Origin of the sequence: Anaeromassilibacillus sp. D41t1_190614_C2 (genome assembly GCF_015558525.1) — a bacterium.
Lineage (GTDB): Bacteria > Bacillota > Clostridia > Oscillospirales > Acutalibacteraceae > Anaeromassilibacillus > Anaeromassilibacillus stercoravium.
Genome location: NZ_JADMOD010000008.1, coordinates 57,672 through 114,228 on the forward strand (window position 1 = coordinate 57,672; position 56,557 = coordinate 114,228).

The following is a 56,557-nucleotide window of genomic DNA, read 5'->3' on the forward strand; positions in this document are numbered from 1 at the left end:
GTGAAAAAGGTGGAGGAGATCCTGGATCTGCCCACCTTTTCCAGTGGCGCGGCCTTTCCGGAGACCTGCGGCATTACCCTGGATCATGTCTCCTTTTCCTACGATGGAAAGACCGGTGTGCTCAGGGATTGCTCCCTCACTGTGGCGCCGGGGGAAAAGGTGGCGCTGGTGGGGGTGTCCGGTGCAGGCAAAAGCACCGTGATCCAGCTGATGGCCCGCTCTTACGATGTGACCCAGGGAACGGTCCGCATCGGCGGCAGAGATGTGCGGGAGCTGGACTACGAGGACCTGTTGGACCATATCTCTCTGGTGTTCCAGAAGACCTTTCTGACCCGGGGAAGCGTGCTGGAAAACATTCGCATGAACTCGGGAGCAACACTGGAGCAGGTGCGCGAGGCTGCCAGACTGGCGCAGATCGATGATTTCATCCAATCGCTGCCCCAGGGCTATGAAACCAAGGTGGGTACTTTCGGCTCCCGTTTCTCCGGTGGGGAGCGGCAGCGGATTGCCATCGCCCGAGCTATTTTGAAAAACGCCCCCATTCTGATCCTGGATGAAGCCACCTCAGCGGCTGATCCGGAAAACCAGGTGGAGATCGACCGGGCCATTGAAAACCTGTGCCGGGGCAAGACAGTTGTGATCGTGGCCCACCGGCTGGGCGCCATCAAGCTGTGCGACAAGGTGGCAGTAGTGGAGAACAACACCATTACCTGCTGTGGTACCCATGAAGAGATGCTGGAGAAAAATGAATACTACCGCAGGGCTTGGGCGGATTACCGGGCCGCCCGTGCCATTGCCTATTCCGTGGAAGGGGGTGTGCAGCATGCGTGAGGCAAATGTGTTCCGTAAAAATCGGGCCTTCTATTCCGGTGTGATCCTCACGGTAGTGGAAGGGCTGCTGTCCGGGTGCAGCTACTTGTCCATTTATATGGTTCTGTCCGGGCTGTCTGAGGGCAGCCTGAGCGCACAGCGGCTCGGGCTGCTGACTGCGTTTCTTGCGGGCATCTTCCTGATTCGACTGGTCATTTACGCCGCCGGTTACACGCAGGTTCAGCTGGGCGGAGCTGCTGTTTCCAAAGGACTGCGGCTTCGGCTGGGTGACAAACTCAAACAAATCCCTCTTTCCCGCTTCACCCAGGGACAGGTGGGAGAGTATGTGAATACCATGACCAGCGATGTGGGCAGCTACGAGAAGATCCTGACCCACTCCAGCGGCAACATCACCAAAAACGCGGTGCTGGCCGCCATGCTGGTAGGCTTTGTATGCAAGGTGTATCTGCCGGCGGGGCTGATTCTTTTCTTGGTGGTAGCGGGGCTGATCCCAAATCTGTGGCTTTCCTTCCGCGTTGTTGCCAAATACGGCGTGGCCAAGCATGAGGTCAGTGCCGAGACGGTCAGCAGCATCGTGGAGTACATCGATGGTATCCAGACCTTCCGTGCCTATCATATGGGTGGCGTCCAGAATCAGGCTACTACTGAGGCGATGCGGAGGTTCAGCCGGGTGTGTTATCTGTACGAGGCAAAGGGCATCCCTATTGGCTTCGGGTATAACATTCTCAGCTGGTGCAGTGTGCCGGCCATCATGGCGCTGGCAGCCGGCCCCTGGGCAGCCGGTACGCTGAGCAATGTGGATTATCTCATGGTCTCCATGCTGCCCATTCTGCTGACCAAGCTTACCACTGCCATTTCCATCGATCTCTTTGAATGGAAGCACCTGATGGTCTCCAAGAACAATATCCTCCAGGTGATGGCGGAACCGGAGGAGAGAGGTTCCATGGCGCCCTTCCATCCTGCTGAGCAGAACATCACCTTCCGCTCGGTCTCCTTCTCCTATGTGCCGGGAGAGCCGGTGCTGAAGGAACTGTCCTTTACGGCGCCGGCAGGAAAGCTCACCGCCATTGTAGGAGACTCCGGTTCCGGAAAATCCACCATTCTCAATCTGATCGCCAAATACTACGAACCGCAGAGCGGCGACATCTCCATTGGAGGGCAGTCCATTGAGACCGTGGCGGCAGAACGGGTGCTGGAGCAGATCTCCATGGTGGATCAGCAGGTGTTCCTCTTTGATGATACAGTTCGGGAGAATATCCGCCATGCCCGCCCCTCGGCCACAGACCATGAGGTGGAGGCCGCCTGCCGTGCGGCTGGATGTGACGGCTTCATACAGAAGCTGGAGCATGGCTATGACACCCCTATTGGGGAAAACGGAAACTTTCTCTCCGGCGGGGAGCGTCAGCGTCTGTCCATCGCCCGGGCTATTTTGAAAAACAGCCCCATCCTGCTGCTGGATGAGGCCACTGCCTCACTGGACATTGAAAACGAGCTGGCGGTCAAGCGGGCAATCCTGGGGCTTTTGTCAGAGCGAAAGACAGTAATCATGATTGCACATACCCTGTCTATCGTTCGAAATGCGGATCAGATTCTGGTGGTAGCAGACGGGAACATTGCGGAGTCCGGCACCCATGAGGAGCTGCTGGCCAGAGGCGGAAAATATGCCGCTATGTGGGCAGCTGAGCAAAGACTGTCCAATTAAGTGGAGATGCTTCCCCGGCACTGCCAACGATTCTTTCTCCTTCTATCCCAATAAAGAAATCAACCGGAGTGCAAATTGCTACCCAGTTGATTTCCTTGCCAGAATGTTCATGGCTGCAGACAGAGAAGCGGTCGCTGACAGAATATCCTTGTCAACGACCGCTTTTTGTCATAATTCAGAATTCTGGAATCACGCCATTATAGCGATCCGCCTTTTCCAGAAGCGGCCCCTTGGCACCCATGGTGAAGGCAATGTCGCTGCTGCGGATGGATAAGAGCCGCATCCCTGGGGCAATGCGAAGAAAATCCATCATCGGTTTCGTTAGACGGATCAGTCCGTCTGCTGTCACAGAGAGCCAGCAGTGGTAGCGTCCTTTGCAAAAAGAGCCACGCCTTGTACATGGACTCTAATTGTCATCAGCAATCGAAAGGTGTGCCCTGCGGCGATACTCCAGCGGCGGGCAACCGAAGTGCCGGACAAAAACTGCGGCAAATTTGCTCTGATTTTCGTAGCCTACCTGTGCTGCGATCTCCGCCACTCGTAATTCGCTGCTCTGCAGCAATTCTGCTGCCCGGCGCATCCTCACCTCTCGTAAAAATGTGGAGAGGTTTTCTCCAAACACACCGCGGAAGTAGTTCTTAAGACTGGTTTCGGCAACCTGGAACCGCTCCGCCAGTTCCCGCGCTGTATGGTTCTGGCTCAGGTCTGCGCACAGAATGTTCCGTGTCTCCCTGGCGATGGCCACTTGGGAGCTGGTAAAATAGCGGACTGCGGGACTGGTTTCAAGAGGCTGGCGTTCTACCTTCCAAAGCAGCAGGGCGGAGAGAAGTTTCAGCAGTCCCACTTCCTCCGAATCTCGAAGCTGCCACAGGTCATCCAGCAATGTCTGCACACAGGCAGGCGTGGGTCCCAAATACAGTCGGCGGGAGGTATGCAGGTGCTCCATGATCCCCTCCGGGCTTACTTCCCCCTCCTGAAACAGTGGATAGGGACGATGGGCCAACAAATCCAGATCCAAAAACAACTCGATACCCTCATAGAGACCGCTGGGGTAGCGATACTCCTCCTGAGCCTGCTGGGTTCCTACGGCCATGTGTCCTTGAGAGAGAAAGGCAAACTGTCCATCCTCCAGCACCACCTCACAGCGCCCCTTCTGGCAGAAGTTCAGCAGCAGGATGTTGGCTGCCTCGTTCTGCGCCAGAGGCCAGACCTGGGTATAGATCCGGTTGAAGGAAAGAATTGCGCCCTCCCACAAAGAAAACAGTCGCAGGCTTCCGTTCTCTGAACCACAGCGGGTCATCACCGTAGCCTTGCCATTGGATCGAACCTTCACATCGCCTGGGAAACGGCTGGCATCAAAAAGTTGCGACATATTGGACATGGGCAGCGCCTCCGTTGTTTGATTTGGTTTGATTGTAACTGACTGGGGAGGAGTCGTCAATGATTGCTCAAAAACTGCAAGCTATTTGGAGCTAAAATGCCTGTATGGAGTTGCCGGCAGGTAGTCAGCTATGCTATTCTGTTTTTTGGTTAGCTAAGGCTAACGATTATAAACAGGAGGAATTTCAATATGTCTCAATCATTGGAACAGGGAAAACGCAAACTGACTGCCAAAGACGCCATCACCGCCGGCGCACTGGGGGCGGTGTGCATTGCCATTCGCTTCCTTTTTATGCTGGTGGGCGGTGTCAGCCCCTACGTATGGTTTGCTACCCACTTTATTGATGCCATTCTGATCGGGCCAGTGTTCATGCTGATGGTGGCCAAAGTGCGGAAAAACGGCCCTTTTCTTCTCACCAGCCTGATCACCGGCGTGGTGCTGGTGGCTGCTACCTGGATGTTCCCCATCACAGGACTGGTGGGAGGAATCCTGTGTGAGCTGTGCCTGCGAGCTGGACAGTTCCGGCGGAAAAGCTGGCTGATGCTGGGCTTCTTCTGCTTCAATCTGGGCTTTATCGGGGACTTTCTGCCCCTCTGGTTTACCAAAGAGAGCTATTTGGAGTATGCCGCCCAGATGATGGACGCTGGCTATATGGCCACCATGGAGGGCCTGCTGACCTGGCCGGTGTTCGGGGTCATTGTACTGAGCATTCTGGTAGGTTCTGTTCTGGGCTCCTTGCTGAGTATGAAGCTCATGCGTAAGCATTTTGTCAAGGCCGGGCTGGCCCAATGAGGAAGAATATTCGCCCTTCTTTTCTTGATCCTCGAACCAAGATCCTGATCTGGCTGTTGGCCAATGTGGTGGTATTCACCTGGAGCCCTGCGGTTTTCCAGCTCAGTGTCATGGTAGCCTATTTGATTCTCTTTCTGGTAGAACGGAAAGGTACCATGCTGGGAGGGCTGCTGGCGACATATCTGGCTATCCTGGCGATACAATACTGGCTGTTGCCGCTGTTGCCCGGCTCTTTGGCTACGGTCTTTGCTACGGTGACCTACTTCATTCTGGTGTTCCCCTGTATTGCCGGCGGTGCCTATCTGATTGCCACCACCAGCGTCAGCCAGTTCATGGCTGCTTTGGAGAGGATGGGCGCTCCTCGGAGTTTTTCTATTACCCTTGCGGTGACGCTGCGCTTTCTGCCTGCACTTCGGCAGGATTTGCGCCATATCCGGGATGCCATGGCCCTTCGGAATATCCGTGGTTTTGAGGAGAAACTGGAGTGCATTTATGTACCAATGCTCATGGGGGCAGCCCAGACAGCAGAAGAACTCAGCGAATCCGCCACCGCTCGGGGCATCGAGTACCCAGGAAAGATGTCCTCCTGGCGGCCCATCGGATTTCACATCCAGGATGTGGTGGTCACACTACTGTTTCTGGCCCTCTGCGTGGGCGGGATCTGCTGCAAGGGGGTGTTGCCATGATTAGCTTTGACCATGTGACCTATGCTTATGAGGGCAAGGAGACGCCAAGCCTTCGGGACTGCACCTTTTCTGTGAAACCGGGGGAACTTATCCTGCTCACCGGTGAGAGCGGCTGCGGCAAGACCACAATCATCAAGCTCGTCAATGGCCTGCTTCAGCATACTGGAGGTGGGACGCTGGCGGGAACTGTTATGGTTGGCGGCCAGGATGTGGCACAGACCCCGCTGTGGGAATTGGCGCGGACGGTGGGCTCGGTGTTTCAGAACCCCAAGTCCCAGTTCTTCAATCTGGACACCACCAGCGAGGTACTTTTTGGGCTGGAGAGTCGTGGAGCGTCCCACGATGAAATGGCACAGGCTCTGGAATCCGCCGCCCAAGTCTGCGGAGTGGGGCCGCTGCTGGAGCGGAGCATTTTTGCTCTGTCCGGTGGAGAGAAACAGCGCATTGCCTGCGCCAGCGCCTGGGCCATGGGGCCGGAGCTGTTTGTACTGGACGAGCCTTCCTCCAATCTGGATGGGGAGGGTATCCGCCAGCTCCGGGAGATTCTGAAACAGCTGAAAAAGGCCAGGAAGACCGTGCTGATGGCAGAACACCGCCTTTGGTACGCTGCGGATCTTGCTGATCGGGTGTTCTATCTGCGGGGTGGGCAGCTGCAACGGGAATATTCCGGGCAGAATTTCCTCACTCTGACCGAGAAGGAACGCCGCTCCATGGGACTGCGGAGCATTGCGGAGGTACCGGTGTCCTCGCCTGAGCCAAGCCCAACGACGGGAGCAGACGGTTTGATGGTTCGGGAGTTGCGGGCGACCTATAACGGTGCGGCTGTATGGGAGGGCGTATCCTTCCGTGCGCCCAGGGGACAAATTACCGCCATTACCGGCCAAAACGGGGCAGGCAAGACCACCCTGGCCCGGTGTCTGTGCGGTTTGATGAAGGAACAAAGCGGTACAATTTTTTGGGATGGAAAGCCTCTGCGCCGAACGGAAAGAAGGCGGAAGGCGTTCCTAATCATGCAGGATGTGAACCTCCAGCTTTTTGGAGACAGCGTGCTGGCAGAGATCCGGCTGGGAAATACGGCCACAGAGCAGGAGGCTTTGACAACCTTGGGCCGAATGGATCTGGCTCAGTATGCGGATACTCACCCCATGGCTCTATCCGGCGGGCAGAAGCAGAGGCTGGCCGTTGCAGATGGCTATCTCAGCGGAAAGGAGCTGCTGATCTTTGATGAGCCTACCAGTGGACTTGACTATGGCCACATGCTGGAGGTGAGCCGACGCCTCCGGGAGTTAGCGGAGCAGGGGCTATGTGTGGTGGTTATCACCCATGACGGAGAATTCCTGCGGGAGAGTGGGGCTTGGACGGCGGATTGGCTGCCAAATGACAAGCAGCCATGAAGTGTCCAGGAAATAGCCGCCTACATAACGGAAGGGGGACTGTCTATGCCTTTACGCAAATCGGGTGAAGATTATCTGGAGGCCATCCTTGTCCTCAAAAAGAAAAAGGGCATGGTGAGGTCTGCGGATGTGGCTCGGCACATGGATGTGTCCAAGCCCAGCGTGTGCCATGCGGTGGCTACACTAAAAAAGGGCGGCTTCCTACTCATGGATGGAGATCACTTCCTGCACCTGACTGATCTCGGCCGTGAGGTTGCCGAGGATACCTACGAAAAGCATCTCTTTTTTACAGAGATACTTGTGGCAGCTGGTGTCGATCCTGTTACTGCCGAACGGGATGCCTGCCGGATTGAGCATGTAGTCAGCAAGGAAACCTTTGAGCGACTGAAAGCAACTCGTAAACTGAGTGGGAAAGCGGTGATATCATCGGACGAGTCATGATTCTGGAGCTGCACGAAAGAGATACGGAAGTTTTGGAGCAGATCCTGTCTATCCTCAAAAACCACCCTGAGATAGAAAAATTCGAGATTGATGAGGAACCGATGGTGTCGCTCCCTGGTCTTGAGATCCTTCCAAGCAGACGAAAGGTCTTTCGGGATCGCCAGGAGATTCAGCTTACCGCAAAAGAATATCGGATTCTCCTGCTGCTGGCCACCAACAAAGGCCGTGTGCTGACCTACGCACAGATTTACGAACAGGTCTGGGGCGATTTCACTACAGGAAACGAAAACAATACGATAGGTTTTCATATCTGCAACCTGCGCGAGAAGCTGTATCGGGCTAATCCAGATGCCCCGTTCTACATTCGCTCCGTGCGGGAAGTCGGATACTGCCTGGATGTCGATGAACCGTAATTCTACCATCATTTTCTTTCATATGGATGTCTTTTCTCTGTCATAAATCTCTGATAGAGTGAGACCTTCTGGGTGGTTCACAATGAACCGCCCCTGAGTCCAGCGAATGGGCGCAGTTCTCCCTTGGCGGAAGATTTTGAAATTACCATTCATTCAGAGAGTGGTTTGTACTACATTTTGGTACAAACCACTCTCTCTTTTATTTCACGGTATAGAGATTGGAGGTGCTGCTCCCATTCGGCCTGTGCCGGGAAGCCTTTTTCAGATAGCCGTGCTGCTCCAGATCGTGCAGCGCCCGCTTGACCGTAGAGCGGGACAGCTTCATGTCCGAGGCAATGGTCTTAATGCCCGGCCAGCACTTTCCCTCGGCATCGGAGCGATCCCGCAGGTACATATAGACCGCCTTCGCTCTGGAGGGAAGCTCAGTGTCGGCGTAAATCGTTCCGAAGTAACTCATCGTTCCTCCTCTCCGAATGTCTTCATTTGCTTTCCTCTTTTTACAGCCCTCTCCTGAGCCGGAGCATGGGCGATGCCGCCCCGGCTGGATACCGCATAGCCGCGGCTTTCGTCCATCTCCTCCGGCTCACTGAGCTGCGGGAGATTCCGCTCCAGATCCACCCGGTTGGCATAGGCCACCGCTCGGTTGGCTCTCTCCGGCACCACATACGGCTCCCCGAAGGTAATGCCCCAGTTTAAGAAGAGTTGGAGCCGGGTCCGCATGGGATGAGTGCCGGTTTTCATGACGATAAAGCTGCCCTTGGGAATGGATTTCAGCTCGTCGGGCGTCAGCAGGGCGCGCTCCATCATCTGCAGGCTCTGGCTGGGATCGTTCTTGCCACGGCTCACCGAGCCGGAGAGGACGGTGCGGCTGCCCAGGGCTTTGGACAGCACTTCGGCGGTCTGGCTGTTGGGTGCAAAGCCGCCGAAGATGGTGTCCTGGCAGTTGTCCTGAATGATCTCGCAGCCCTCTTTCCCGTAGTTTTTTTCGAGCTGCGCTAAGGACTGGATGATCGGCACGAGCGTTAACCGGCGAGAGCGTCCAGCGGAGAAAAGGGGCAGTATATCAAACGGGGGCATGGTGCCGAATTCGTCACAGAAAAGCACCACCCGGTTTTTCAGCTTGCCGCCGTTCTCATCGGCCACAGCGAACAGCTCCCGGCTCAGGTTCTGGATCATGAGACCGGCCATGAAGTTCTTGGTTGTGTCTTCTTCCGGCAGGATCAGGAAGATGGCAGACTTCTCCGAAGCAAACTTCTCAGCGTCAATGGCGCTGTCGAAGCACAGGATCTGCTCCAGCTCGCTGTCCAGAAAGGCATTCAAGCGGGACAGCACGGTGGACATGACGGAGGCCATTGCCTGCTCGGCGCTGTTGAGGGCGGCACCGGCAAACCACCTCGCCTTGTGATCCGGCGGCAGTTTTGCCATCAGGAGCTGGAAGTGGCTCTTGCCCTTGACACGGCTGGGCTCCAGCAGATCCTGCACCAGCTTGAACACGGAGACGATATGCCGGCGCTCCTGGGGGTGGTCTTTATCGGGCGGCAGGAACTCGGCAAGCATCAGGATGACCGAGGTGAGCAGACCTTCCGCCGCATCGTAGAAGAAAGCGTTCTGACCGCGGTTGCTGTCATCGCCGTCCGGATTGACGATGGTCTTGGACAGGATTTTGGCGTATTTCTCGGCCTTGGCCCGGGCCGCGAGATTGTTCGGGTCACTCCGGGCAATGTCCATATACCGGTTGACCAGCGTCAGCAGATTGTTGCCATCCGAGCGGGTGGGATTTCGTAGGTCGATCACGGCCACATTCTGATACCCATAGCAGTTCTTGGCAATGGCGCCGTAATTGCGGGCGAGGTCACCCTTGCTGTCCAGCGCCAGCCAGCTCATGCCGCTGGCGCAGGCGTACTCCAGATTGGGATAGAGAAAATAGGCGGTCTTGCCGATGCCGGAAGCACCGATCATCAGGCAGTGGATGTCATCGCTGTCCACGAGGGCGGTGAGTTCGCCTTTCTTTCCCTTGCACCCCAGCACCAGCCCCTGCTCCGTGGGCAGGTTCTGGCCGCTGCGCCATTTCTTCACCTCGAAGGGAACATGGGCATAGGTCTGCCGGATCTCTTTGGCTGTGGCCCATCTTGCGGTGCCGTGCTGGCCGTCGCCGACCGTTTTGGATTTGATCCCGCTCAGGGTATAGTAGTGGGACAAGGCGGCCAGACAGCCGATGACCAGAAACATCAGCCCGCCGGCGGCCAACAAAATCAGGACTTGGTGTGGCATGGTTAACCCCTTTCAGGGCACACCACTTCCTGCTCGGTTCCATACTTCTGAATGCGCACATCACTCTTGTTACGGCCTACTTCGGGCGAACAGGAAGTGGTGTGCGTTGTTGTTATTTACTGCATGACTTGTGCGTAGGACGGTTCCTCAGCGGTCAGATCATCATTCCAATCCTTGTGTGCGGGAATGAGCCTTTCCACCGTGTACCTCTCTGCCAGCTGTTCCTTCATGCGCCGGCTGGCCAGATGGCCAGCCTCGTCATTGTCGAGGCAGAGCAGGACCGTATTGATTTGCGGCTGCCGCTCCAGCAGCTTCAGCACCGGCTGAATAGAGGTGCCGCAGCAGGCCACATAGCTGTGGCTCTGCCAGCCCTCCGGATGGAGCGTGATGTAGGAGAGCATATCGATGGGAGCTTCGAACACATAGAGGCTCCTATCTGTGCCGATATGGTGGAAGCTGTGGCGGGGATCGCAGCCCTCCACATTGAGCCGGAAGGCTTTGCCGAAGCTGTTGGCGCTGCGCTTGTGGGCATGGCGGGGGACGCCATCTTCATCCGTACCCACGAAAACCGCATTGTGGTAATCGGCATCTTCATACAGCAGCTTCTCTCTGGCAAAGTGCGCTACAACGCTCCGGTCGATATTCCGGTGCTTGACCAGATAGGCATAGACCCGGCGCATATTGGAATTGGCCGGCGGAAGGACAAAGGGTTTGGGCGGCTCCTCAACCCGTTCTTGGGCAGAGGGATAGACCGTTCCCATCTCACCCCCCCAGAAGCATGGTCACCGCCTCCGGATAGCTGAGGTGATAAAACCGCTGCACGAAGCTGACAGCGTGACCGCCCCGCTCCTCGGCATGATCGTACCACTCGTTGCCGCGGATGGTGACGCTATGGTCTCGGGCCAGCCGTTTCTCTCTGCCGGAGGTAAGGAGCTTTTCGCCGCGGCAGCGAAGAAACTCCTCCAGATCAACGGAGGCGGCTCGCTGCTTTTGTTCATCTGTGAAATGAATATAGGTCGACATAGGTTTCTCCTGTTACATGGTCTGCTGATAGGATACCTGCTCCTCATGATCATCCGCCTTGTGGCCCATGGCCATCCGCTTTTCCGTCAGCCGCTTGCGCCGTTTGGAATCAATGCGAATCCCTGCCGGATTGCGAGGCGGCATGGAATTGTCCCGGAAGATCCGGCTCATGTGATGGAGCAGCTTGGTTGCCGCCAGCATGACGGACGGATCTCGGAACTGGTCAAAGCGGTCAAGGAAGAATTGAGCATACGCATTGCCCTGGGCAGCGGAGCGGGTGAACCAATCCCTGGCCTGCTCCCGATCCTGTTCCACATCCCGGCCCAGGAGATACAGCTTGCCAAGTGTGTACTGAGCAAACGGGTTTCCTTGTCTGGCGGCGGCAGTCAGGTACTCCAGAGCTTTTCTCACATCCTTCTTTACGGACTCGCCGGTGAGACAGAGCTTTCCAAGGCGGTATTGGGCAAACGGATTCCCGTGCCGGGCGGCCTTATCCAGCCAGCGCACTGCCTCCCCGGTACGCTTTTGAGAGAGCAGGAGCTTCCCGAGTGCGTATTCCGAAAAGTCATTTCCGGCCTCTGCGGACAAGCGAAACCACCGCTCCGCTTTTTCATGATCTCGCATGGTGGAGAGGTCATCCCGGTAGAACTTTCCCAGTTGATGCGCCGCCACCGTGTATCCTTCCACCCAGAGCTGTTCCAGCACCCGGACGGCTTCGGCGTGTTCCTCATCCAGCGCATAGACATCCTGCAGAACCGTTTTGGCGGCACGATAGCGTCGAGCCTGTTCATATACGCTGCTGGATCGCTGCTCCTCATGTGCCGCCTCCGGCTCCGGCTCATCTTGCATCTTCTCATCTTCAAAAGTCGGGAGGCCGAGGCGGATGTTCTCGGCCTCCCGGATGATATCGTTTTTGATCCGGCGGAACTCTTTCTGCTGAGAGAGCGGGAGATGCTCCCGCGGTGTACGGCTGCCATAGCACTCGTTCAGCTCATCCCGGATCTGATTCCAGGTTTCATAGCACTTTGCTACTTCCGGCTGCCGGGCCAGCTCGTCCACGATGGTGTCCACCAATGCTTTGAGCGGTTTCTTCAGATAGCCATACTGCTTTTTCCCGGTGGTGGTTTCCAGCGCCTGCACCAGCTGGCGCATCTGCTTCTCGATGACAGGGTTGTCGCAGAGCTGATGCTCCATCTTCTGAATCAGCTCCCGCATGGTATCCTGCGCCGCTTCGATCAGCTCTTTATAGGCAACATCCTTCCGCTCGTAGATCTGGATCATCTCATCCCGGAAGATGGTGTTGGTCAGCTTGGAGCGCATGGCCGCAATGCCTTCCCTGGTCAGGAAGCCCTCCTTCGGATCGTCTGACCAGACCATCATGTGGATGTGGGGGTGATGCCCCTCATTGTGGAAAGCCGCATACCAGCGGAAGTGATCAGCCGGTATCTTCATGGCCTTGGCCAGATCCTGTGCGTGCATCATGAGCAGGGCACGCCATGCTTCCGCATTGTCGTACCCCAGTCGGGCAGCATCCTCACGGCGCAGGGAGTAGATGATGGTCCACACATTTCCGTCATGGGCTTCCAGCTCGGACATGGCTGCGTCGAGGTCTACCGCGGCGGCGGAGCTGAACAGGCCGTGGGTGCCGCGGCGCTCCACACGGGGGCGGGTGGCGATGTAGGACAGGTATCCGCTCTCTGAATTTATCTCATGGAGGTTTGCATCCAGCGCCATGGTGATGAAAGCTGATGCGGTACCAAGGGTAGGTGCCTTGCGGTAATCCTCATACTCGAACAGCTCCACGGCATCAGGGAAATCATGCAGGAGCTTTTGGATCAGCTCCTGCTGGCCCTTGGTGACGGGATCATTTCCGGTCAGCTTCTCCACACCCTCGCGGGTGGCAATGTACTTCATGTACCCGCCGGCCTTTTCGGATTTGATGTAGCCGCTTTTCTGTACGAGCTTTGCCATGGGTTACACCGACTTCTGGAAGTCCAGCGCATCCTTGAACGAGATGCGCCCGTTGGTGCGCTTCATATCCCGAATGGCGCGTCCCCGCAGACGCTGGTACTCGCCTTCGTCGATATCGGTGTCGTAGGCGATGATCTGCCCCAGCACATTGAGATCCACACCCTGCTTGAACAGAAGCGAGCCCATGCGTCCGGCAAAATTGTCCAGGGTGCCGGTGAGCATGGCGGAGAGTGCTTCGGGCAGGAAGCCGCCGGCGTTCTTCGTGTTCAGATAGCCGATGTAAAACCGGAGCGCATTCTCCACGAATTCGCTCCGGCTGGCGCAGTTGTCGAGGCGCAGGTAGATGTCTACCTTCTCGTCCAGATCCTCAGAGATCCAGAACCCCTTCTTCGTTTTTCTGCTTTCGGACTTCAGTAAAACCACTCCTTTTTTCGTCAAGTCCCCGCTGAGAACCCTTGCCACAGCGGAGCTTTTCCGCATCATAGGGTCCAACAGCTCTTTCCACCCGCCGGATTGTCCCCGCTGCGAAAAGCCGGAAACTGCCCGCACTGCGGGCAGAAGTGGGAGAGCCGGGGGCGGCATTGTCCCCGGCTCTTTCTCCTGCTTCGCTTTCGTCAGCTTCCCGCCCTCTTGGAAAGCGGCCCAAATCCCGCCTGTTTCTCCGGGGTGGGGTACACGGTCGGCCACCCGCTGAAAGCCGCACACATCGGCTCACAGGGGGCGATACGGCGCTACATCTGCATCTCCGGGAGCTCCTTGCTCTGTTCCGCCAGATAGTCCGCACTGCACTCCTCCAAACTCTGGCCCCAGTGTTCCTGACAGTAGGTGTTCATCTTGGGGAGTAGCAGAGCCTGCTCCTCGGCGCTGAGGCGATACTTGAACGCCTCCTCGTCGCCGTTGCCCCGCTGCAGATACACCTCCAGCGTGTCACAGACGCGACGGGCATCCAGATCGTAGTTGGCATAGATGTTCAGCCAGTCGTCATTCTCGGAGGTGCAGACATCGGTTCCGAACACTTCATCCGCATTGAACGATACTTCCATGTAGAACTCCAGCAGGTTGTCGTTCTGAATAATGTCCTCGGCGAAGGAGATGTCCTCGGCGCAGAGCCGCCGGCTGCCGGTGAGGTATTCCGGTTCCGGCTCCTGGATAAGCGATCTCTCCTCCAGACGGTCCAGGAAGATCCGCCACCTTTCATCCGGCGCGGCGTTTCCTTTCTTTATGGCGAAGTAGGCGGCGGTGCTTACATCCCGAATTCTGAACCGCTTCCAGCCATCCATGATGCTGACGGCCTCCATATCTCCGCAGTCGAGGTCGATGTCGTAGGCACCTACCACCCGGCCGGTGTTGTCCAGCCGCTCCGACACATAGGAGTTGAACTCCTCCTGAGAGATTCGCTGGGTGTGCAGCAGCGTTTCGACAAAGCGGTGGGGCGCCTCGTCGGGCGGCTTGCGGATGTAGCTGCGCAGCCGGCGGGCGGTCGAGAGCAGCTCAAGTTTTTCCTCGGCCAGAATATAATCGGAGCTGCCGTTCTCCGTGACATGAAAGACGGCGAACCGCCGTGCGGCCTCCCGAGCCTCCTCCTCCGCCTGCTGCTCTGCCCAGAGCTCATGGCTGGTGCGCTCGTACTCCCGCTGAGGAAGCTGGTTGCACATTTCATCAAGGATATTCTCCAGATGCCCCTCCAGCGTTTCCTCCTTCAGTTGTTTGCTCAGCGCGTCGTACCACCGCTCGTCGAGCCAGAGTGTGATCTCACGGCCCCTCATTGCATTCCTCCCATTTCCGGCCCACACTGCTTCATCTCAGGGTACTCGGTCAGGAGGTGCCACACGCCGTTTGCGTAGTTGGCGCTGTTGACCGTCTGACCAAGAAGATCGTCGGCAGAGAGCGACATCGTAATGCCGGGCACGCCGGGATGCGCCGCGGTACTTTGGCCGCTCATCAGTCCTTCCGCCTGAGCCGCGGTCAGAGGCACAAAGCCGCACGGGGTCATCAGGGAAAAGACGCCGCCAACATGGGCGGCCAGGAAGTCACGAACCGTGCGAGGGCCTGTGTCATCAGTCAGATCCTCCCGAAGCGTCCAGACGCAGTGAAGCAGCTCCTCACCATGGGAGGCATCCAGACCATTCTCCGCAATCCAGCGGTCTGCCAGCTCATCCAGCGACTCGTCCAGCCCCAGCAGAAATCTGGCGTCCTCCTCATTGATGGCGTCCTCGATATTGTCACGGATCAACCGTGCGGCGGTGATCTCCTCAGCGGCGTCGATCAGCTGAGAGGGATCGGCCGCCATCCACTGCTTGACCCGGCGCTCATAGTCGGCGCTAATCCGCTTCTTCAGCTCCTTCTTGTAATCCATGGCGATCTCATCTTTGTTCACTGGATCACCTCCGGTTCCTGGTCAGGCTTCGGTGCGGCGGCTCTCGGGCTGCGCCGGGGCTTGCTCGGAGCGGCGGCGCTTACATCGCTCTCATCGATATACTCCCGCACAGGGGCGGGCACATATTTTTCATAGAGCTTCACCAGCGCATCCGTCATCTCACGGTCCAGGTCAAGCTCCTTCTTGCCCATATAGCGTTTGAGCGCAGAGAGCTTCTCCTCGTCGAAGGTGATGGTCAGGTTCACTTGCTTCATTGGCACTTCCTTTCTCAGTCGTAGTTGATGTATTCGATCTGCAGCCAGTGGGTCCAGCCCCGACCCTCCAGCTTTGTTTTCACCACACCTTTTTTGGTATTCATAGCTTCAATCACATAACCGTCACCGATGTACACGCCGATGTGACCGTCATGCCAGACAGCGAGACCGGGGATATCCGGCATGGTGTCGATGGTTCCGGATACTGAGGCGTTATAGTACATCTGGTTGGCACCAAGATCCGGCATCCCGTTGGTTCCATACTCGATGGTCATGGTGTCGGGATTGAGCCATCCGTACCCTTTGATCAGGCCCACGCAGTCTGTGGTTCTGCCGCCCAGCCAGTTGGCACGGATGAAGTCCGCATAGCTGCCGACGCCATCAGGGTACTGCTCCAGCTTGTAGGCGAAGAGCGAATCGGTGAGGACACTGCCGTATGTTCCCCAGACATAGCCCCAGCCGGACTCCCAGGCGTGTATGGCGTAGGTCACAAGGTCTGCGGCGTTCTTGGTGGTTGGATCGGTGAAGGCGGAGATGTCCAGTTCTATGCTGCTCCCATCCCCTCTGAGATACTCGCCGCTGTAGCTGCCGCCCCCGGCGCTCCCCGCAATCATGGTATAGATATGGTCGATGTTGCTCTTGTCATCGTCCGTGATCTCTCTGCCCAGATGGGCTTCCAGATTGGCGTAGGCCTGGGACAGAGAGACCGGCACCGCGACGGTGTATTCTTCTTCCTCTGTACTTGTAGTCCCGTCCTCCAGTGTCACTTCCACGGTTCGTGTTCGGGTTTCGGTGGTGTAGAAGCACTCCACGAAGCTGTTCGCCGCCCGTGTGGACGGGGCGTCGTCCCCAAAGCAGAGGGCATAAAAAACAGCCTTGACTCTGATCGGGTCAAGACTGTTGCCGCTGTCCATCTGCTCGTTGGCAGAGGACACCGCCGAATCCAGAAGAGAAAAGGCCGAGCGCATCTCCTCGATGTGATATCGAAACTCCGCCGGGACTTCTGCGGAGAATTCCGCTCCGTAGAAGCACGCCTCCACCGAGTGGTTGTTATGCTCCGCCCCGCCTGAGCCAAGAGAGCAGAGCAGGGCAATCAAAAGAATGACTGGTGAAAAGACTGCCACCAGAATCCAGCCCACACCTTTCCGGGTCTTTTCGTTGGTAAGCAGCATGGCAGCGGCCTTGGCCACTGCGGCAGCGGAAACAGCCATCAGCGACCACCTGCCGTTCCGAAGAGTTTCTCCTTGTAGGCCGGGGCGTGAACCTCCAGCAGATATCGTTCATTGCCGCACTTGTACAGGCAGACGCCGCGCTGGGGGAACTTGATGAGATTGTATTCCGACTCCTCCAGCTGGAGCATATCCATGTAGGACCGCTTGTCGATGGAGCCGGCATTGAACAGAAACTGGTGAGGCGGGATGCTGAACAGGGGTTTGGTCATCTCACGGACGCCCTCCTGGTCGAAGTCCTCCAGATTCTGACTGGCCAGCAGCATCGCCGATTCCTTCTTTCGCACACGCTTCAGACAATTTCGGATGTACTCGATGGCGGTGGGGTTGGACAGCCAGATATACAGCTCATCCAGAGCTGCCACGGTATTGCCCACGGTCAGGAGCTTATCGGACATGAAGGACAGCACATTGAAGAGCATGGCGTTGCGGACATTTTTGGCGGCGCTGAGCATTCCCTTGACGCCGAACACCAGGAAGCGGCTGGAGGTAATGTTGGTATGCCCGTTGAAGAACTGGGCGTCAGCGCCCTTGCACATGGAGTGCAGCCCCAGCAGCACCTCTTGCAGGAGCTTTTGGGTGTAGAGCTGGTGACGGTCGGCGTCGTAGGTCTTGAATTCCTCCTCAATGAGATCGTAGAGGTCGGAGAGGATGGGATAGTCCTCCGGGCACATCCGGCTGAAGTTGGTGCGCTCGGTGATGCCGAACTTGCGATACAGCTTGGACAGCATGATCTCGATGGTGTCGATGTGCGCGTCGCTGAAATCCTTGTAGGCCCGGAAAAAGTCCTTGAGGAAGGAGATGTGCTGCGCCAGCAGGGTGCTTTTGCGAAAGGCCTCCGGCGCGTCGGTGGCGTTGGGGTCTCCGCCGTCATCCCAGCACTTGGGTTCCAGCACATTGATGATGTACTGCCCGGCCATCAGGTCTGCGAAGCAGCCGCCCACCGCCTCGCACATCTCCTGCTGTTCATGTTCGGCGTCCAGGCTGATGACGGATTTGCCGGACTCCAGCAGATTCAGGATCAGCAGCTTCATCAGGTAGGACTTGCCCTGGCCGGAGTTGCCCAGGATCAGGATGTTGGCGGAGGTCTTGTCCTCGTCCCGCTGGTCGAAGTCCACCAGAATGTTGCTGCCGTATTTGTCTTTGCCGACGTAGAAGCCTTTGGAGTCCAGCTTGCCGGAGTAGTTGAAGGGATAGAGATTCGCCACGCTGGAGGCGGGCAGCACTCGTTCAAACTGGATGCCGAATGTGTTGTGGCCGCAGGGATTGACGCAGCGGAAGCCCTGCTGCTGACGGAGCAGGAGCTTATCTACATTCAGCTTGCTCCGCACCAGTTCCGTCAGCACATCGGTCTGGAGCAGCTTGAGGCTGTTGTAGTCGGATGCGGTCAGCTCGATGTACACGGCGCAGTGGAGCAGAGGCTCACGGTTGCGGTGCATGGTGGCCACCAGGGTCGCCACATCCTGCAGGTTGCTCTCGGCGGTGACCGTCTGCTGCAGGTCGTTGGTGTTGGAGCTGTTCATGCGGTTCTTGTTGGCCGCATTTTGAATGATGCGCTTTTCCTCAGCCGGGGTGACCTGCCGGGTGTAGATCCGCAGGGTGACGCCGTCCTTTTCTCCCAGATGGCGGAGAATAGCCTGCTCATCCGTGCTGGTCGGATATTCCCTGAGTGCCCAAACGCAGCGGTAGGTGTTGCCGCAGATGAAATGATCCGGCATGAAGCTGACCACAGAGGGGGCGATCATATCCAAAAAGGACTTGATGGACGCCTCCTCGCGGCCTTGCGGAACAGGTCTTTTCGCTTTCTTTGCCAAAATGGATGCCTCCTATTCTCCGTGGAGGCATCCCGGCCATGGAGTGGAACACCTCCACGGCCTGTGATGAATTGATTTACTCGCCCACGATGACCCAGCGGTCCCCGTCGTAGTCCTCGAACTTCTCGGTAGTCACATTCTGCTCGAAATAAACGCCCAGCATCCGCTTGAGATCCTGCTCGGTGGCGCGGCGGGTGGTAAACCCATTGTCATTGATGCTCTGCTCAATGCGGCTGAGATACGGGAACACATCCGTTTCCTTTTCGCTTCGCAGCCGGATGATGATATAAAACTCCCGGCTGGATGCCATCAGCACCTGGATGCGATCCAAATGCTTGCTGTCCTGCTCCAGAAGCCGCCGGATGGCAGGAAGTTCCTCGCTGCCCATGCGCTCCTGATAGAAGTTTTTGTTTCGCTCAAAGGACTCCTTGGAGTTGAGGGCCAGCATCTCAATTTCCGCCTGCCCCTTGACCACATTCAGCAGGGCGTAGATCCTGGCGCTGATGCTGGAATCGGACAGGACGCTGATGTTGGTGGGCTTGATGATAAAAAAGACCAGATCGCCCATGCGGGTGGCGATGCAATAGTCCTTGATGCCGTCGATCCCCATGAGCTGCCGGGTCGATTGCGCGGCATTCTCTTTTTTCTTTCTGCTCATAGCTTCATTCCTCCTTTGGGAAAGCAAGGCGGGAAAAAGCCGGTGCAGCGCATGGTGACACAGCAGGTCACCCGTCTGGGGTTCTGGCTGAACCAGTATTTTGCCCTGGCGTTCTTGGCGCTGTAGCAGAGGGACTTCTCGCACAGAAGGCCGCCCACATAGCTTTTCAGCAGGGCACGCAGGCTGCGGAAGCCATAGTAATATCTGCCGTCCTGGCTGCGGCAGCTCCACTTGTTCTTGGCATCCTGCCAGAAGAAGGCGTTGCGGCACTCCCACCGCTTGCGCTTCCGGCTCCACCGGAGCGTCAGGGAGGCGGACAGGTCCCGCTCCTCGATTTCCGGCAGGCCGAAGCTTTCCTCGTTGTCAAAGAGTGTGTCGGCGTGGAACATATCACATTCTCCATTCATAGAATTGCTGTTTGGTGATCAGGAAGGCAATCGCATAGCGGATAAAATCCAGAATGCTGGTGCCGTCAAAACGAATGCTGAGGAAGGCATAGACCGCCGTGAGCACCAGCGGGATAAAAATACCGGTCTGTGTCAGCGCCAGGATAGAGACCAAAAGCCCTACGCCAATGACGCCCACATCCCTGAGCTCCCAAAGCCACAGCATGGCCTTGGCAGTCAGATTGTCGGGGTAGATATACAGGGTGGTTCACCTCCAAAAAACAAGCCGCCGGGGATATGCTCCCCAGCGGCCGGTGCGGCATTTTTATTCTTCGGTCATCTCGGCGGGCTGATTCTGCGCCTCGTACTCAGCAAGCGCCTGCTCGATAAGACCGATGACGAATTCTTTCTGCGTGATTTTTCTGCCGCGCTTTTTTTCTGCGGCAATAAAGTCCTTCAGCCGCTGATCCAGCTCCTCGGTGATCTTGAATGCGAGAGTCTTGGTTTCTGCCATAGTGATTCCTCCTCCTTCGAAGTGTTCTTTGAGTATCAGCTCCACATACTCGCCCAGAGTCTTGAGGCCAAGCTGTTCCTTTTCTGCCACAGCTCTGGCGTGCAGTTCTTCCGGGATCATTCCGCAGAGATTCTTCTTTGCTCCCATGGGTTACTCCTTTCTCTGATTTTGTAAGCAAAGCATACTGCGCCCGGCGGTAAATAGCTATTCACAGAACCCAACGAAGAAGCAAGCTGCAAACGAAGCATAAGCAACAAGCCCGGCTCAGCCGGCGAGAAGCACCAGAGCAATGCCAAAAAGGACATAGTCCACGCACGGAATGGCCACGCTGTTGCCCAGTGCCTTATACCGGGAAGAGTCAGAGGCGTTGGGAATGTCAGTCCAACCGTCCGGAAAACCTTGGAGTCGCTCGCATTCCAGTGGTGTTAGTCTGCGAATCAACGAGGTCGGCGAGAGAACACACTTGTCTTGGCTGACATATTGATTGCCTGCTCCCTTTTCATCTCCTCTACACAAAGCACCAACTACCGTTTGGTATGGGTTGCAGACCGCATGGTGATCAGCAGTAGTTAACGTGTAGGAAATGTCAGGTTGATAGCCAATTCCGTTCCCGCCGTTCTGGGGTTTGCGGTCAATGGCGTTTCCAGTAATACAGAATACCTGCTCCTGCTCCACAAGCGGAACATTGTTTCCGCCTGTACCATACCGCGCGGACATGGTGGGTGCCACTTTATGGGGACCGGTGTAGCGGGAGTCGATGCCGTGGTTCTCGTAGACCAGCGGCTGATGCCCATGTTCCTGTGCCCGGAGCGTACCCGCCACATCCTCTGAACAATCCATGACGCTGCCGCCCTGATCATTGAGGCAGAGGACAGAGGGCATACAATTTCCGCTGGCACTCCCCTTCAGGGTGGGGGCAAGTTCCTCGCCGTAGCCGATACTTCCGGCAGAGGCTCCTGCCCCGGCAGAGAAGCCTGCGGTCAGGACACAGGGATACCCCTGACCAGCCTGACCGCCGCCCGCACTCAGGGATGAGTGCCGCTCCGGTGTCAGGAAACAATCGCCGTTGCCTTTGGCCACGACACCCTCCGCAATGAAAGTCTGCTGCTTCATTCCCGGCTGGGCGCCCAATGCTCCGGCCACATCGTGCAGATCTCTGACCTCATCACGCTGGTTTGCGGCAAAGGCAATCGGCTGGATAAGGCCGTTGCGGCCAGTGGACATCCCGCAGTTCACGCCCAGTGTGGCTGCCACATCTCCGGTCAGATCACCGTTATAGCCATCGAATCCCTCCACATCAATCTTGTCCGGCTGTGTGACAAAGGTCTGCATCTGCATATTATTGGTTGCCATCAGGGCACCGGAAACGCCGTGCAGATCGATGCCCTCATCACGCTGGTTGATGTGGTACGCCTCCAGTTGGGTGGATCTGCCGTCCGGTGGAGCTACTCCCGCCTGAATCTCCAGTGCTCGATTAAGCTTTCGGGGCAACTCTTTCCCGCGTTCAGAGGCTCTGCGCAGGATGCCCAGGCAGGCTTTCTTGGTCAAATAGTATTTGTCTGGCGGATCGTCCTGCAAAATCTGCGACAAGGAAGATCCTTTTTCTTCTCTGGGGGACACCCCAGTATTGAGCGTCAAGGCATCTCCACGCCAGGGAGAAATCAGCTCCCAATAGAATTCGCCCAGCAGGTTCCCAGCGCCCGGTGTCAGGTCGAGGGATTGAAACACCACTGACTTTAATTCGGACGATCTCCTCGAGGACGATCCGGAAATCCTCTCCTTTTGGTGTTCCGCTGGAGAAGGCTCCGGGCAATAGTGATAGGTAATCCTTTGAGGTAATCTTCGGATTTTCCCCCACTCCACACCGTGCATGAGAGTTTCCCCTCACACGGCGTTCCATCGGGATAACAGTATTTTGTTTCAAACACAATTTACACACTTCGTTGCGGGTAGACTGTTTTAGATTGCGTTCAGATTTGCTTGCTCTCGCAGTTTGTTGAGCTTTTTCCGCTGTTGAGTATCCAGTGACAGGGTTTGGAGCAGACGGGAGATGGTTTTTTCATCGGTGGCATGAACAAGTTGATGAACAGTCTCGCTGACGATAACAAGATTTGCGTAGGCATCTGTTCCACCTGCCGATTTAGGACGTTTGTGATGGCAGTGAATTTCATGGGGGCTGAGCATTCTGCCTGTGACAGCACATTTACCATACTGTGCCGCATATAAAGAGATACGATTGTCCGCATACTCCACAGACTGGCCCAGCCTTGGATTACGCATCAGCCATGTGAGAATTTCCACATTGACGCCGAGCATCCGATGAATTTCCTCTCGTCCGCTCTCTGTATAGCGATTGATGCTCCGCTTTTTCCCCAACGGGTTTTTATGCCGGATATATCCCGCTGGTATAAGCGGATGACCTTTCAGGAAACGGATTTGACTGCTGCTGCCATATTTACTCCTGATGTAGCCCTTTTCTAATTTACCCTGTTTGCTTAACCCCTGCTTACCCAAACGGTTTTTCATCTGCTTACCGATGGCGAATGCGATGGGCGAAAAATCCAGATTGACACAGGTAGCAACACGATAATAATTGTGCATTCCAATTACGATAGAGTTGTAACGGAAGATTTGCCTGTGCTGGTCTTGCTCACTCTTGGGATGTTGGATTGCCTTAATGCACTTCGCCAGTTGGTCTTTTGCTCTTTTCTGTGCTTTATCGCTCATGTGAGACCGGACAACATACTTATCTCCCTTGCGCTGTGCTTTCATCTTGAATCCCAGATATTCAGAATAGTGGCGCTTTAGGTTCACTACCTTAGATTTTTCTGGGCTGATGTCCAGCTTCAACCGCTCCTTAAGCCATTGCGTTGTTGCCGCATATAGGCAAAATGCGTCTTTGCGGTTTCCACAGAACAGCTTGAAATCATCGGCATACCGGACGATGAACACAGGCTTTAGGCGGCTTTCTTTCAGCAATCGGTACTGATAACCCCGATTGATGCTGCCGTTTGCGTTAAGGTAAGTATATTTTGCGCCGCCGTGCATTGGCATCCATTCCCACTGTGACGCAATCCACCAGTCCAGTTCATTAAGAACGATGTTGGACAACAGCGGGGAGAGAATACCGCCTTGCGGCGTTCCTTTGCTTGGATGGATAATTTCTCCGTTAGGCATCACGATGGGGGCTTTTAACATTTCCCGAATAATGCACAGAAGCCGCTTATCCTGGATTCCCATCTTCCACATCTGCTGAATCAGCTTTGTGTGGTTTACATTGTCAAAGAAGCCTTTTATATCAATGTCCACAACATAATGCAGATTCGATAGCTGTATTAGCTGGTTACATCTGGCTATGGCATGTTCTGTGGAGCGATTCGGCCTGAATCCATAGGAATGGTCATAAAATTTCGCTTCACAAATTGGCTCCAAGACTTGCAGGACACATTGTTGCACGATGCGGTCTACAATGGTCGGAATTCCAAGGGGGCGGGTCTTTCCGTTGGGTTTGGGGATTTCCACCCTACGGACAGGGCGGGGATGATAGCTCTTGAACTGCCTTTGAATCAACGCCACATATCTTTCCTCGCTCAATTTGGCAAGGTCTTGTATGGTGCGCTCATCTACTCCTGCGGTACCGCTCCCTGTATTCCCTTTGATTGTTCGATATGCCATTCTTATATTTTCCTTACTGGAGATGAGTTCCATAAGGTGAGTGAACACTTTGCCTTTTGAACTATCGGCATACAGACTGTCCAGGGTCTTTTGCAGGTCGTAGTATTCCGCATAACGGATTTTGCTTCGCTTGGGTTTCTTCCGCTCCGAAGTCAACACAGGCATCCACTCCTTTTCAGCGGATTTTCTTTGTCATATTCGAAGCTGTGTTTATTGTGTTTTCAAATTTAGCTGTTATCTCGACTTGAGGCTATCCCTCCATCATGTTTCCATGATTTCTACGGTACTGTGCCTCTACTCTCACTGGAATAAAGGACGGTTATGACTTCCCGCCCAGCGCTTCTCTGACCGCAACAGTCTCCACGCTCCCAGCTTTCCACGTTCCAATGGCCCTATCATTTCATGCTTTTAGGTGCTCCCTTTGAGCCTGTGCCCGGCTTTCGCCTTACTGCCTGTAACAGTAGATGGACTTTCATAAAAACGACTTTTACTCATCCACGGACACCCCGCTATGGCGGGTAGTGCCTTTCGACACATTCTGGGTTTAGACCCTTACATTTGGAAGTTCGTCAGTGTTCTGCACACATTCTCACCATGAACATGAGACACCCGGCATATAGGCAACACCATCCACCTCTGGACAGGTTTCGTATCATAGACTATGATTTACGGTTGCTCTCTGCCGACTTCACCGAGCTTCTGACACAGATTTATTTGCTTCATCTGCGCCAGTCGGAGTATTAGCGTGGGCGTTTCAGGGCGTTACCCCATCATTCCACCCATTGGGCCATTAGTTCTGCAAGTGTTTTTCACCATCCTTTCAGTCTTGCGCCTGACCTTTTCAGTCAGGAACGTGTCGCACCATTCTCCCACACCATAAATCGAGGTCGTATATCGAGAGCTGCTCGGCCTCGTTGTCTATCTGCATCTCTCATCTCCTTTACGATTCGCACCTGTTCCATAAAAAGGCCGGAGCGTTCTCCGAAGATTCCGGCTCTCGCTCCGGCCACGGACAGATCCTGACAGGGAGAGCCGCCGCAGATGATATCCACCGGCGGCAGCTTTGCTCCGTCAAGCTTTGTAATGTCGCCCACATGAACCATATCGGGAAATCGAAGCCGGGTTACCTCAATGGGGAAGGCTTCGATCTCGCTTGCCCACACAGGTACGATGCCGTTGTGAACCGCAGCCAGAGGAAAACCGCCAATCCCGTCAAACAAGCTGCCCATTGTCAGCGTCTTCATTTGGCTACCGCCTGAACAACGGTCCTTGTGGTATTGACCGCAGCCTGGGCGGTATAGACTGCAGACATGATATTGGCTCTTGTGGTGGTATCCAGACCAAAGGCTCCGGCAATACGGGGGATCTCGCCGGCGGACAGCATCAGGCCGAGGCCAAGGAGGGCATGGTCCTTGAATACCATGAGGCCGGCGATGAGAATGGTGGATTGCAGGAAAGCGGTCAGGCACAATCCGATGATCTGCTTGCACCATTGAATAAATCCGTCCGTATAACCGCGTGGGACGCTGAACATATAGAGACTCCCTACTGCGATTTGAATGAGCAGAATGCCGCCGCGCTTCAGGTTTGCAAAGAAGACCTTTATCACGGCATAGGCCATCAAAATGATGCAGAATAAAAGCATGATCGGGCTGGTGATGGAAGCGAAGCCGAAGTAAGAGCCGGTGGCCATTCCAGTCAGCGAATCGATGCCGCTGAGCGAATCTACGATTTCGGTCGCCGCCTCGCCGATGGAAGTGCCATACCCTGTGATCCCTGCGGTGAGGCTTGCCTGCAATGTAACGGAAAGCTCATAGAGCCGAATCGGCACAACCGTAAACAGGCTCACCGCCATAAAGCCCTTGATGGCACACAGAGCGGTTTCTTTGAGGTTCCCTCTGCCGGAGGAATACTCGATGCCGCACTCAAAACAGGCCACCACAAGACCGGTCACATAGAGCGTCCAGGCCAGATAAGAGAAAAACAGTACAATGCTCTGCACCCAGCTCAGTTCGAACAGCTCGACGCCCATGTTGCCCATCTCGGCGAAAAAGTTTCCGAGAAAGCCCATGACCTGACCGTAGATCCAATCCACGATCTGACCGAGGATGGTGTCGGCAACAAAATCCCAAATAAACAATGGTTCGTTCACCTCTTTTCGGGGTGAGGCCGCACCAACTGCTTGGGATAAAAGGCCAGGGGCCGTACAGCTGGTACGGCCCCTGGGTCAGTTCTTTACATGGTCTGCTGCCACTGGGGGTCAGCGGTTTGGACTTGCTCCTGAAACACCTCCAGATAATCCGACACCGCATCAGAGAGCTTTTGATAGTCCCGTGCGTTGGGATGGTAGACATACCAATCCGCTTTCCCGTAGTCATCCCAGATGTAGGGATTGATCCCATTGCGGAAGTTCGGGTTGCCGGTTTGCTTTTTCCCGAGGATGTCGGAAAGATTCAGAAGCAGCACATCCACCTGGCCTTCGTTCCGATTCAGAATGGAAACGCGAAGGGCATGGTATTGATTTGCGACGATCCCCGTGACGAACTGGATCTTTGCCCGATTCAGCTCATTGAGACGCACATAGCAGGCCCGGCCTACATAGGTGGCGTCAGGATACTTTGGGGCAACGATCTTGTGAAGCTCTTGCTCGAAAAAGTTCATATACCCTCCTTAGATGCCAATGATGCTCCAGAGATACATGGGCGCAGTGAGGGTAAACACGAGGCAGGCAAACAGGATGGCGGGAGCCGCCCACTCGAACTGGCCGCTCTTGCGATACTCGAAATAGGCGGTTCCCAGCTTGGCAAAGAAGAAGACGGCCAGAATCAGGTCGATGGCGGGAAACACCACATTGTCGACCACCGACTTGATCTGGGTGGATGCAGTGGACCAGGTGCTCTCGACGGCGCCGGCCACATCCCCGGTACCTGCGGCAAAAGCTGTGGTCGCCATCAGGCAGGTCATTGCCAAGACCACGACCAGCATAACGATCAGGCGCTTATAGTTGAATTTACGCATAAATTCCCTCCGTTGTATGTTGTTAATTTGTGGGGGCGATATGCCAGTCCTCCCAAAGATCTCCGGAAATCCGGACGGAGTCCGTGAGGTTTAGCGACAGCATTCCCGCCGGTGTCCAGCAGTCCAGCAGCCAGGTGTACGGCGTATAGCTCCCATTGGGATACCATATCGGTGTGAAATGGGTCGGACGATTATAGGTGCTGTATGGATTGTCCTTGAAAGTGAAGGTGGAGCGTTTGCCGCTGATGCTTCGATCCAGGAGCCTCCAAAAGCCCTCGTAGTTGAACTCCGGGAAATAGGTCACCGCATTCTGAGCCGCAGTAACTGCGGCGCTCTGTGTGGTGCTGACGCTGGCCGTAACGCTTTGCTGGATGCCGTATCCGCTTTTGAGCGCAGAGGAAGATGCCGTGGGTGACAGGCTGTCCGGCGTGATGACCATGGTTGCCGTCAGGCTGGTTGTGTAGGCGTTATAGTCAAATTCCCACCAGCCCTGATCCTCCCACCAGCCGTTGTCCACCCAGTGGTACCAGCGGTCCGTGTGGGATTTGCCCTCGCTGTCCGTCCACCGATCCGTGTGCCAGCACTTCTCCCAGTTTTCAACCCACACCCAATTCTCCTGCCACCAGGGAGACCAGATGCCCCAGGAGGCGGAGGTCACTTCTTCTTTCTCTGGGATATCCACGAGGGAGAAGGTATCGTTTCGGTCATCGGCCACGGGATTTGGCGGGTCGTTGCCGTCCAGATCCACAATGTTGGCGGTGATGGTGCTTTGTGCTGTGCCTCCGCCCAGCACCCTGACCTGAATGGTGCAGACACAGGGTTCATCGGGAGTGTGCCACTTCACCCAGACCAGCTGGCTGTCGCCGTCCGGATAATAGACATTGCTGACGGTATAGGTGCTGCCTTCGATCACAAACTGCACGGTGACCGGGTTGTCCGGGTCTGACTGCCCGCCGGACACCTCCACCGAGGTGATAACATCGGTGTCCACCCGGTATTCGTAGTCAAACGCATCCACCTCCGGTTCCTCCACCTCATCGTTGAATCGGACGATGCCGATCCCCAGCGAGGAAATGATCTGCTCATTGCTGACCTTGCTGGTAGTGCTGCCTGACCACGCGGGATACCCGAGGTCGGCTTCCTCCAGGAAGATAGCGAGCGGGAGATTCTGATGGGTCAGCGATCCCATCCAATAGCGCAGGTCACCGCTGACCATCTGGTCATAGAGCGCAGCTTCGGTGGCAGTCATTGCAAACTGCTGGCCGCTGTAGTACAGATAAGCAATAGGCTCGATGACAATCTTGTAGGTTCCATTTATCAGGGTGTCAAAGTCCATCCCCACATACCCTGCAATTCCCCGTATAACCTGTTCGTCGGTGAAGTAGCTTCTAATTGCCTCGATGCTGGCTGAGGATGAACCAGAAGAAATGATTCTGGGCAGGCTTTGTGTGGGCTTAATGCAGGTATATCCGCCCACGACTGGAGAAAGCGCTCGCCCGCCATTGTAAGTGAGCTTGCTAACCTTCCCGAAGTGGATGAGTCCAGTGCTGGGACTTTTATTGCTCAAATCCACGGGACCACCGACGACCGCATGACTTTCCGCATTGATAATACTCACACGGACACCGTCCATGCCGGGATTCCAGTAGCTCGTAGAAGTGCCGCTACCCATGTTCCCGCCGCCGCCATCGATATTTCCCTCGCCGGTGGCGGCGAGCGCCGGCATGGCCGCACCCAGCAGAAGGGCAAGGGACAAAAAGAGTGTGAGGATTTTCCTCATGCCATGCTCCTTTCCAAAAAAAATGGCGCAGCCGTTTCCGACTGCGCCGCTGGTGAGCAGGGGACTCATTCCCCGCCCATGATTCCGATTTTGTTTCCGTTTTCGTAGATGCTGTCGTCCTCGATTACCGTATTGTCACCACTGTTCTCCACATAGCCGAAACCGGGTACATAGACCTGACCGGAGTTGTTGGTGCTTCCCGCGGCAGGCTCCGTTTCGGTGGGAGTCACTGTGGGAGTCTCCTCATAGGTGGGCGACGCCTCATCCTCGGTCTTGCGCTCCTCCTCCGGCACATCCGTTCCGTCGTGGTCATCCGGCAGCGTGGTGGTGCCGGAGGGTGCTTCCGGTTTTTCGGGGGATTCAGGCTTTACAGGATCTGCCTGGATGGTCTGCTCCAGGCCGCTGGAGTCCGCACCCTGGGCGGGATCGGTTTCGGATGCGTCCGGCGTTTCCACCTGGACATCCAGATCAGTCTGGCCGTTATTGTCGATATCCACACTGGGATCACCGCTCTGGGTGGGATCATCGGAAACCACACCGGAAGAAATATCGGCATTGCCGCCGAACCGGACGGCGATCCCAACGGCCGCCGCAACGCAGAGCAGGCAGCAGACGGCGATGAGGACGATCCTCTTTGTCTTGTCTGTCATGGTGTATGCCTCCTTGGTGTATTTCTTGTTAATGGGACAATACCACATTTTTCTGTGGAAGTCTATTGAAAAGACCGGATGGATCAGAAGAGAGGCACATATTTGGCCTCCGTGTGCAAAGTCATGCTGGCGGCGGGCAAAAGATTCCCCAGAAACCGAACGGGCACCTCCAGATGGATCTCCACCAGTGCGGTATAGCCCTCACTCTGGCCGGAACCGAGGCTGTTATTTTCCAGAACCACGGACAGGTCGGAGATGGTATATTCCACCTCGCCGTCCGAGATTTTCTGATACCCGCCCGCTGTATTTTCCAGACCGAGCGTTTCAGAGAGCTGGCCGTACACATCGCCGGTGTCGATGCTCTCATCCCAGCGGCCTGTACCGTCCGGATACCAGCCCGCAGCGTATCCCTCACGGACGGCGTGGTACACATCGTCATAGTTGTCATTGACGGTGGAGATGACCGCCTGCTGCGCGGCCTCCTTTACGCCTTGGGCAATGATCCACAGCCGACTGAACTCGGCAATGGCGCAGAACAGCATCAGCAATACCAGCACAATGGCAAGGATCATGGGGGTGCCCTCGCCGGAGCGGCGGCGAAAAATCGGTTTTCTCACTTCCAATACACCTCCGACTTGCCTGTGGCGGAAGCCGTCAGCGTGATCGGGAACGAGCCAAATCCTCCGAACAGGCCGATATCCGTTTCCAGCGTCAGGGTCACGGTGACCTCGTCATTGAGCTGGATGCGTCCGGTGGTGGACCACCGAATGTCGGGGTCAAGCCCGGTGCTGTCGGTAAGCGCCGACGCCCGGCGGGTGGTCTCCGTGCCAACCCGGCCGGCGATCTCCGCCTCGCGCACCAGCTCCACCGCATAGGTGTCCAGTTGCTGTTTGGTGATGTAGACCGGGAGCACACGAACCACCAGCGCGAGCACCAGCATGGCGCACACCACCAGGACGCATACATCGATATAGCCTTCGCCGGAGCGCCGTTTCAGTATTTTTTTCATGGCGACCTCCTTTAGAACAGGCTTCCCAGAGAATTGACGATCTGGTACACGATGATGACGATGTAGGTCATCATGAAGCACATGAGCATGATGAAGCTGAACACCCGGATCTTGGGTGGGATCTTGGCGGCCTTGGCCTTGAGGCGCTGCAGCTCCAATGCCTTCAGATCGTGGGACAGCATCTGGAAGTACATTCGCCCGTCGTCACCCCGCAGTATGCCGATGAGGCCGCGGACGATGTCCGAAATGATGGCGGAGCCCATTCTGGCCTCAAAGCGGATGAGCGCCGCTTCATAGGAGGAAGAACGCATATCCGCTGTCAGCACATCCAGCTCACGACCAAAGTCAGGCCCGGAGTGTTTCTTGTAGTTTTCCAGAATCCGCAGCACATCCCGGCTGGCTGCCAGTTCCTGATGGATGGTGGCGACGAACCGGGGCAGCTCGCCCTCAATCAGCTCCATTCTGGCCTTGACCAGCTCGTCAGCCCGACGGCTCTCCTTGAACCAGGTCAGCACGGCCAGCACCACGATGAGGGGGCTCAGGATGGGCAGGATCAGCAGGCACGGGATGATGCCGAGCAGGATGAGGCAGGGCTTCAGGATCGAATAGGCCGTGTAGACCTGGGGTGTCATATCCAGCCCTGCCGCCGTGAGCTTGCTCTCCAGCCGGCGGTATTTGTATTCGTCCATTCGAATCAGAGGGGCCAGCTTCAGCGCCCAGCCGAGGATCAGCGCCTCCAGAGCTTTGACCAGGCTCCGCTCCCGCCGTCCGGCGGAAATGAGCGCCCGTTCCGTGGCCAGTCTGGGAATCTTCAGAAGGTCGGCGAGGACGAAATACAGTCCGGCGGCCAGAACGGTCCCGAACAGAAATAAAAGTGCGCCCATTTCCTCACCTCCGATACTCAATGGGCTGCGTCAGCTTCACCACGAAGGCAAAGGACACGAATACGGCTGCGATGCAGACGGCGATGACCATCTGGCCGGGAACGGTGTCTACCAGGGTGTGGTACCAATCGGTGTTGATGAACCGCACCAGCGGAATATTGATCAGCACCAGGATCGCCATGGTGACGAATTCCTTGCGGGGGCCGAAGACCAGATTTTCCAGCTCTCCGTTGACCACTCTCATGTCCGACAGCTTGCTGACGATGGGAGTCAGGGTGCTTTTCAGGCTGCGGTCTGTCTGGCACGCCATCACCGCTTCGCACCACTCCTGCCATACCTCATTGTCAATGGCGTATTTCAGGTCATGAAGTGCGGCGTCCATGTCCGGGTCAATGTGCTTGATGCGGGTGAGGAACCGCTGGAACACATCCTGCACGGGGTGGTGCAGGTAGCGGATGTTCTCCTCTACGGCCTGCTGGAAGTTCTCTGTTCTCAGGTAGGCGGTTGTGATGACCGACAGCGCCGTTTCCAGCTCGGCGGCCACATCCTTTTTGAAGCTGCCGGCTGTCAGCTTGACATACCAGAACGGCGCCAGCATAAAGCCGACGGCCAGCACAGGGACAAGAAAAGCATTCCCGGCAAGAATGGCAATGCAGGCGCCAAGGGCAAACAGCACCAGGGACGCCATGCACACCATGGGGAACTTCCCCTCACGCCCGGATGCGGCCAGCACCGCCTGCGCCTCTGTGATCTCCCGGCGGAAGAAGCCGGCCTTTTTTCGCTTGGTCGTCTCGTTGATATCCGCCCGGATGCTGCCGGGGGCGGCAGTCAGCCGGGAGAAGATGCTGTCGCTCATTTCTGCGGGTGAGATCCCCAGCACCATAAAAAGCCCGGCGATCATGCCGATGCAGGCGATCAGTTGGATCATTGTCATGCAGTTTCCTCCTTCCTCTGGATAAACTGCTCCAGCTCACCGCGGGGCATACCGTTTTCGATAAAGCGGCGCTGCAGGCTCTCGGACATCTCCTCGCATTTCTGGTGGTGTCCCTCAATGATGAACCGGTCGCCCTCCAGACGGTTTTCGGTGATATTGTACTCGTAGAGCTTGTGGAGCCGGCGGCTCCCATCCGGCAGGATCTCACATTCGGAGATGTTGGTGATGCGGCGCTCCTTGTTCTCCAGCTGGCGGCAGTAGACCACAATGGGATATGCCTCGGTGACATAGCCCATGAGCGTATCGTCGGGGGTGTCCACGGCCCGCTTGCACAGGGATACCATGCGGCGATAGGTGCCCTCGCTGGAGCTGGAGTGGATGGTGGTGAGAACGGCCACACCCACGCGGGCGGCCTCCTGGGCGGCATTGGCTTCCGGACCGCGCATCTCGCCCACGGCGATGATGTCGGGATTGAAGCGAAGGGCAATGTCCAGCAACGCAATCTGGTCGATGCGCTGGCGCTCGTTCTCACTGTCGCGGGTCTGGGTGTGGACGACCGAGTTGACCACCCTGCCGTTCTGCTCCCGGATGAGCTGAAGCTCACGGGAGCCGTCCTCGATGGTGAAGATCCGTTTGCGGTCAGGAATGGTGGACAGGAGCCAGCCCGCCACCGTGGTCTTGCCGGAGCTGGTGGCGCCTGCCACACAGATGGAGACGCCGTAGCGCAGGCAGGCGGACAAGAAATCCAGCATTTCCTCCGTGGCGGTGCCGCTGCCCACAAAGTCCTCCTTGGTCAGATTCTTGGGGTTGACGATTCGGATGGAGGCCGCGACGCCGGCATCCTCGTCCAGCACCGGGGTCTTGATGACCGAGACACGGATGTTCTTGGCCAGACGGGAGGTAATGATGGGACTGGCATTGTCCAGCACCTTGCCGGAGTTCTGGAGCATACGGCGGATGACATTGGCCGCGTGGTCCGGCGAGTCGAAGTGTTCCTCCAGCTTGACGGTGCGGCCGTCGGAATACTGGATCTCAATGTCGCGCCAGGAATTGATGTCGATCTCCTCGATGCCTTCGGCGAAGATGTACTTGGTCAGAAACCCATACTCGGCCATCTCCGTATAAAGGGCGTCCACCAGCTCGCTCTGGCTCATACCGTCCACCGCCATGCGATTGTCCTGCAAATAGCGGGCGATCCGGCGCTTCATCTGCTCCTTGGCCTCATCGCCGCTCTCTGTAATCAGGGTGGCATAGGTACCGGAGAGGTAGGACTGTACCTGAGTGAGAACCTCCGCGAAGGGCATCCCCTCGGTCTGGGGAGCGAAGAAGACATCGCTCGCTTTGGGCGCGACCTTGGTTTCCGCAAAAATAGCCCTTCCGGTATTTTCCTCGAAGGAGATATCATGCACCTCGGCCTGCTCCGGCTTGGCTTCCGCAGGGGCGGCAACCGGAGCAGCGGCGAACAATGAATTGCTTCTTCTGTCGCCAAGCATCAGAACACCTCCTTGCAGATTTTCTCGATCTCCCGGCGGAACGCCTTGCTGTCTTTCATGGAGAGATCGTTCAGAAGCGTGCCCTCCAGATACTGCTCCTCCAACTCCCGGGAGTGCGGAAGCTGGAAAGCGACGCTCCCAAGTACCTGACCGATGCGATCCGCCGCCTGGAGGGGCTTGATGTTGGACGCCGCCTTATACTGCTTGTCCTCATCCCAGTGCAGTTCCCGAAGGAGCGGGAGCTGGCTGGACAGGTAGCCGATGGATTTCAGGTCGCAGTTGGCCAGCCGGAGGACGCTGTCGGCCTCCATGAGCGCCACGGCGGAGAGGATGTCATTGGCGATATAGCTGGAGCAGTCGATGACCACATAGGGGGCAATCTCACGCAGGCCGCGGATGAGCTCCTCCGCCTGCTGCTTGGTGCAGGCCGCGTAGGTATACTCGTTTTCCCCCTTGCGCAGCCCCAGCATGGTCAGGTAGGATAGCTTCTTGTGGGTGGTCAGGTTGTGCTTGATGAGATTCACGGAGATCCGCTGGGCGGCGAAGATGCTGCCCAGGGATTTGTCGCACTCCAGCTCAGAGGGCGGGCAGATGCAGGGCATCATGGGGGCGGTCATATCGCAGAGCAGCAGCGCCACATTCTTTTTCTGGGACGCCAGATGCTTTGCGATCTTCACCGCGGTCACGGTCTTGCCGCAGCCGGGGCTTCCCCAGACGGCAAGGACTCCACCGCCGGATTCCTCGATGATTTCAACCTCCTCCGGCTCTGTGCTGCGGTGAAAGAGGCTTCCTTTCATGAAGTTCATTCCGCAGCCGCCTCGCTCTCCGCGGCAGGATCGGCGCCCTCGCTTTCCCCGCTTTCGGTATTCTCAGTTGCCTCGGCAGTCTCCTCGGCTTCCGGCTCGGCGTACAGCTCCTCGATCAGAGCGTCCTGCGCCTCAATGAATGCGGAGGCATTCTCAGGCGTCCCACGATAGACCAGCGCCAGATGCAGCTCGCTTTCCTGTTCCAGCCCCGCCAGCACCTTGGCCTGCTCGGTGGTCACCAGCAGGGTGACGGTGGAGGGCAGCTCTTTTTCATCCTCAACCGCCTCGCCGGTGTTGGCGTCGTAACCAGAGGAGGCGGTAACGGAGATGACCTCTACATACTGCAGCTCGGGCGGGATCACGGTTTCGCCCATGCCCTGATAGTCGGCCACGAGGACGGAAACGATATCGCCGCTCTCCAGTTTGCCGGAAAGGCCGGTGGCAAAGCTCTTGATGGTGACAGAGATGGCCTGTTTGGTGCCGTCCAGATTGTAGAGATAGGCATTTTCAGCGGCAGGCTCGTTGGAGAGCTTGCTGGCCAGAATGTAATCGCCCACCTTCAGGTCGGCGGTGGCATATTTGCCGACGACCTCGTCTTTTTCTGTCATGATGCCGGACGGCAGGTTATAGGCGCCCACCTCCACAGTCTGTACCATCTCAGCGGTGATCTCGTCGCCCTCCTTGATGTCGGCGGTGACGCGGACGATCTCAGCCTTCTCGCTGGCGCTGCGGCTGAACAGGGGCGTCACTCCGAAGCAGATGACGAGCGCCAGGAGGATACACAGCACACCGATCACGGTGCGGTTACGGAAAATCTTCATATAAGCCTCCTTATAAGAAATATGCGGGAATGAATCCTGCGGCAATGAACGGGACCAGTGGGCAGGTGAACCGGGTGGGGCGGTGGGAGAGCTTCAGAACAAGACTTTTTCCCAGCACAAACAGGGCGTAGCAAAAGGCGAACAGCGTAAGCCCCGCGAGAGTGCGGGAAAGGCCCAGCACAAACCCCGCTGACGCCGCAAGCACCGTATCCCCGGCCCCGTTTTTCCCAAAGCCCGCCCCCAGATAGAAGGGCAGCCCTCCCGCAAGCGCCCCCAAAAAGGAGGCGGGGCTGATGGTGATCAGCCCCGCCAGCATGAGCGCCACACAGACCCGGTCATCCACCAGGCGGTGTCGGACATCATAGATCGAAGCGCCCATCAGGCAGCCGCAGAAGACCAGCGCCTGCGCCCAGTGCATCAGCCGGCGTAGTCGAACATCTCCTGAATACGCTCCGTTACAGTAGGCATGACAGTATCATTCAGGACCGCGTACAGGCCGGCCAGCACCAGGGCGCCCAGAACGACGGCGATCAGCACCTTGACGGCGGTATCGATATAGCCCTCGCCGGCGTTGCCGCAGACGGCGCGGCGGTGGAAGGCGGCGATGGAGGTCTGGCAGTTGATGGCGGCGGACTTGGCGGACTTGGCGATATTCTTGAACAGCTTCTTCATAAGGTACATTCCTCCTGTAAGTAAAAATGATTTTTGGCAGCTTGTTGGCTGGAAAGAGATCATGGAATGCGTATGGGGAGGCCCCCGGCCTCGGCTGGGCAAAGGAAAATCTGGGCGGTTTATATCCGCCCGGACTACATGGTCATTTCGTGGCATTCGTTCTGCTCCTGATGCTGGTTGAACTGGATGGGACGGAACCCCACACGGTCGCAGTAGAAGAACTCGCTGCCGGAATCATCGTACAGCTCCACCACATCGGACAGAGCCATCCGGTAGCCCTGATATCCGGGAGGCGGGCTGTCCCGGCAGATGGCGTAGATCTGTTCCAGATCATTGGTGCCAAGATCGCCGTCAAAAACCTGCGTATAATTCTCTGCGTTCGGTTCTCCGAACCGCTGGATCAGATCCTCATATCCGATAAAGCGCATGGTGACATCCACGCCTTTCCGGAGCTGCCAGATGCGGCAGCCTTTTTGCGGCTGCCCCAGCTCCTCGCCGGGCGCCTCTCCGGCTGCAAGGCGGTCAAATACGCCTTCCTTCCACTGAGGCGTCAGATTCAGCCGGGCCAGGTAGCGGGACAGCTCATCCGTCTGGAACATCTCGTCCACAACAGCGGCGTCATCCTTCACATAGCCCACCGTGTTGCCATAGAAGATCAGGCGGTTTCGATTGTCTATTGTGAAGCGGACCAAAATCACATCACCTCCCTTCAGGGCGAGCGGCTCACATCTGCTGGCTCATGGCCTGGTCGGGAGCGTCGCTTTTCTGCTCCTGCTGCTCCTGAAGCTTCTGCTCGTAGGCGTCGTTGACGGCGTCCACCAGAGCGTTCCGGGCTTCGGCGGTGATGGCATGGAAGGTGTCGTTGTACTTGGTCTCACCGTTTTTCTTGTAGGAGTCCTGGGGCATGGAGATGAAACGGCCCTTGTCCGACTCGATGACCCGGATGCCGTGGACGGCAAAGGCACCGCCGATGGTGGCGCTGGCGAAGGCTTTGGTCTTGAAATCTCCGTCCACCAGACGGTCGATCCGCGCCTCCACCTGGGGCGTGGTGGTTTCCTGCTGTTTCTTCTTGGCTGTTGCCATGGTAATCAAGCTCCTTTCACTCACATGGTTGGGGTGGTCATATCGGGAGATTCGGCGGGATCTTCCCGCCGGATCTGCTTCAGGCTCTCTCTGGCCCAGTCGGGCAGGTGCTCCTCCCGGAGAATGCCGATGAAGTCGCTGCGGTTCCACCGGGTCCGCTCCCCATCACTGAGACAGGTGGCGTATACCGCCCTGCCCGCGGCGTTGGGGGCGCAGCCAAACCCGCCGGTCGCCAGCCAGAGCTGGTTTTCGGGAGCCCAATAGGACTCCCTCAAAGTCATGGGACTCATGACCAGCACCTTGCCTTCCAGCTCCTGCCCGGTCATATCGTCACAGTGGGAGCGCGTAAACATCCCAAGTGCATCCTGGGCTTCCCGGAACTCATTTACGAAGATGTCCAGAACACCGGCATGACTTTCTACCATAAACTCATAGTTCCGGTCACTGGGAGGGATGAAGGCTGCGGCGGCCCATTCTTTGTTCCGGCGGCTGAAGCGTCCATCCTCTGGCTTCAGCTGAATGGTGGCGGCCAGCACCCATCCCACACGCTTGAAGCCAAAGTCCTCGATGACGCCCCTGGTGCAGTCGTGGCTCAGGTGCATCCCGTCAAAGCCCCTGCGGATGGCCTCCTCGATGGCCTGCTTACAGGCGATGTTCTCCAGATGGCTTGCACGCCAAAGGGCCAGTTCGTTCTGCCGCCTGGCCTCGGAAACAGAGCCGAGATAGAGATAAGCGTGATCCTTAGTCATCGCCCTCGTCCTCATCCGGCTTCATGACTGCCTTGACCAGCTTTTCGAAACCGGCTCTGTCGATGCCGAGCTGTTCCAGACTCTTGTTCAGTTCGGCCGCCCACTTGGTTTTGCGGTCATCGGACACCACCAGAACAGCGCCGTCCACGCTGACCACACAGAGGTTGTCGTGCAGGATGCCGGCATCCGCAAAGGCCTCTGCAGGAATGGGCAGCATATCCTCGCCGCAGCCAGAGCAGCCATCGCACGGGTCCGCATCGCCCTCCTGATCCTCCCATCCGGCCAGCATATCCGCCCACAGGCTGTTGGTCAGCCGAATCAGCGCCATCATAGCGGCGGCTTTCTCCACCGGCTCCATCTCCTGCTTAAGCAGGACAATGGCGTTTTCCAGGGTATGCATCTCCAGCGTTTCCTCCTGCTCCAGACCACTCAGGGTGAGGGCCGCAGGCTGAATGACAGCCTTGCCGTCGTTGGTGTACTTGATAAAGGTCATCTTCATTCCTCCGTTTTATCAGATTTTGTTTTCGGTTCGTGGATCAGCGTGTAGCGCCCGTCGTCTTCCTCCGCGGCCGACAGATTGAAAATGCTGAGCTGCCAATGCCTTGCGGAGTTATAGAGGCGGGGATCGTAGTTGGTGATGACGATCTCCTCGTATTCGCTTCCGGCCTTCTGGGACATACTGTTGGGGCGTGTGGTGTAGAAGATGTAAAACTCCTTGTACAGATCTACGATGAAGGGGCAGTAGTTGTAGGAAACCATCACAAACCCCTGGCACTCCAGAAGCGCATCGTGGAGGCGCTGGTGGTCTTCCTTGGGAAAGCCCACCGCATAGCAGTCCTCCGCATCGTAGTAAGGCGGGTCACAGTAGAAGAATGCGTCTTCCCGGTCATATTGGCGGATGAGGTCGACGCAGTCCTTGTTCTCCACCACAACATCGGCCAGCCTGCGGGAGCACTCCCAGACCAGATGGAAAAAGCGGCGGATGTCGCAGGATTTTCCGGCGAAGGACTTTGCGCCGCCGCTGAAGCTGTACCGGATAAGCTTGAAATAGTCAGCAGCCCGCCGCACATCTCCGCGAGGCGCTCGTTCCAGCATCATCCTTCGGATGGTTTTGGCATCCGGCGGTTCCAGATATCGCTGGGTCAGCTCCATCTCCTCGTCCAGATAGTCATCGGTGAATTCCTCACGGGAGAAAAACTTATACAGCACATTGAAGTCATCACGGGTGTTCAGCGGCAGGAAGCCAAGCTCCAGAAGGAGCGCCATGGTTCTGTTTTTGACACAGCAGAACAGATTGGTCAGGTCGCCGTTGAAATCGTTATAAACCTCCATGCATCCCTGCTGGATCGGGCGGCTCAATGTCACTGTCCCGCTGCCGCCGAACACATCGATAAACCGGGAATAGCGCGAGGGGGACAGCTTATGAATCAGCCAGAGCAGCTTGCTTTTGCCTCCCACCCAGGGGATGAAGCTTTTCAAGCGGTATCACCTCCCTCCAGGGGGAGGGATATCTGGCCGCTATCGGTAAATTGCTCCAACGCTTTGGTGAGGCCGCGCTCCGCATGGGCGATCTTCTTGATCCTGCTTCGGAGCTGCCGGATCGTCCTCCGCAGTTCCTCCTCGGTGTCGGCGTAATAATAGCCGGAATCAGAGCTGCAAATGGGGATGCCATCCCCGCGCAGACAATTGATCGTGCGGCGAAGGTCAGGTCCGCGAATCTGAAAAGCGGCCTCCAGTTCACGGCTGGGGACGACTCTCAGCTCACCGCAGTGATACTCCTTCAGGTGCTTGGCGATAGGGTTGTCCGTCGTCATGAAGACTCCTTTCCGGGACAGTTACCCGGAAAGAGCGCAAAAAAAGCAGGGGCTGTCAGTCCCTTTCGGGTAACGGCCCCTGTAGCTTTCAGGCTATTTGACTCTTTTTATATCATCACCTCCGTTGGGGCAAAGCCTGGTCTGTGTGAGGGCTTCTCACATGGACATGGTCGGCTCCATCTCCGGTTGACTGTACTCATAGACCGGCTCTGTGCCGTTCCAGGATACAAACCCATGTTCGGCGGCGGACAGGCCCATGCGCTTCATTCTCTGATTGGCATAGCCCTCAGCGTCAAAGCAGGAGGCGAGCAGTTCGTCCTGGGGATAGATGCCATCCCGCATTGCCAACTCTTTTCCGTAATCGGCAAGATCCATATCACGGGGCATGAAGTGATAGCAGCGGAGATTTTGGGCTAAATCCAGGGCGTAATCCAGGCGGTGGCAATCCTCCAGCTCCATAACCGCCATAAATTTATCCAACCATCTGGGTTCTCCCTGTCCCTGCTCGCTCCAGATGTAACCAAAGTCGATGGCATGGCGGACAAGTTCCGACGCGGAGCCGTACTGTGAGAGGATGTCCTTCAGCTGCGGGAGGCAGCAGTCCACATCCACAGCAATGCACTCGGTCACGGATTCGACCTCCAGTGCGTCCAGCGCCAGGAGAAGTTCGTCCGGGTGTACGGCGTCCATGTATTCGCCGGTGTCCGGGAAGCCCACCCACACGCCGTCCATGTTGGTTCGGCTGGCCAGCTTGACTCGGATGCCGTAGTCACCTTTGTCGGGATTCATCGAAGGGTTACTGTCCAGAAACGGATCGATTAAAGAGGTGCCCTTGATAAAGTGCCCGTCGCAGAAAGTGTTTCCGCCCTTTTGGCGGTAAGCCGCACCCACTTTTTCCGGGTCAAGAAACTCCCGCGCTTGATCAGAGGGACGCTGGATCTGCTCCATGATGAATTTGCCCAGCTGAACATCATCCCCGGCCCCATAGAACAGATCATAGTGATCCAATTGACTTGCAATCAGCATCACATCGCAGGTCATCCTCGGCTGCTCAATCTGCATTGCTCCGCGGAACAGAAGGCTTTCTTTTACCGTCATGTTCTCGAATCGCCGTTCCAGCCAGTCGTGTTGGGATTTGGTCATTTCAAAGCCGTCCAGAAGGTCCAGGAGTTGCCTGGTTTGCCGACTCGCCATCACATCATCTCCATTCCGGCATTTTCTGCCTGTGTTTCTTCATTGCGGATCGGCTCGCCATCTCTGCGCTGAACCAGCCCGTAGGGGGTCAGCAGAGCGTTGTGTGCTGCCATGACATCCTGACCATAGTTGTAGAGGACGACGTGCTTCTGCAGAATGGACCGGGAATGCTCATCCACAATGAAGCGAAGTTCCTCTACGGCTACCTCATCGGGGTTTCGCTGATCAGGCTCGAGCAGATAGTCATCCAGATTTTCCGCAATCTGGACAGCGGCAGCGATATCGTGACAATCCGCCGCAAGGATAACTGCCTTGAATTTGGAAAGTTCTCCTTGTGTGCTCAGCTCCTTGAAGCATTTAGCCAACTCGTTCAGTCCATGGATATCGTCGCAGTCCGTGTTTTCCAGAAGCGCAGGCATCGCGCTGTCCTCCACCTGGAAGACCATTTCCGACCAGGAGGCGCCTCCGCAAGCCTCCAGCACGGCATCCAGCCGTTCCTGCGTGGCGGGCAGATCCAGACACATCATGTTATCCGGTTGCTCATTGGAGTGGAAGGGATACCTGCCGACCGTCAGGCGGATGCCGTATTCCGGCGCTTCGGGAATCAAGGCCAGGCTGTCATATACCTGCTTCAGCTCGGTGTGCTGCGTGACATACCCGCCGCTTGCGAAAACGCCGCCCTCCTCAAACCTGGCTTTTCTTCCGAGCATCTCAAAGTCAAGATACTCGAAGATGGAATCCGGAACTTTTTCCAGGGCAGGGATGAAATCGTTCTCCGCATAGAACCTGCCGAGCTGCTCGTCCGTCGTGGCGTTGACCACATGACAGCAGTCTGCGCTGTAGGCCAGGTCGATCATGGTGGCAACGCTGATGGGACCGTATTTTTTGGACACCTCCATGTTGAACAGCCCTTCGAAGGCAGTTTTTTCTCTGCCGTTCATCTGTCCCAGGCAGGTTGCCAGCGCATTGAGCTGATACAGATCACATTCATGGGTCAGATGGACATGGAGGAACTGAAAGCTGTGGTGTTCAAGAAATTCCCACCTCGGCTTGTCGCCCAAGGGCATCTGGATCTTGTCCAGCGCATCCTGAAGACCATAGTAGCTGGCCGGAAGCTCCAGCTCGCACCACCGATCCGTTTTTTCGCCGAACAGCTCCACACGGAACACTTCATTCAAGGGTCATCCCTCCCATCTGGGGCCTGTAGTCCTCCTCGTATTTGGCGGGATCAGCGCCGGGGACATCCCAGCCGCACATACTGCCCAACTCCATGGCCTGGCGCTGGATGGGGCTGACGCCAAGCTGTTCGTTCAGCTGATCAGCCAGCTCCACATTCTGTTCCTTGTCGCCGGTGTCCCAATCGGAGGGGTAATAGCCGGTTTCGCCCCGGCGAATGCAGATGAGGTCGCCGGTAGACTTGAGGGTGGAGAAGCACATCTCCGGCAGCCCCTCCGCCACTCTGGGTGCGAAGCGTTCCGCCTCGGTCTGGATGTCCCAATCATCCTCCATGCTCCACAGATGGACATACAGCTCATCGTCGCCGGCGCAGATCTCCCGCTGTTCGAAGCCCTCGCCCCAGCCATCCGACGCCTGTCCGGAGACATACTCTTTCAGGGTGGTCAGTTCCTCCGGGGTGAGGGTGCCAACCACGCGGCACTCGGCAACGCCCCAGAGCTGGCCGTTCCGATCCTCGACGGTGAACACGGCGGATTTGACCTTCTGGTTGACGCTGTCATCCTCGCCATACCAGTGCATGATGCCGCTCTCGGATTCTTCCGGCATCCGGTTGTTGATCAGAGCTCTGAGGATCTCGCCCTCATAGGCACGAAGCGATTTGCCGTCCAACTGAGTGCAGTCATCCTCCATCTCACCATACTCGTTGCGGGTGTAGATGTCCGCCGTCAGAGGCATATACAGCTTCAGCGTGGTGGGCTCGGGCGGCAGGACAGAGAAGCTGTCCTCTCCGATGGTCAGCGCCAGGGTTCTGCCATTGTCCCACTTCATGTGGAACTGCCCGGCGTCGTCGATGTAGTCCAGAGTCCCCGTACTGCCCGGCTCCAGCGGGGCATAGGGGTCTTTCATCTCTCTGAGCTTGATCCTTGAGCCTGCGGGAAACTGTTCCCGCAGGAAGCTCAGCCATTCTTTGGGTACCGACATTTACATTCCTCCCATCTTCATATCCTGGCCGGGATTGTTTTCATAGTCCTCAAGAGAATGCGGATTCTCCTCGCCATACAGGTCGAAAAGGATATCGTCCACCTGCTTGCGAACAACCGGGTCATCCGTCAGCGTCTCATAGCGGAAGCCCGTGACCGAATGCTGAGGCAGTTCCTCCTGGATGCACCGGAGATATTCCTGCGTGTCGGTGTAGTCCATCCGGCTGCCATCGGCGAAGGTGACCCGGCCCACAGGCTTTGCCTGCTGGGCCATCTGTTGCTGGCGCAGGTTGTAGCAGTAGAGATACCCCTGGTAGTCGCCAGGGGAAGGGGTGCAGCGGAGGCAGTAGCGGTAATGCTCGGTGTCCACGACATAGCCATAGCACCGGCCATCCTCGGTAAGCTCACCCCCGTTCCGGTAGCAGTAGCTTCTCATCGAAGCCAGATCCTTGAGCGGCCCATCTGCCCGAAGCGCATCCACGACTTCCTGAAGTTCACCCTTGAATTCCTTGGTGTTGAACTGGTCATCGTTGTGGGGCCACCATGTGTGGTAGAATCCTTTTCCAGAAGATCCAAAGTCCATCCGGACATGGCCGACCGTGCCCAGCGCCGCATCCTCGGTCTCCTTCATCTGGGAATAGAAAAGGCCCGCCTCCTCATAGGAAGCGGGCCTGATGTGAATCGGTGTATTTACTTTTACATTCTGCTTCATGGTATTTGCCTCCGTATCCGTACAGAGATGGTAAATTTGCCAGTCAGGATGTCCCATCCTACCCAGAGTTACTCGCTGGAATGCGATGGAGATGTCATCATCGTTGTAAGATCCATGATGGAAATCCGATGTGTTGATAACATCTTCCTTAATATCTGCGGCAAATCTTTCATCAAGGCTGGAGAAATATGTCCCAAAAGTCTTGTGAAGATATTCTTTGATGTCACTCTCCAACTGTTCCGATAAAGAAATGGCCATTTGCTTCACCTCCTCATGCGGAACAATACCACAGCTCAGCGGAAATAGCTATGACCAAAAGGCGTCCTGCCGGAGAAGTGGAGATAGCCGACGACAGCAGCTCCCAGTGCTGCCAGAGATGCTACTGTGATCATGATTTTCTTCTTCATTTACATTCCTCCCAATCATCGGATCATGTCGTTCAGGTCATTTGCATATCAAATCCCGGCTCCGGTGACTCCATGATCTGTTCCAGGTGCCGCGGGTCTACGATGACCTCACTTTCGTTCCTGCCGGTGAACAGGGCCAGGATGTGTTCTTTCCGAATCTGCGCCTCATACACTGTTCCATCCTCACCGAAGCGGTGGGCGAACCAGTCTGCTGTTTTCCGATCCAGGGTCCAGGACAGCGCCCTGATATTTTTGGCGTTGTAGGGTGTAACCCCCCGATAGACCGTCACCGTATCCTCCAGCGCCTGGTGTGCGGCGCGCTCCTCCTCATCCATCAGGGACTCCGGAGAGACGGATCGGAACAAGGCCACCAGTTCTCGTTTGCTCACATTGCAGTCCTGATTGGGGCATTCCTCCTGGGTCCAGGCGGTGGATAAGAGCTGCCCCAGATCCTTCTCCGAGAGAGCGGAGGCGGCAAACTTGATAAAAGTCAGATAATAGGGCGGGTTGAGCAGTACGAAGATCTGATGGACATTTTCGGCGCTGTCGATCTGCTCGCCAACCTTTCTGCGCCACCTTGTGCAGTCATCCGAATTGTTGATCAGGTCGACCATGGAGAGGCTCCCATCCTCATTCCGAAGTGCGGAAATTCCAGAGGATGTGAAGGGGTGGCTGACGATTACCGGGGAGAGAACCGTTTCCTGAATCTGTACATCGAGGAGGGTGTGCGCCACCAGCTTTACGCGGAGCAGATCGGTTTCGCGGGGCATCAGGAAAGGCCTCCCATCTCCATCGCCTGGGTTTCCTCAGCGAAGGGGCTGCTGCATCGGCGGATCAAGCCAAACTCGGTTCGCCGGACTCCTTCCTCCGCCATAGTGTCCTCACCCAGCTTCTCAAAATCCATATACCCATCGATGGTATCGATCAGCTCGTCATCAGCACCAATGCGCCGAAGGGCGGTTTGCCCGTATTCGTAAGTGTCCTCCGTGATGCGCTCATAGTCGTCCAGATTTATGGCACAGCGGAGAGCCTCCTGCATAGTCCCCGGCTGTTCCACAGAAAGAACCGACAGGTATTTCATCAGCTCACCATCTTCACACTGCATCCCCTCAATGGCCCAAGCCAATTCGTTTGCATCTTCCACGCAGACCCCTGTAGTGGGAATGTGCTCGTCCATATAGGGAACGGAAAACGACACCTTGGTTACTGCTGCCTCTGCAAAACAATCGATTCCCAGTGTTCTTTTTACTCGCTCCAATTCTTCCTTCGTTGCCGGAAGGCAGATACTCACTTGCGCTTGGGAAGAGGAGAGGCCAAGCTGGATCTTCGATTTTTTCTCTCTGACAAGCTCATCATCCTGCTTGCGGAGCACATAGCCCGCATAGGTATAGGCGCCGCCATGCTCGGCATAGTATTCTGCGCCGATTTTTGCGAAGTCCAGATAGGGCCAGGCCGCTTCGGGGAATCTGGGGTCACCTTGAATCTGACCGGCAACAGCGACATATCGGCCAAGCGTCACATCCGAGTTTACATTAGGGATGAGAATGTAGTCCGACACCTGTTCCGCCACACGAATCATATCGTTCAGATCATTGATGCTGTTGCCATCCAAGGCGCCGGCATAGATGTTCCGTTCGCGGGAGTCCATTTTGGCAATGATGCTCGAAAGCTGATTCAGCTGTGCAAGCTGCGTTCTGGAATCAGGATCGAGTCCGCCGAGGTACGACGGCAGATTGGCGATCACGCTTTTGATCTCGACGATCTCTGTTTTTCCTGCTCTGCTGGCCTCATCAAGCTGGCTGGCCGCTTCTGTCATAGCGTCATGAGATGCGGGCAAATTGAGCGGGACAATGACAGGACTCCCACTTCGTTTCATGAAAAGTTGGATCATGTCATTCCTCCCATCTGAACCCCCTGTTCCCGCTGGCACTGATCCACCGGATCTTCTGCCATCAGTTCCTCCAGATCTACTGTGCCAACATAGGCGATGTAGCCTCGGTCGGTAAACACGCCCGACTGATAGTCCATGTGCTGCAGACCATACCGCTCGTAGTCATAAAACTCGTCCAGATTGGGGTCATACTCAAAATGGCCGGATCTCTGAATCATGTATTTCCCATATTCCTCGGGGGTATGAGCGCCGGGGGCGAATTCAAACAGATCCATGTTTTCCGCCAGACGGCGGATTTGGCTGGCGTTTTCCGGCTTGGCCATGCTTACTGCCGCCCCCAACTTCTTGCGGTCATGAATCGAAAACTTCTCCACAGCCAGCGCCAGCTCATTGAGTTCGTGGATGTTATCGCACCGGAAATCCAGTGCTACATCCACTTCCTCTGGGAATGAACTGTCAGCTATAAAGAGGCGCATATCCTTTGGGTCAGCAATGCCGGAACGCTGCATGGCGCGCTCAATTTGTCCTTTTGATGCAGGGAGATAGATCCAGGTCACATTCCTGCTGTTCTCCGGCTCCCACCGGGAGGATATCCCGACAGCAGTCATATCGGCCTCATAGTGGTAGCAGGGCAGATGTTTTCCATCATAGAGCTGTGAAAGCTGCATGCCGTTGTCATAGACCACTCCGTAGCGGGTGATAGTCCCATCATTGTCCTCAATCAACAGGACAGCGGTTTCCACTCCGTCCAGCTGTTTCAGTTCTTCCATGCTGGCACACCCGCCATGGATGTTCATGTAGTGATCACGGCCAACCTCTTTCAAATTTGTGAAGTCCGTGATCACCGTCGCCTGCTGGCAGCAGAAGGTCAGGTTGATGAGATCCTTCATGCTGGTGAGATTCAGCTTTTCAGCCATCGCCTGAAATTGCGAAAACTCGCCCACAGTAAAGCTGTCCAGCCGCTTTGCCAGATAGTCCAACTCATCAAGGTTGACCTTGGTGCATACCAGCCGATTCAGCACAGGCCAGGCACTGTCGAGCGAGTCCAAGCGGCAGTCGGCTTCAGAGGCATCGCCGATCTCCAGTGCCTCCAACAGCGCAACGCAGTGGTCGTATTGATTTCTGGGAATAGGAAGAGGAATCGTCGCAACACCATATTCCGGGTGGTCGGCGTTGCTCAGAACTGCTTCCATCATCACATTGCATCACCTTACTTTCCTTCAAAATTCAAAATCGCATCTCCGTACTTGGCCAGAAGCAGAGCGCAGACAATCAGGTGGAACGCCTCATCTGTGACCAATTCGGGGGATGCGAGATCGGCGAGAGTGATATTGCGGCTGCCGGTGGAGATGGCTTTGGCCGCCTGGTAAACACTGTACAGCTCCGGTTGGATGCCGGCGAGCTGGACAGATTGGAAGTCAAACCCACTGGCATCAAACTTCCAGATCATCCTGCGCCAGATGTCCCCATACGCCGTGAGAAGAAACAGTGCGGCCAGGTTACGGTTCGGCATTCGAAAACAGCGCGCACGCCAGTGCTGCCAACGCTCCCGATGACTATCTCTCAGGAAAAATCCAATGGAGCAGCCATTGAAACTCCTCTCTAAGCGGGCCTGAAGCTGCACTCCCGCTTCAGGGAAGAAGCAATCCCTGACAAACTCGTTGAGGTCAATCGCACCGGCCACGATCCGTTCATCCAGACAGACACACTGCTCCAAAGGGCAGGGATGATTGCGTCTGAAGTTCATGCAGTATGGGCACTCCATGTCATCTCTGCTATATTGGAAACCGGGATAGTATCGGCCATGGCCTCTGGGCTTGAAATAGGGCGGGGTCATCATCTGCTGTTCTATCTGGCACAGCGGTGTATCCCGCATGAAATAGCGTGTCATTGGCGGTGTGCTCCTTTCAGTAAAGCAAAAAAGCGCCGGAGTCTTATTTCTAAAACTCCGGCGCTTGAATATTACATGATCGGTTCCTGGTTGTAGGGTTCCATGGGGTGCTGCTCCTGCTCCCTTATGCGATCCAGAGCACCGGGAGCTGCAATGGCAATCTGCTCCTGAACGCCCCGGATGCACTTTTCCTGCTCGGCAGTCAAGTCAAAACCAGCGTCCAAGGTGTCAGAGCAGCACCGGTAGATTTCGATAAGCTGCTCCTGATTGAAGATCTGCTGTTTGGAAATGAGGCCGGCGCGGATGGCGAAGTCCTGCTTGGCACCTACATAGTTTTCCTGAAAGTAATTGCCCTGGTTGAGACCTGTGCGGTCGAAGCTCCAGTCCCATGTGACGAATTGGACGCCAAGCCGGGTGGGATGGGCAGCCAGCACGGCTCCATTGAAGTCAGCCAGCAGGCGGTAGTCACCGGTCAGGCTTTGGGCTTGCAGGGGCGGAGCCTGTTCCAGCAGCGTCATGTACTCCCGCACGGTGCAGGCCAGATCGGTGGCTCGCTCACAGGCCCGTTCCCGTTCCGGTGTCGCTACATCCTCCTGCCAGTAGCGAACGCTTCCGTCCGCTGTGATTCGGCAGAGAGGGAGACCATCCCACTCCACAGGAAGCAATTCGTCCTGTTCCGGCTGCGGGACAAAACCCTCACGGTGAAGAGCGGTACGAAGTTCTTGAAAAAACTGTTCTCGATTCATTTACTACCTCCTGACATTTAGTGCCCTTTTTGAAATTATCTGAAAACGAAAAAGGGCGCCAACCCATTGGCCCATCACGACCAACAAATCGACGCCCCAAACTTTGTGTATTCTATTGGTAGAAAAATAGCGCCCTTTTTGAAAGTTGCTGTTTCAAAAAGGGCGCCACATGGTTTCGGGTTTGCCAACCACTGAGAAGAGGGGGTTCGAATCCCACCAGTTAGGGGGAAACAGTGGTTGGCATCTATGGATTCATTCGTGAATTTCCGAGCGAAAAAAGCCCGGAAACGGTTGATGCCACTGGCTTTTCGCCAGTGGCATCTATACCGTTTTGATTTTATGGTACGGGTAGTGGGACTCGAACCCACACGGTTGCCCACTGGAACCTAAATCCAGCACGTCTGCCAATTCCGCCATACCCGCATATTATGTTTTCTCTGTATATTATCCAAAAGAGCGTACACTCAAAATGCACACTGCTTATTTGTTTGTATTACTATAATTTCAAAATATAAATTAATTTTCTATTAAAGACATATCTATTTTATTTTTCCAAAAGAATCCAATAACTTTGCCACGTAGCATATAATCTTCAAACAACAAACTGCTTCTGCATATTGAAGCATTCATTTGTCTCTTGTCATCACGAAAATCTAGAAGTTTTATTTACAAGATGTATACAATTTTTGGCCCACACCATAGAACACAGAATCTTGTTACGAAGTTATTGTATCAGCTTACCAAAAGAAAATCAAGTCACTGCACTCGCCTATATATGTAAAAGTGTAGAAATACAATATCTTGTAGAGTAAAATAAAAAGATAAATAATAAATTTTATCGGTTATAATTGAAGTTGCGATATGCTAGCACAACGAAAGAAATCATATCCATCATGGGCAAAAGTATAACGCAGAACATAGCGTATCGGTAAACCTCTATGAGACATAAGAGAAATATAGCGTCAGCTATACTAGTCAAAATTACGGCAAGAGTCAGGCATACAACTATTTTTGAAAAGCTCGCATGACGAAGTTGTTATATTACACTGTTGCTGGATATCTTCTGCTCATCAGATCTGCAGCACTCTCTCATCGCCGACAGAAATGCCATTATCACACTGCAGAGCACCATTCAGTTTTCGATATTCCATATTTTGAATTTTCTGTATATATTTTCTTAACCTTATCGGCCAGCTATTCAATTTTTGCGGTTCAATCTTTCAGAAACTCATTTATAATAGTAGACGGAACACCCATATAAGATTAATTCATCCTTTGCTATTATTGAACTCTAATTATATAATATAAAGCTCCCCCCATAATTAACAGTGTTTATTTCACTGTCTTTCATAGAGGGAGCATATCACCTTACAAACAACAAGCGCTTTTTGTTATTCCAATCAATTTTTTTAAGAAATCTCATCTAATCATAGGAGTCTACTTCAGTTTTCATGTGTCTCCATTCGTTTCTTACACTTTGTGGTATATCATAGAACTATAATTGTGCAAATTCCGCCTCAATCTGCTCATTGTAAGCATCATAGGAGGACCACTCTTCCTGATATGCTCTGTGTTCCTCAAACAAATGTCGCAGAATTTCCATGGAGGAGGCTGTCATATTCGCACACTCCGCTTCAATTCGCTTTCTGACGGAACGATTGCTGAGTAAAGTAATTGCTCCGTATCCCGCGCTCACAAGCGTCAAAAGAAGCAACGCAAAACTTGTGAAGAAAGAGCCGATCGCCGCCGCCGCTGCCACGCCGAAACCAACATATGCCGGCCAGTTTTTGATCCCAACAAGCTTGGCGGCACGTTTTTCCTCGTAAAATTGGCGCAGCTTATTTTCCTCACCCGAAGGATCGGAAAAATTGACTTTCGTGGAGTATTCCTCGATAGTTATGGGGAGCTGTGTGGTGTTGATGGCGCGATAAGCGGCAGTATGCGCTAAGACGGCCTTGTACTGAATATCCTTAGTGAGAGAGAACATGTTCAGGCGGCTTTGACCGTTGACTTCCTCCGGGTTTCCGGAAAAAACCCAGGTAATCATCTCGGCAATTAGGTTGAGCTCCGATTCATCATGAGTCTGTTCAGCCTCAAATGCCGCCTTCGCCTGCTCCACCTCTCCCTGATAGCGGATGACGAGTTCGTTGTAGCGAATTTCATCGTAGACTTCCTGCTCCGACGGGTTCGCCTGAGCAATCAGCTCATCGACAAAGTTTTTAATAAAAGCGTTGCGCTCTGCAGGCCCCACGTGAATCACAGATTTCAGGAAGGTGAGAATTTCCACATTTCCCTTCGCCTTGTTCATTGCGGTGGCAAGGGAAGAGAAATCCGTGCAATGCTTTTGAAGCAGAGGGTACGCGAGAGTTTCACGCCCATCCATGCGATCATAATATGTCTGCACACGCTGCACCATTTCCGCTTCATCATACCCTTCGGCGTGCAGATTTGCCTCAATGACATCCCGAATAAAGCGGTTGATTTTTTCACGCGTATGGCTGCTTAGCTCTTCACTCTGATTGACAGTTTTGCCCACCAGAGCAAACAATACCAAGAAGGTCCGTTGGTCCGACCCCTTCAGGGGGCATTCCTGATAGGTGAGGAACCATTTCAAAGCCGCGTCGTCGCGCTGCATGCGCAAATTGAAGAGCATGAAAAAAACGGCGCTGTTCTTTTTATCCATCTCGAGAGCAATCTGAATGGCTCTTTCCGCCAGCGGTCTGTCGTCGTTCTTCCAAGCCATCACGGCAATCAATACGCAGGTAAGCCAATAGTCCGGCGTTTTGAGTTGTTGGGCCTCCACCGACTTGTAAATCACAGCATCGCTGACCATATGAACATCGAGATTATCCATCATACCCTGCACGAGCTTGCGCACAGTGCGGTAGTTGGCAAAATCATAATATTTTTTATTGTTGCATTCCCGAATTTTTTTGTTGGCAAGTTCCATCTGTTTGAATTTGACATACATTTTGTCAATTTCAGCCTGCATTTCAATCGAGGAAAGCTCTCTGCTGTGGCTGCCCTCAAGCTTCTGGTGGCTGTTGTTCAGTGTGTCGCAGATGGTACGGTTGCACTGCTCCAACGCTTGATAACCGGAGAGCACTCCGCTTGCGATCTCGTTCAGCTCTTGACGGAGCTCTCTGTTAATCGCGCGCTGCCTATTTAGTTCAGCCTCCAGTGACGATATACTCATGTGATCATTCCTCCTCGGTTTCCGAAGCGTTCACTGCCCGCTCCGCCCCCCAAGCACGCAGCTGCTCGAGCGTCTCAGGATAGGTTTTGGAATAGGGGATCATCTGAAAAAAACGCGTTGTCAAGGCTGAAACCGATACGTCGGTTTCATGGGATAGAAGCAGGTCCTCTGCCAGATTTTTCACCGCGTATTCAATGTCAGCGTAGGTAAAGCCGCAGGTGGCTTCGACAAGCCGCTCCATCTCTTTTTCGTGTGGATACCAATGGAGTGATCGCTCACAATATTGCCGTAGCGTTGCTTTGCGTTCCGCGGCGTTTGGCAAATCGACAAAGAAAATTTCTGAAAATCTTCCTTTGCGGAACAACTCAGAGGGTAGAGCTTGTACGTCGTTGGCCGTTGCCACAAGGAATACACGGCTTTCCGACTCCTGCAGCCAGAACAGGAACTGTCCGAGCACACGGCGGCCCACGTCATTGCCTCCGTCAGAAACAGACAAGGCTTTTTCAATTTCATCAATCCATACCACGCAGGGAGATACGTTGTCCAGAAAGGCCAGCGCTTCCTTCATCTTTTTTTCGCTTTCGCCCACATATTTATCATATATCGTTCCAAGGTCGAAGCGAAACAGCGGCAGCTCCCATTCTCGGGCCACCATTCTGGCCGACAGCGATTTTCCGCAGCCTGGAACCCCCACCAGAAGAATACCGCGAGGCGTTTGCAGATCGTATCGATGAAGCTGCTCAGAAGGAGAAAAGAAGATTTTCTGCTTTGCGTGTAGCCACATCTTTAAGTGTTCCAGTCCGGCTACCGGCAGATCAGCAGGCACCTGAACCGCCTGGATGCTTGGCACAACCGCATATAATCTGCTCTTCTGATTGACAAGTTCGGCGAGATCTTCCTTTTGCAGCCCAGCATGCTCAATCAGCACAGAGGAAAGGATATTATCAATCTGCGTTTCACTGAAGCCCTGCAGCAAGGCCGCAGCACGCAGGATCTCATTCTCGCCCCACCGAATCGGATAGCGTCTGCCATACATGGCAACAAAAGATTCAATTTGTCCCTTGCGTTCCTCCGCATTCGGATGATCCAACCGTACCATCATGCCGAATTCTGCCAGACGCCCCCACACAGGATCGGGAGAGATCAGAATCAGGGTGCAGCTTGACTCTTGAGCAAGATAGACGAGATTGAGCACTTCACGGGCATAGGTGGTATCATCACCCAGCCTGCGGCAATCTCCCAGTGCAAAAATCGCACCTTTCTTATGTTTAAATTCGTTCTGAATGTAGGAAAGCGGATCACGGTCCACATTCATCGATATGCCGCTGCGGGTCAGGCTGGTCACCTGCCTAGCATCCGTATAATAGGAAATGTCGGCCGAGATCTCCTGCGCAACTCTGCGCAGAAGCTTTTCCGCCCGCCCCCGTTCCGCCGTATCAAAGATAATGAGCGGTACACGCGCAAGCAGATAGGTTTTGATCTCTTTTTGCGTCTGCACAAAATTGCTCATTCGGTATACATTCCTTTCCTGTTCCAGGCGCCGCGCAGCTGCATCAAACGGTCCGCGAGATCCTCCAAATCCGCATTGCGGGACTCATCCGCTTGAAAGCGGAATTCTGAAACAAGCTTGCGCCAGAATCGATCGATCTGATCCGCATAGCCTTCTCGGATTTGCCGGCGGCAATCCTCCGGCAGATCAAGATTTTCAAAGAAAAACAGTTCCGAAAGATTGTGGCAAAAGCGAATTGCTTCCAACTCCACCCCGTCCGGATCGTGGTCCTCCAGAAGTGCATCTACCCGGGAAAGAAACCGGGCAATCCTCCACCGAATGGTTTCCTGAAGCAGCTCGTCCAGGCGCTGGAGGAACATATCGAGCATACGCGGGACGAAACAAACCGATCCACTCGACAGCGTACGCAGAACCGTGTGATTTTCCGGATGTTCCCGAATAAAACGAAAGCAGTCGAGCCATTCCTGATAGGTGGCAGGAGCTGTCTGAAACTCCCGCTCCGAAATATAGTCCGCCATCATTTTAAAAAGCTATACGGAGGTTCCAAACTCCAGGCAGGGAGTTTTTTGTTCATCTCCTTAAGTCTTTCATTGCTTGCACTGGCACCAGCCTGTGCTGGAGCGCTGAAATTCTGGCGGATCCTCTGTTCCATCATTTCCTCAAAATCCTGATTTTGCATTTCTTTTTGCTCGTTGCTCATTTGAAAACCCTCCCGTATCGATTAGATAAATTCCACCTGATTGATAAGAAGCTCCTTCTGCTGACGCTTTTCAGTGTAATACCGGTCGAATTCCGCGATTTCCGCCATGCACGCATCGAGATTAGCCAGAGCCGTGTTTACGCGTTTGGGATATTCCTTGATCGCCTTGAAGCAGCGCCAGCCCAGAATCCCCGCCGCAACCAAAGTTACAATCAGAGAAAAGATCGTCACAAATGCCATACCGGCGGAGAGTACCACCAGAAGGGCCAGTGCCATATTGGGGGTATTGATAAACATATTGTGGAATTTGTTGGCTTCAAAGTAATTTTTCATGCTCTCGGCCTGCTCCGCCTGATCGGCGCCGTTGCTCACACCAGACCAGGCGTCGATTTGCAGCTGGAAGTTCACCGGCTTTGCCTGATGCAAATTCGTGTCCCAGCGCACCAGCGCGTCAAGAAACCATTTTTTTGTATTTTGGAAACCGAATTTACGCACCTGCGGATTAGTTTCCTCGTTGCCGTCAAAGATGGCCCAGCGCATCATTTGCTTGCCGATGTTGAAGCTTTCGCTCTGCAGCTGCTGCAGCTGTTCATACTGAGCCTCCGCTTTGTCCGTGTCACCTTCATTCTCCACAACAAACCGATAGTAGGCCTGCTGGTTTTTCAGGGTGAGTTCCTCCTCATCGTAACGAGAAATCAGGCTCATCAGAACAGAATCGACACGCGCTTTGTAATTTTCGTCGTTCTGTTCCTGCGTTTCAACGTCAAGTTCCTTCACCAGAGCCAGAAGCGTGTCGTATTTGGAAACCTCCTCATAGCTCCGACGGATTTGATCGTGGTTTGCGCAGAATTTGGTTACCGCTTCACCGCTGTATTTCACAGGGCTTTTAAGGTTGTGGATATATGTTACATACTCGTTCACCAATGCTTCGCACGATTCCGCATCCTCGTTGAGAATCCGCATCCATTCATCGATCAGATCGAGAACGGAATGTTCCAGCTCCTTGTCCCGGCCGAAAATACCGTTGAGAAAGGCTTCCAGCAAGACGGCTGTTTCCTGGTGCAGCATGGACGGATCCAGTACCTTGAGATATTCGCAGAACCATGCCTTGGCCGGCGCCATACGCTCAAAACGCAGGTTCATCAGGCAGAAGAACAGCGTAGTCTTAATGGCGTCCCGCCGCCCGGATTCCGCCAGGGCGTTGCGGGCAACCTCAGGATAGTCGTTCACCCAAGCGGTGATGGCGATCAGGGCGTAGGAAAGCCAGTAGCGGGAGCTGGTGATCCACATTTCCTCGCTCAATTCCTGAATAGTACTGTTGCGCACCAGATTGATATCGAAATCCCGCACAATCCCCATGACGGTTTTACGGATGTTTTCGTGGTTGGAAAACTGCTCTTTGATGATTTGATCGATCCGAATGACATTCTCGTGAGCAAGCTGGGTTTCCTCGCCGTGCATCATGTCTTGCTTGAACTTGAGGATCCCTTCATGGATCTCCGTCGTCGCGCTGTCCACTTGGACGCTTGACTGATAGACATTTTTGATCGGCGTGTTGACTCTGCCCTGGAATGAATTGATGGATTCATTCAAGCGGGATATTGCACTGCTTGCGTCAGACATGATAGAAATCCCTCCCTGTTAAAATTGCTCAAGCGCCTGCTGCACATCGGCCGCATGTTCGTCCGCTTCGTGAAAAAGTCTTCGCCACGAAGCCATCTCTTCCAAAGCCTGCCGCAGTTTGAGCAGACCCAATCGCTTTCTCTCCTCGAGCTGGCGGCCGACCTCAACAAAGCGCCGCCATAGCACAAAGCCGCCAACAATCCCGCCAAGAACTCCGATGGTCAGCGTCACAGGATTGAATGAAAACGCCGTGAAAACCAGAAAAAGCAGGCTGACAATACACACAATGGAAAAGATTTGAATGTATTTGTCCTTGAAGGCTTCTTTCATCCGGTTCTTCGTGTAATGCGTGGAAAGCTTTGCGCTCTGTGTCTCGTACTCCTCCTCGCCGCATTCGAGTGGACATCCGTCAATCTCCAGATGAATACGCTCCGGTTCCTGCTTCCGGTACTCTTCCGCAAAGCGAGTGAAGCCTCGTGCAATGGCCGCTTTCATCAAAGAAACCGCAAAACGTTTGATGGTGAGGTTTGTGATGGAGGGATCCTCTGAAAAGGCCCAGTCAAAAAGGAAATCGGCAAGCGAACGCTTTTTGTCCAGATCGGCGTATTGGAGCTTGTATTTTTCATCCGCGGCCGCCAAATCGCCCTTGGCCTCGATAATTGCCTCATTTCGCTTCTGTTCCTTGATCACCTTCCATTCCTCATCGTCATAGGCGTTGATCAAGTCGTAAAGCACATTTTCCACGCGTTGGGAGTGATCTTCGCTGTATTCTTCCTCGCGGTGTGCAAGTTCCGTGTACTCCTGCGCCAGTAAGGAGTTACACTCAGCGCGGCCAAGCAATCGTTTCAGCTCATCGTACTCTTTGCATATTTCCTTGAGTACAGGGAACTCCTGCTCCGTCACATGCAGGTAAGCATCTGCATAAGCTTTGGTGCGCGTCGAAAAACGGTTTGCGAAGTCGACGGTCACGGCGTCTACCTGCGCGAGGGCTTTCTGGAAGTTTTCC

61 protein-coding genes, 1 tRNA gene and 1 pseudogene (2 of these 63 only partly in view) are annotated in these 56,557 nt (G+C 55.2%); 7 read left to right on the plus strand and 56 right to left on the minus strand.

Annotated elements, in window-relative coordinates; genetic code table 11:
* Together I2G69_RS07935 and I2G69_RS07940 are read left to right on the plus strand one after the other, a co-directional pair.
* On the plus strand, positions 1–831 hold the final stretch of the coding sequence (locus tag I2G69_RS07935) for an ABC transporter ATP-binding protein (RefSeq protein WP_195560575.1). Its footprint begins 933 nt before the window's first position; only the last 831 of its 1,764 coding nucleotides appear in the window; its start codon lies beyond the left edge, outside the window; it ends in the stop codon at positions 829–831.
* The gene (locus I2G69_RS07940) at positions 824–2,533 is read left to right on the plus strand and encodes an ABC transporter ATP-binding protein (protein ID WP_195560576.1); all 1,710 of its coding nucleotides are present in this window, start codon (positions 824–826) and stop codon (positions 2,531–2,533) included. Before I2G69_RS07935 ends, I2G69_RS07940 begins: the two co-directional genes overlap by 8 nt.
* Positions 2,534–2,708: 175 nt before the next feature.
* Here the strand turns inward: I2G69_RS07940 and I2G69_RS07945 are convergent, their stop codons facing one another.
* Both I2G69_RS07945 and I2G69_RS07950 read right to left on the minus strand, forming a co-directional pair.
* A complete protein-coding gene (locus tag I2G69_RS07945) occupies positions 2,709–2,882 on the minus strand; it encodes a hypothetical protein (protein ID WP_195560577.1) in 174 nt (57 codons plus the stop codon).
* Positions 2,883–2,939: 57 nt separating this feature from the next.
* Entirely contained in the window at positions 2,940–3,914 is a 975-nt protein-coding gene (locus I2G69_RS07950; RefSeq protein WP_087294357.1) for a helix-turn-helix domain-containing protein, read from the minus strand.
* A 189-nt stretch (positions 3,915–4,103) separates the two neighbouring features.
* On the opposite strand from I2G69_RS07950, the gene I2G69_RS07955 reads away from it, so the two are divergent.
* Genes I2G69_RS07955 through I2G69_RS07975 form a run of 5 tightly spaced genes read left to right on the plus strand, consistent with a single transcriptional unit; the run spans position 4,104 to position 7,640 of the window.
* Positions 4,104–4,706: an MptD family putative ECF transporter S component gene (locus tag I2G69_RS07955; RefSeq protein WP_195560578.1), complete on the plus strand. Its 603-nt coding sequence runs from the start codon at positions 4,104–4,106 to the stop codon at positions 4,704–4,706.
* Positions 4,703–5,392 (plus strand): energy-coupling factor transporter transmembrane component T, encoded by a 690-nt coding sequence (locus I2G69_RS07960; RefSeq protein WP_195560579.1) that lies wholly within the window; start codon positions 4,703–4,705, stop codon positions 5,390–5,392. Before I2G69_RS07955 ends, I2G69_RS07960 begins: the two co-directional genes overlap by 4 nt.
* The gene (locus tag I2G69_RS07965; protein WP_195560580.1) at positions 5,389–6,786 is read left to right on the plus strand and encodes an ABC transporter ATP-binding protein; all 1,398 of its coding nucleotides are present in this window, start codon (positions 5,389–5,391) and stop codon (positions 6,784–6,786) included. The genes I2G69_RS07960 and I2G69_RS07965 overlap by 4 nt, the downstream gene beginning before the upstream one ends.
* Before the next feature lie 45 nt (positions 6,787–6,831).
* Positions 6,832–7,227: a metal-dependent transcriptional regulator gene (locus I2G69_RS07970; RefSeq protein ID WP_195560581.1), complete on the plus strand. Its 396-nt coding sequence runs from the start codon at positions 6,832–6,834 to the stop codon at positions 7,225–7,227.
* Positions 7,224–7,640 (plus strand): winged helix-turn-helix domain-containing protein, encoded by a 417-nt coding sequence (locus I2G69_RS07975; protein WP_118428854.1) that lies wholly within the window; start codon positions 7,224–7,226, stop codon positions 7,638–7,640. Before I2G69_RS07970 ends, I2G69_RS07975 begins: the two co-directional genes overlap by 4 nt.
* Before the next feature lie 199 nt (positions 7,641–7,839).
* On the opposite strand, the gene I2G69_RS07980 is transcribed toward I2G69_RS07975, so the two are convergent.
* The 54 genes and pseudogenes from I2G69_RS07980 to I2G69_RS08240 form a co-directional block, all read right to left on the minus strand.
* Entirely contained in the window at positions 7,840–8,097 is a 258-nt protein-coding gene (locus I2G69_RS07980; RefSeq protein WP_006572730.1) for a helix-turn-helix domain-containing protein, read from the minus strand.
* On the minus strand, positions 8,094–9,911 hold the full coding sequence (locus I2G69_RS07985) for a type IV secretory system conjugative DNA transfer family protein (RefSeq protein ID WP_195560582.1): 1,818 nt from the start codon (positions 9,909–9,911) through the stop codon (positions 8,094–8,096). Before I2G69_RS07985 ends, I2G69_RS07980 begins: the two co-directional genes overlap by 4 nt.
* A gap of 116 nt (positions 9,912–10,027) precedes the next feature.
* Positions 10,028–10,672, minus strand: coding sequence for a DUF3991 and toprim domain-containing protein (locus I2G69_RS07990; RefSeq protein WP_243254918.1), 645 nt, complete (start codon positions 10,670–10,672; stop codon positions 10,028–10,030).
* A 1-nt stretch (position 10,673) separates the two neighbouring features.
* Positions 10,674–10,934 carry a hypothetical protein gene (locus tag I2G69_RS14255; RefSeq protein WP_243254919.1) on the minus strand — a complete coding sequence of 87 codons (261 nt, stop codon included), beginning with the start codon at positions 10,932–10,934 and terminating at the stop codon, positions 10,674–10,676.
* Positions 10,935–10,946: 12 nt separating this feature from the next.
* Entirely contained in the window at positions 10,947–12,905 is a 1,959-nt protein-coding gene (gene mobP3, locus I2G69_RS07995) for a MobP3 family relaxase (protein WP_195560583.1), read from the minus strand.
* Positions 12,906–12,908: 3 nt separating this feature from the next.
* Positions 12,909–13,592 carry a hypothetical protein gene (locus I2G69_RS08000; RefSeq protein ID WP_195560584.1) on the minus strand — a complete coding sequence of 228 codons (684 nt, stop codon included), beginning with the start codon at positions 13,590–13,592 and terminating at the stop codon, positions 12,909–12,911.
* 44 nt (positions 13,593–13,636) lie between these two features.
* The gene (locus I2G69_RS08005; protein ID WP_195560585.1) at positions 13,637–14,671 is read right to left on the minus strand and encodes a hypothetical protein; all 1,035 of its coding nucleotides are present in this window, start codon (positions 14,669–14,671) and stop codon (positions 13,637–13,639) included.
* Positions 14,668–15,282 carry a hypothetical protein gene (locus tag I2G69_RS08010; protein WP_195560586.1) on the minus strand — a complete coding sequence of 205 codons (615 nt, stop codon included), beginning with the start codon at positions 15,280–15,282 and terminating at the stop codon, positions 14,668–14,670. The genes I2G69_RS08005 and I2G69_RS08010 overlap by 4 nt, the downstream gene beginning before the upstream one ends.
* Positions 15,279–15,536: a DUF6103 family protein gene (locus tag I2G69_RS08015; RefSeq protein ID WP_087295551.1), complete on the minus strand. Its 258-nt coding sequence runs from the start codon at positions 15,534–15,536 to the stop codon at positions 15,279–15,281. The genes I2G69_RS08010 and I2G69_RS08015 overlap by 4 nt, the downstream gene beginning before the upstream one ends.
* A 14-nt stretch (positions 15,537–15,550) precedes the next feature.
* Positions 15,551–16,747, minus strand: a complete 1,197-nt coding sequence (locus tag I2G69_RS08020; RefSeq protein ID WP_195560587.1) for a hypothetical protein — start codon at positions 16,745–16,747, stop codon at positions 15,551–15,553.
* Complete coding sequence (locus I2G69_RS08025; protein ID WP_243254924.1) at positions 16,747–18,510, minus strand: VirB4 family type IV secretion system protein; 1,764 nt, start codon at positions 18,508–18,510, stop codon at positions 16,747–16,749. Before I2G69_RS08025 ends, I2G69_RS08020 begins: the two co-directional genes overlap by 1 nt.
* A 145-nt stretch (positions 18,511–18,655) precedes the next feature.
* Entirely contained in the window at positions 18,656–19,237 is a 582-nt protein-coding gene (locus I2G69_RS08030; RefSeq protein ID WP_116721457.1) for a hypothetical protein, read from the minus strand.
* Positions 19,234–19,626: a hypothetical protein gene (locus tag I2G69_RS08035; RefSeq protein ID WP_195560589.1), complete on the minus strand. Its 393-nt coding sequence runs from the start codon at positions 19,624–19,626 to the stop codon at positions 19,234–19,236. The genes I2G69_RS08030 and I2G69_RS08035 overlap by 4 nt, the downstream gene beginning before the upstream one ends.
* A gap of 1 nt (position 19,627) precedes the next feature.
* The gene (locus I2G69_RS08040) at positions 19,628–19,885 is read right to left on the minus strand and encodes a hypothetical protein (RefSeq protein ID WP_087295682.1); all 258 of its coding nucleotides are present in this window, start codon (positions 19,883–19,885) and stop codon (positions 19,628–19,630) included.
* A 63-nt stretch (positions 19,886–19,948) separates the two neighbouring features.
* Positions 19,949–20,284, minus strand: a complete 336-nt coding sequence (locus I2G69_RS08045; RefSeq protein ID WP_195560590.1) for a 4-oxalocrotonate tautomerase — start codon at positions 20,282–20,284, stop codon at positions 19,949–19,951.
* Positions 20,285–20,401: 117 nt separating this feature from the next.
* Positions 20,402–21,868, minus strand: coding sequence for a DNA cytosine methyltransferase (locus I2G69_RS08050; RefSeq protein ID WP_442858888.1), 1,467 nt, complete (start codon positions 21,866–21,868; stop codon positions 20,402–20,404).
* A gap of 228 nt (positions 21,869–22,096) precedes the next feature.
* On the minus strand, positions 22,097–23,977 hold the full coding sequence (gene ltrA, locus I2G69_RS08055; protein ID WP_195560591.1) for a group II intron reverse transcriptase/maturase: 1,881 nt from the start codon (positions 23,975–23,977) through the stop codon (positions 22,097–22,099).
* 698 nt (positions 23,978–24,675) lie between these two features.
* Positions 24,676–25,056, minus strand: a pseudogene (locus I2G69_RS08060) (DNA cytosine methyltransferase); the annotation flags it as partial.
* A complete protein-coding gene (locus tag I2G69_RS08065; protein ID WP_195560592.1) occupies positions 25,053–25,952 on the minus strand; it encodes a conjugal transfer protein TrbL family protein in 900 nt (299 codons plus the stop codon). The gene I2G69_RS08065 and the pseudogene I2G69_RS08060, both read right to left, overlap by 4 nt.
* A 95-nt stretch (positions 25,953–26,047) precedes the next feature.
* Positions 26,048–26,473, minus strand: coding sequence for a hypothetical protein (locus tag I2G69_RS08070; RefSeq protein WP_195560593.1), 426 nt, complete (start codon positions 26,471–26,473; stop codon positions 26,048–26,050).
* A gap of 9 nt (positions 26,474–26,482) precedes the next feature.
* Positions 26,483–26,830, minus strand: a complete 348-nt coding sequence (locus I2G69_RS08075) for a DUF3852 domain-containing protein (protein ID WP_087295600.1) — start codon at positions 26,828–26,830, stop codon at positions 26,483–26,485.
* A 22-nt stretch (positions 26,831–26,852) separates the two neighbouring features.
* Positions 26,853–28,610: a hypothetical protein gene (locus tag I2G69_RS08080; RefSeq protein WP_195560594.1), complete on the minus strand. Its 1,758-nt coding sequence runs from the start codon at positions 28,608–28,610 to the stop codon at positions 26,853–26,855.
* Positions 28,611–28,675: 65 nt separating this feature from the next.
* Entirely contained in the window at positions 28,676–29,260 is a 585-nt protein-coding gene (locus I2G69_RS08085; protein WP_195560595.1) for a DUF6550 family protein, read from the minus strand.
* 83 nt (positions 29,261–29,343) lie between these two features.
* Complete coding sequence (locus tag I2G69_RS08090; protein ID WP_330610158.1) at positions 29,344–29,877, minus strand: TadE family protein; 534 nt, start codon at positions 29,875–29,877, stop codon at positions 29,344–29,346.
* Positions 29,874–30,269 (minus strand): DUF4320 family protein, encoded by a 396-nt coding sequence (locus I2G69_RS08095; RefSeq protein ID WP_195560596.1) that lies wholly within the window; start codon positions 30,267–30,269, stop codon positions 29,874–29,876. Before I2G69_RS08095 ends, I2G69_RS08090 begins: the two co-directional genes overlap by 4 nt.
* 11 nt (positions 30,270–30,280) lie before the next feature.
* A complete protein-coding gene (locus I2G69_RS08100) occupies positions 30,281–31,153 on the minus strand; it encodes a secretion protein F (protein WP_195560628.1) in 873 nt (290 codons plus the stop codon).
* A gap of 4 nt (positions 31,154–31,157) precedes the next feature.
* On the minus strand, positions 31,158–32,087 hold the full coding sequence (locus I2G69_RS08105) for a type II secretion system F family protein (protein WP_195560597.1): 930 nt from the start codon (positions 32,085–32,087) through the stop codon (positions 31,158–31,160).
* Complete coding sequence (locus I2G69_RS08110) at positions 32,084–33,580, minus strand: type II/IV secretion system ATPase subunit (RefSeq protein ID WP_195560598.1); 1,497 nt, start codon at positions 33,578–33,580, stop codon at positions 32,084–32,086. The genes I2G69_RS08105 and I2G69_RS08110 overlap by 4 nt, the downstream gene beginning before the upstream one ends.
* Complete coding sequence (locus I2G69_RS08115; RefSeq protein ID WP_195560599.1) at positions 33,580–34,386, minus strand: AAA family ATPase; 807 nt, start codon at positions 34,384–34,386, stop codon at positions 33,580–33,582. The genes I2G69_RS08110 and I2G69_RS08115 overlap by 1 nt, the downstream gene beginning before the upstream one ends.
* Positions 34,383–35,207, minus strand: coding sequence for a Flp pilus assembly protein CpaB (gene cpaB, locus I2G69_RS08120; protein WP_195560600.1), 825 nt, complete (start codon positions 35,205–35,207; stop codon positions 34,383–34,385). Before cpaB ends, I2G69_RS08115 begins: the two co-directional genes overlap by 4 nt.
* Positions 35,208–35,217: 10 nt before the next feature.
* Positions 35,218–35,625: a prepilin peptidase gene (locus tag I2G69_RS08125; RefSeq protein WP_195560601.1), complete on the minus strand. Its 408-nt coding sequence runs from the start codon at positions 35,623–35,625 to the stop codon at positions 35,218–35,220.
* Entirely contained in the window at positions 35,625–35,879 is a 255-nt protein-coding gene (locus I2G69_RS08130; RefSeq protein ID WP_087238906.1) for a DUF6133 family protein, read from the minus strand. Before I2G69_RS08130 ends, I2G69_RS08125 begins: the two co-directional genes overlap by 1 nt.
* Before the next feature lie 134 nt (positions 35,880–36,013).
* Positions 36,014–36,571 carry a YodL domain-containing protein gene (locus I2G69_RS08135; RefSeq protein ID WP_243254920.1) on the minus strand — a complete coding sequence of 186 codons (558 nt, stop codon included), beginning with the start codon at positions 36,569–36,571 and terminating at the stop codon, positions 36,014–36,016.
* Positions 36,572–36,602: 31 nt separating this feature from the next.
* A complete protein-coding gene (locus I2G69_RS08140; RefSeq protein ID WP_195560602.1) occupies positions 36,603–36,962 on the minus strand; it encodes a SpoVG family protein in 360 nt (119 codons plus the stop codon).
* A 20-nt stretch (positions 36,963–36,982) separates the two neighbouring features.
* The gene (locus tag I2G69_RS08145; protein WP_195560603.1) at positions 36,983–37,711 is read right to left on the minus strand and encodes a DUF3849 domain-containing protein; all 729 of its coding nucleotides are present in this window, start codon (positions 37,709–37,711) and stop codon (positions 36,983–36,985) included.
* Positions 37,704–38,204 carry a hypothetical protein gene (locus tag I2G69_RS08150; protein ID WP_195560604.1) on the minus strand — a complete coding sequence of 167 codons (501 nt, stop codon included), beginning with the start codon at positions 38,202–38,204 and terminating at the stop codon, positions 37,704–37,706. Before I2G69_RS08150 ends, I2G69_RS08145 begins: the two co-directional genes overlap by 8 nt.
* 2 nt (positions 38,205–38,206) lie before the next feature.
* The gene (locus tag I2G69_RS08155; RefSeq protein WP_087291135.1) at positions 38,207–39,190 is read right to left on the minus strand and encodes a DNA adenine methylase; all 984 of its coding nucleotides are present in this window, start codon (positions 39,188–39,190) and stop codon (positions 38,207–38,209) included.
* Positions 39,187–39,525: a hypothetical protein gene (locus tag I2G69_RS08160; RefSeq protein ID WP_118427301.1), complete on the minus strand. Its 339-nt coding sequence runs from the start codon at positions 39,523–39,525 to the stop codon at positions 39,187–39,189. Before I2G69_RS08160 ends, I2G69_RS08155 begins: the two co-directional genes overlap by 4 nt.
* Positions 39,526–39,681: 156 nt before the next feature.
* On the minus strand, positions 39,682–40,719 hold the full coding sequence (locus tag I2G69_RS08165) for a hypothetical protein (protein WP_195560605.1): 1,038 nt from the start codon (positions 40,717–40,719) through the stop codon (positions 39,682–39,684).
* On the minus strand, positions 40,719–41,888 hold the full coding sequence (locus I2G69_RS08170; protein ID WP_330610160.1) for an antirestriction protein ArdA: 1,170 nt from the start codon (positions 41,886–41,888) through the stop codon (positions 40,719–40,721). The genes I2G69_RS08165 and I2G69_RS08170 overlap by 1 nt, the downstream gene beginning before the upstream one ends.
* A 1-nt stretch (position 41,889) precedes the next feature.
* Entirely contained in the window at positions 41,890–42,876 is a 987-nt protein-coding gene (locus I2G69_RS08175) for a DUF4314 domain-containing protein (protein ID WP_195560607.1), read from the minus strand.
* Entirely contained in the window at positions 42,877–43,845 is a 969-nt protein-coding gene (locus I2G69_RS08180; RefSeq protein WP_243254921.1) for a hypothetical protein, read from the minus strand.
* 181 nt (positions 43,846–44,026) lie between these two features.
* Positions 44,027–44,764, minus strand: a complete 738-nt coding sequence (locus I2G69_RS08185) for a hypothetical protein (protein WP_195560608.1) — start codon at positions 44,762–44,764, stop codon at positions 44,027–44,029.
* Positions 44,764–45,885, minus strand: a complete 1,122-nt coding sequence (locus tag I2G69_RS08190; protein WP_195560609.1) for a DUF6329 domain-containing protein — start codon at positions 45,883–45,885, stop codon at positions 44,764–44,766. The genes I2G69_RS08185 and I2G69_RS08190 overlap by 1 nt, the downstream gene beginning before the upstream one ends.
* Entirely contained in the window at positions 45,882–47,081 is a 1,200-nt protein-coding gene (locus tag I2G69_RS08195) for an antirestriction protein ArdA (RefSeq protein ID WP_195560610.1), read from the minus strand. The genes I2G69_RS08190 and I2G69_RS08195 overlap by 4 nt, the downstream gene beginning before the upstream one ends.
* 14 nt (positions 47,082–47,095) lie before the next feature.
* Complete coding sequence (locus tag I2G69_RS08200; RefSeq protein ID WP_195560611.1) at positions 47,096–47,776, minus strand: hypothetical protein; 681 nt, start codon at positions 47,774–47,776, stop codon at positions 47,096–47,098.
* A 71-nt stretch (positions 47,777–47,847) separates the two neighbouring features.
* The gene (locus tag I2G69_RS08205) at positions 47,848–48,522 is read right to left on the minus strand and encodes a hypothetical protein (protein ID WP_195560612.1); all 675 of its coding nucleotides are present in this window, start codon (positions 48,520–48,522) and stop codon (positions 47,848–47,850) included.
* Between the two features lie 340 nt (positions 48,523–48,862).
* A tRNA-Leu gene (locus I2G69_RS08210) sits at positions 48,863–48,945 on the minus strand.
* 1,072 nt (positions 48,946–50,017) lie between these two features.
* On the minus strand, positions 50,018–51,718 hold the full coding sequence (locus tag I2G69_RS08215; protein ID WP_195560613.1) for a hypothetical protein: 1,701 nt from the start codon (positions 51,716–51,718) through the stop codon (positions 50,018–50,020).
* A gap of 4 nt (positions 51,719–51,722) precedes the next feature.
* Positions 51,723–53,228, minus strand: coding sequence for an AAA family ATPase (locus I2G69_RS08220; protein ID WP_195560614.1), 1,506 nt, complete (start codon positions 53,226–53,228; stop codon positions 51,723–51,725).
* Positions 53,225–53,749 (minus strand): hypothetical protein, encoded by a 525-nt coding sequence (locus I2G69_RS08225; RefSeq protein WP_207740565.1) that lies wholly within the window; start codon positions 53,747–53,749, stop codon positions 53,225–53,227. Before I2G69_RS08225 ends, I2G69_RS08220 begins: the two co-directional genes overlap by 4 nt.
* Positions 53,746–53,928, minus strand: a complete 183-nt coding sequence (locus tag I2G69_RS08230) for a hypothetical protein (RefSeq protein WP_195560616.1) — start codon at positions 53,926–53,928, stop codon at positions 53,746–53,748. Before I2G69_RS08230 ends, I2G69_RS08225 begins: the two co-directional genes overlap by 4 nt.
* Positions 53,929–53,949: 21 nt before the next feature.
* Positions 53,950–55,551: a hypothetical protein gene (locus I2G69_RS08235; protein ID WP_195560617.1), complete on the minus strand. Its 1,602-nt coding sequence runs from the start codon at positions 55,549–55,551 to the stop codon at positions 53,950–53,952.
* A gap of 18 nt (positions 55,552–55,569) precedes the next feature.
* On the minus strand, positions 55,570–56,557 hold the 3' portion of the coding sequence (locus I2G69_RS08240) for a hypothetical protein (protein WP_195560618.1). The gene runs 731 nt beyond the window's last position; 988 of the gene's 1,719 nt are visible here — the last part of the coding sequence; the start codon falls outside the window, past its right edge — the gene reads right to left on this strand; it ends in the stop codon at positions 55,570–55,572.

Coding starts and splice junctions, on each gene's coding strand:
- I2G69_RS07965 (WP_195560580.1), top strand. CDS start 5,389: ATGATTAGCTTTGACCATGTGACCTATGCTTATGAGGGCAAGGAGACG.
- I2G69_RS08140 (WP_195560602.1), bottom strand. CDS start 36,962: ATGGCAACAGCCAAGAAGAAACAGCAGGAAACCACCACGCCCCAGGTG.
- I2G69_RS08165 (WP_195560605.1), bottom strand. CDS start 40,719: ATGGCGAGTCGGCAAACCAGGCAACTCCTGGACCTTCTGGACGGCTTT.
- I2G69_RS14255 (WP_243254919.1), bottom strand. CDS start 10,934: ATGTCGACCTATATTCATTTCACAGATGAACAAAAGCAGCGAGCCGCC.
- I2G69_RS08235 (WP_195560617.1), bottom strand. CDS start 55,551: ATGTCTGACGCAAGCAGTGCAATATCCCGCTTGAATGAATCCATCAAT.
- I2G69_RS08190 (WP_195560609.1), bottom strand. CDS start 45,885: ATGATCCAACTTTTCATGAAACGAAGTGGGAGTCCTGTCATTGTCCCG.
- mobP3 (WP_195560583.1), bottom strand. CDS start 12,905: ATGGCAAAGCTCGTACAGAAAAGCGGCTACATCAAATCCGAAAAGGCC.
- I2G69_RS07960 (WP_195560579.1), top strand. CDS start 4,703: ATGAGGAAGAATATTCGCCCTTCTTTTCTTGATCCTCGAACCAAGATC.
- I2G69_RS07985 (WP_195560582.1), bottom strand. CDS start 9,911: ATGCCACACCAAGTCCTGATTTTGTTGGCCGCCGGCGGGCTGATGTTT.
- I2G69_RS08045 (WP_195560590.1), bottom strand. CDS start 20,284: ATGGGAGCAAAGAAGAATCTCTGCGGAATGATCCCGGAAGAACTGCAC.
- I2G69_RS08220 (WP_195560614.1), bottom strand. CDS start 53,228: ATGAGCAATTTTGTGCAGACGCAAAAAGAGATCAAAACCTATCTGCTT.
- I2G69_RS08125 (WP_195560601.1), bottom strand. CDS start 35,625: ATGCACTGGGCGCAGGCGCTGGTCTTCTGCGGCTGCCTGATGGGCGCT.
- I2G69_RS08130 (WP_087238906.1), bottom strand. CDS start 35,879: ATGAAGAAGCTGTTCAAGAATATCGCCAAGTCCGCCAAGTCCGCCGCC.
- I2G69_RS07975 (WP_118428854.1), top strand. CDS start 7,224: ATGATTCTGGAGCTGCACGAAAGAGATACGGAAGTTTTGGAGCAGATC.
- I2G69_RS08080 (WP_195560594.1), bottom strand. CDS start 28,610: ATGAGGAAAATCCTCACACTCTTTTTGTCCCTTGCCCTTCTGCTGGGT.
- I2G69_RS08200 (WP_195560611.1), bottom strand. CDS start 47,776: ATGACACGCTATTTCATGCGGGATACACCGCTGTGCCAGATAGAACAG.
- I2G69_RS08225 (WP_207740565.1), bottom strand. CDS start 53,749: ATGATGGCGGACTATATTTCGGAGCGGGAGTTTCAGACAGCTCCTGCC.
- I2G69_RS08035 (WP_195560589.1), bottom strand. CDS start 19,626: ATGTTCCACGCCGACACACTCTTTGACAACGAGGAAAGCTTCGGCCTG.
- cpaB (WP_195560600.1), bottom strand. CDS start 35,207: ATGAAGATTTTCCGTAACCGCACCGTGATCGGTGTGCTGTGTATCCTC.
- I2G69_RS08075 (WP_087295600.1), bottom strand. CDS start 26,830: ATGCGTAAATTCAACTATAAGCGCCTGATCGTTATGCTGGTCGTGGTC.
- I2G69_RS08095 (WP_195560596.1), bottom strand. CDS start 30,269: ATGAAAAAAATACTGAAACGGCGCTCCGGCGAAGGCTATATCGATGTA.
- I2G69_RS08185 (WP_195560608.1), bottom strand. CDS start 44,764: ATGCCCCGCGAAACCGATCTGCTCCGCGTAAAGCTGGTGGCGCACACC.
- I2G69_RS07970 (WP_195560581.1), top strand. CDS start 6,832: ATGCCTTTACGCAAATCGGGTGAAGATTATCTGGAGGCCATCCTTGTC.
- I2G69_RS08230 (WP_195560616.1), bottom strand. CDS start 53,928: ATGAGCAACGAGCAAAAAGAAATGCAAAATCAGGATTTTGAGGAAATG.
- I2G69_RS08175 (WP_195560607.1), bottom strand. CDS start 42,876: ATGTCGGTACCCAAAGAATGGCTGAGCTTCCTGCGGGAACAGTTTCCC.
- I2G69_RS08020 (WP_195560587.1), bottom strand. CDS start 16,747: ATGGCTGTTTCCGCTGCCGCAGTGGCCAAGGCCGCTGCCATGCTGCTT.
- I2G69_RS07940 (WP_195560576.1), top strand. CDS start 824: ATGCGTGAGGCAAATGTGTTCCGTAAAAATCGGGCCTTCTATTCCGGT.
- I2G69_RS07950 (WP_087294357.1), bottom strand. CDS start 3,914: ATGTCCAATATGTCGCAACTTTTTGATGCCAGCCGTTTCCCAGGCGAT.
- I2G69_RS08115 (WP_195560599.1), bottom strand. CDS start 34,386: ATGAACTTCATGAAAGGAAGCCTCTTTCACCGCAGCACAGAGCCGGAG.
- I2G69_RS08150 (WP_195560604.1), bottom strand. CDS start 38,204: ATGACCTTTATCAAGTACACCAACGACGGCAAGGCTGTCATTCAGCCT.
- I2G69_RS07955 (WP_195560578.1), top strand. CDS start 4,104: ATGTCTCAATCATTGGAACAGGGAAAACGCAAACTGACTGCCAAAGAC.
- ltrA (WP_195560591.1), bottom strand. CDS start 23,977: ATGCCTGTGTTGACTTCGGAGCGGAAGAAACCCAAGCGAAGCAAAATC.
- I2G69_RS08180 (WP_243254921.1), bottom strand. CDS start 43,845: ATGGCCATTTCTTTATCGGAACAGTTGGAGAGTGACATCAAAGAATAT.
- I2G69_RS08205 (WP_195560612.1), bottom strand. CDS start 48,522: ATGAATCGAGAACAGTTTTTTCAAGAACTTCGTACCGCTCTTCACCGT.
- I2G69_RS08195 (WP_195560610.1), bottom strand. CDS start 47,081: ATGATGGAAGCAGTTCTGAGCAACGCCGACCACCCGGAATATGGTGTT.
- I2G69_RS07990 (WP_243254918.1), bottom strand. CDS start 10,672: ATGGGAACGGTCTATCCCTCTGCCCAAGAACGGGTTGAGGAGCCGCCC.
- I2G69_RS08085 (WP_195560595.1), bottom strand. CDS start 29,260: ATGACAGACAAGACAAAGAGGATCGTCCTCATCGCCGTCTGCTGCCTG.
- I2G69_RS08215 (WP_195560613.1), bottom strand. CDS start 51,718: ATGAGTATATCGTCACTGGAGGCTGAACTAAATAGGCAGCGCGCGATT.
- I2G69_RS07980 (WP_006572730.1), bottom strand. CDS start 8,097: ATGAGTTACTTCGGAACGATTTACGCCGACACTGAGCTTCCCTCCAGA.
- I2G69_RS08145 (WP_195560603.1), bottom strand. CDS start 37,711: ATGACTAAGGATCACGCTTATCTCTATCTCGGCTCTGTTTCCGAGGCC.
- I2G69_RS08005 (WP_195560585.1), bottom strand. CDS start 14,671: ATGAGGGGCCGTGAGATCACACTCTGGCTCGACGAGCGGTGGTACGAC.
- I2G69_RS08070 (WP_195560593.1), bottom strand. CDS start 26,473: ATGAACTTTTTCGAGCAAGAGCTTCACAAGATCGTTGCCCCAAAGTAT.
- I2G69_RS08160 (WP_118427301.1), bottom strand. CDS start 39,525: ATGACGACGGACAACCCTATCGCCAAGCACCTGAAGGAGTATCACTGC.
- I2G69_RS08100 (WP_195560628.1), bottom strand. CDS start 31,153: ATGGGCGCACTTTTATTTCTGTTCGGGACCGTTCTGGCCGCCGGACTG.
- I2G69_RS08110 (WP_195560598.1), bottom strand. CDS start 33,580: ATGCTTGGCGACAGAAGAAGCAATTCATTGTTCGCCGCTGCTCCGGTT.
- I2G69_RS08030 (WP_116721457.1), bottom strand. CDS start 19,237: ATGAGCAGAAAGAAAAAAGAGAATGCCGCGCAATCGACCCGGCAGCTC.
- I2G69_RS08015 (WP_087295551.1), bottom strand. CDS start 15,536: ATGAAGCAAGTGAACCTGACCATCACCTTCGACGAGGAGAAGCTCTCT.
- I2G69_RS08105 (WP_195560597.1), bottom strand. CDS start 32,087: ATGACAATGATCCAACTGATCGCCTGCATCGGCATGATCGCCGGGCTT.
- I2G69_RS08025 (WP_243254924.1), bottom strand. CDS start 18,510: ATGATCGCCCCCTCTGTGGTCAGCTTCATGCCGGATCATTTCATCTGC.